Source organism: Paraburkholderia sp. J69-1, assembly GCF_905220255.1.
In the GTDB taxonomy this organism is placed as follows: domain Bacteria; phylum Pseudomonadota; class Gammaproteobacteria; order Burkholderiales; family Burkholderiaceae; genus Paraburkholderia.
The window spans coordinates 344711-401631 of the sequence record NZ_CAJMZG010000006.1 but is presented as its reverse complement, the minus strand read 5'-3'; the positions used below and the strand labels follow the sequence as shown (position 1 = coordinate 401631).

The 56921-nt window shown below is 62.7% G+C and carries 53 protein-coding genes and 1 pseudogene (1 of these 54 cut by a window edge); 29 read left to right on the top strand and 25 right to left on the bottom strand.

Features of this window, described 5'->3' with window-relative positions; all coding sequences use genetic code 11:
• Positions 1-106 precede the first annotated feature (106 nt).
• Together U5A67_RS13950 and U5A67_RS13945 are read left to right on the top strand one after the other, a co-directional pair.
• The gene (locus tag U5A67_RS13950) at positions 107-1090 is read left to right on the top strand and encodes an aldo/keto reductase (protein ID WP_321814694.1); all 984 of its coding nucleotides are present in this window, start codon (positions 107-109) and stop codon (positions 1088-1090) included.
• A 218-nt stretch (positions 1091-1308) separates the two neighbouring features.
• The gene (locus U5A67_RS13945; RefSeq protein ID WP_205985770.1) at positions 1309-2388 is read left to right on the top strand and encodes a tartrate dehydrogenase; all 1080 of its coding nucleotides are present in this window, start codon (positions 1309-1311) and stop codon (positions 2386-2388) included.
• 26 nt (positions 2389-2414) lie between these two features.
• On the opposite strand, the gene U5A67_RS13940 is transcribed toward U5A67_RS13945, so the two are convergent.
• A complete protein-coding gene (locus tag U5A67_RS13940) occupies positions 2415-2669 on the bottom strand; it encodes a hypothetical protein (protein WP_321959711.1) in 255 nt (84 codons plus the stop codon).
• A gap of 111 nt (positions 2670-2780) precedes the next feature.
• Here U5A67_RS13940 and U5A67_RS13935 point away from each other — a divergent pair, with 111 nt between their 5' ends.
• The gene (locus tag U5A67_RS13935) at positions 2781-3134 is read left to right on the top strand and encodes a hypothetical protein (RefSeq protein WP_205985772.1); all 354 of its coding nucleotides are present in this window, start codon (positions 2781-2783) and stop codon (positions 3132-3134) included.
• Between the two features lie 209 nt (positions 3135-3343).
• On the opposite strand, the gene U5A67_RS13930 is transcribed toward U5A67_RS13935, so the two are convergent.
• The gene (locus U5A67_RS13930) at positions 3344-3484 is read right to left on the bottom strand and encodes a hypothetical protein (RefSeq protein WP_321959710.1); all 141 of its coding nucleotides are present in this window, start codon (positions 3482-3484) and stop codon (positions 3344-3346) included.
• Between the two features lie 14 nt (positions 3485-3498).
• On the opposite strand from U5A67_RS13930, the gene U5A67_RS13925 reads away from it, so the two are divergent.
• From U5A67_RS13925 to U5A67_RS13915, 3 genes are all read left to right on the top strand, one after another.
• Positions 3499-4677 (top strand): TPM domain-containing protein, encoded by a 1179-nt coding sequence (locus U5A67_RS13925; protein ID WP_321959709.1) that lies wholly within the window; start codon positions 3499-3501, stop codon positions 4675-4677.
• 67 nt (positions 4678-4744) lie between these two features.
• A complete protein-coding gene (locus U5A67_RS13920; RefSeq protein WP_321814968.1) occupies positions 4745-8053 on the top strand; it encodes a DUF2339 domain-containing protein in 3309 nt (1102 codons plus the stop codon).
• The gene (locus U5A67_RS13915) at positions 8050-9408 is read left to right on the top strand and encodes a DUF3999 domain-containing protein (protein WP_321814697.1); all 1359 of its coding nucleotides are present in this window, start codon (positions 8050-8052) and stop codon (positions 9406-9408) included. Before U5A67_RS13920 ends, U5A67_RS13915 begins: the two co-directional genes overlap by 4 nt.
• 69 nt (positions 9409-9477) lie before the next feature.
• On the opposite strand, the gene U5A67_RS13910 is transcribed toward U5A67_RS13915, so the two are convergent.
• The 4 genes from U5A67_RS13910 to U5A67_RS13895 form a co-directional block, all read right to left on the bottom strand.
• Complete coding sequence (locus tag U5A67_RS13910) at positions 9478-10545, bottom strand: helix-turn-helix domain-containing protein (RefSeq protein ID WP_205985776.1); 1068 nt, start codon at positions 10543-10545, stop codon at positions 9478-9480.
• Between the two features lie 673 nt (positions 10546-11218).
• Positions 11219-12181, bottom strand: coding sequence for a PDR/VanB family oxidoreductase (locus U5A67_RS13905; protein ID WP_321814698.1), 963 nt, complete (start codon positions 12179-12181; stop codon positions 11219-11221).
• Positions 12182-12289: 108 nt separating this feature from the next.
• A complete protein-coding gene (locus U5A67_RS13900; protein WP_321814699.1) occupies positions 12290-13750 on the bottom strand; it encodes an NAD-dependent succinate-semialdehyde dehydrogenase in 1461 nt (486 codons plus the stop codon).
• Positions 13751-13763: 13 nt separating this feature from the next.
• Positions 13764-14912: a ring-hydroxylating oxygenase subunit alpha gene (locus U5A67_RS13895; protein ID WP_321814700.1), complete on the bottom strand. Its 1149-nt coding sequence runs from the start codon at positions 14910-14912 to the stop codon at positions 13764-13766.
• A gap of 414 nt (positions 14913-15326) precedes the next feature.
• On the opposite strand from U5A67_RS13895, the gene U5A67_RS13890 reads away from it, so the two are divergent.
• From U5A67_RS13890 to U5A67_RS13860, 7 genes are all read left to right on the top strand, one after another.
• Entirely contained in the window at positions 15327-16772 is a 1446-nt protein-coding gene (locus tag U5A67_RS13890; protein WP_321814701.1) for a cytosine permease, read from the top strand.
• Between the two features lie 40 nt (positions 16773-16812).
• Positions 16813-17955 (top strand): porin, encoded by a 1143-nt coding sequence (locus U5A67_RS13885; protein ID WP_321814969.1) that lies wholly within the window; start codon positions 16813-16815, stop codon positions 17953-17955.
• A 2-nt stretch (positions 17956-17957) separates the two neighbouring features.
• Entirely contained in the window at positions 17958-18992 is a 1035-nt protein-coding gene (locus U5A67_RS13880; RefSeq protein WP_321814702.1) for a LysR substrate-binding domain-containing protein, read from the top strand.
• Entirely contained in the window at positions 18989-20245 is a 1257-nt protein-coding gene (locus U5A67_RS13875; protein ID WP_321814703.1) for an aromatic ring-hydroxylating dioxygenase subunit alpha, read from the top strand. Before U5A67_RS13880 ends, U5A67_RS13875 begins: the two co-directional genes overlap by 4 nt.
• A 70-nt stretch (positions 20246-20315) precedes the next feature.
• Entirely contained in the window at positions 20316-20984 is a 669-nt protein-coding gene (locus tag U5A67_RS13870) for a YdcF family protein (protein WP_321814704.1), read from the top strand.
• A gap of 129 nt (positions 20985-21113) precedes the next feature.
• Positions 21114-21374, top strand: coding sequence for a hypothetical protein (locus U5A67_RS13865; protein WP_321814705.1), 261 nt, complete (start codon positions 21114-21116; stop codon positions 21372-21374).
• Positions 21375-21507: 133 nt separating this feature from the next.
• The gene (locus U5A67_RS13860; protein ID WP_321814706.1) at positions 21508-21786 is read left to right on the top strand and encodes a high-potential iron-sulfur protein; all 279 of its coding nucleotides are present in this window, start codon (positions 21508-21510) and stop codon (positions 21784-21786) included.
• A 63-nt stretch (positions 21787-21849) separates the two neighbouring features.
• On the opposite strand, the gene U5A67_RS13855 is transcribed toward U5A67_RS13860, so the two are convergent.
• Entirely contained in the window at positions 21850-22269 is a 420-nt protein-coding gene (locus tag U5A67_RS13855; protein WP_321814707.1) for a hypothetical protein, read from the bottom strand.
• Here U5A67_RS13855 and U5A67_RS13850 point away from each other — a divergent pair.
• Positions 22268-22972: a hypothetical protein gene (locus U5A67_RS13850; protein ID WP_321814708.1), complete on the top strand. Its 705-nt coding sequence runs from the start codon at positions 22268-22270 to the stop codon at positions 22970-22972. The genes U5A67_RS13855 and U5A67_RS13850 overlap by 2 nt on opposite strands.
• 239 nt (positions 22973-23211) lie before the next feature.
• Here U5A67_RS13850 and U5A67_RS13845 read toward each other — a convergent pair whose 3' ends face one another.
• Positions 23212-23967, bottom strand: a complete 756-nt coding sequence (locus U5A67_RS13845; protein WP_321814709.1) for an SDR family oxidoreductase — start codon at positions 23965-23967, stop codon at positions 23212-23214.
• A gap of 101 nt (positions 23968-24068) precedes the next feature.
• Between U5A67_RS13845 and U5A67_RS13840 the strand changes: the two genes are divergently transcribed.
• The gene (locus tag U5A67_RS13840) at positions 24069-24983 is read left to right on the top strand and encodes an AraC family transcriptional regulator (RefSeq protein ID WP_321814710.1); all 915 of its coding nucleotides are present in this window, start codon (positions 24069-24071) and stop codon (positions 24981-24983) included.
• Between the two features lie 15 nt (positions 24984-24998).
• On the opposite strand, the gene U5A67_RS13835 is transcribed toward U5A67_RS13840, so the two are convergent.
• Positions 24999-25856 carry an oxidoreductase gene (locus U5A67_RS13835; protein WP_321814711.1) on the bottom strand — a complete coding sequence of 286 codons (858 nt, stop codon included), beginning with the start codon at positions 25854-25856 and terminating at the stop codon, positions 24999-25001.
• Positions 25857-25978: 122 nt separating this feature from the next.
• On the opposite strand from U5A67_RS13835, the gene U5A67_RS13830 reads away from it, so the two are divergent.
• Both U5A67_RS13830 and U5A67_RS13825 read left to right on the top strand, forming a co-directional pair.
• Entirely contained in the window at positions 25979-26950 is a 972-nt protein-coding gene (locus U5A67_RS13830) for a LysR family transcriptional regulator (RefSeq protein ID WP_205985797.1), read from the top strand.
• 170 nt (positions 26951-27120) lie between these two features.
• On the top strand, positions 27121-28773 hold the full coding sequence (locus tag U5A67_RS13825) for a hypothetical protein (protein ID WP_321814712.1): 1653 nt from the start codon (positions 27121-27123) through the stop codon (positions 28771-28773).
• Positions 28774-28796: 23 nt separating this feature from the next.
• Here U5A67_RS13825 and U5A67_RS13820 read toward each other — a convergent pair whose 3' ends face one another.
• A complete protein-coding gene (locus U5A67_RS13820; protein WP_321814713.1) occupies positions 28797-29237 on the bottom strand; it encodes a hypothetical protein in 441 nt (146 codons plus the stop codon).
• 185 nt (positions 29238-29422) lie between these two features.
• Here U5A67_RS13820 and U5A67_RS13815 point away from each other — a divergent pair, with 185 nt between their 5' ends.
• The 3 genes from U5A67_RS13815 (at position 29423) to U5A67_RS13805 (ending at position 34699) form a co-directional block, all read left to right on the top strand.
• The gene (locus U5A67_RS13815; protein WP_205985800.1) at positions 29423-29824 is read left to right on the top strand and encodes an FKBP-type peptidyl-prolyl cis-trans isomerase; all 402 of its coding nucleotides are present in this window, start codon (positions 29423-29425) and stop codon (positions 29822-29824) included.
• An 85-nt stretch (positions 29825-29909) separates the two neighbouring features.
• The gene (locus U5A67_RS13810) at positions 29910-31877 is read left to right on the top strand and encodes an amylo-alpha-1,6-glucosidase (RefSeq protein ID WP_321814714.1); all 1968 of its coding nucleotides are present in this window, start codon (positions 29910-29912) and stop codon (positions 31875-31877) included.
• Between the two features lie 104 nt (positions 31878-31981).
• Positions 31982-34699, top strand: a complete 2718-nt coding sequence (locus tag U5A67_RS13805; protein WP_321814715.1) for an MGH1-like glycoside hydrolase domain-containing protein — start codon at positions 31982-31984, stop codon at positions 34697-34699.
• A gap of 19 nt (positions 34700-34718) precedes the next feature.
• Here U5A67_RS13805 and U5A67_RS13800 read toward each other — a convergent pair whose 3' ends face one another.
• The 3 genes and pseudogenes from U5A67_RS13800 to U5A67_RS13790 all read right to left on the bottom strand — a co-directional run.
• Entirely contained in the window at positions 34719-35186 is a 468-nt protein-coding gene (locus U5A67_RS13800; protein WP_321814716.1) for a YaiI/YqxD family protein, read from the bottom strand.
• Between the two features lie 105 nt (positions 35187-35291).
• The gene (locus U5A67_RS13795; protein ID WP_277397934.1) at positions 35292-35426 is read right to left on the bottom strand and encodes a hypothetical protein; all 135 of its coding nucleotides are present in this window, start codon (positions 35424-35426) and stop codon (positions 35292-35294) included.
• Between the two features lie 163 nt (positions 35427-35589).
• Positions 35590-35787 (bottom strand): annotated as a pseudogene (locus U5A67_RS13790) (SDR family oxidoreductase); the annotation flags it as partial.
• Between U5A67_RS13790 and U5A67_RS13785 the strand changes: the two are divergent.
• From U5A67_RS13785 to U5A67_RS13755, 7 genes are all read left to right on the top strand, one after another.
• The gene (locus U5A67_RS13785; protein ID WP_321814717.1) at positions 35756-36037 is read left to right on the top strand and encodes a helix-turn-helix domain-containing protein; all 282 of its coding nucleotides are present in this window, start codon (positions 35756-35758) and stop codon (positions 36035-36037) included. The pseudogene U5A67_RS13790 and the gene U5A67_RS13785 overlap by 32 nt on opposite strands.
• 94 nt (positions 36038-36131) lie before the next feature.
• Positions 36132-36692, top strand: coding sequence for a hypothetical protein (locus U5A67_RS13780; RefSeq protein WP_321814718.1), 561 nt, complete (start codon positions 36132-36134; stop codon positions 36690-36692).
• A 142-nt stretch (positions 36693-36834) separates the two neighbouring features.
• Positions 36835-37758, top strand: coding sequence for a LysR family transcriptional regulator (locus U5A67_RS13775; RefSeq protein WP_205985805.1), 924 nt, complete (start codon positions 36835-36837; stop codon positions 37756-37758).
• A 21-nt stretch (positions 37759-37779) separates the two neighbouring features.
• Positions 37780-38679, top strand: a complete 900-nt coding sequence (locus U5A67_RS13770) for a LysR family transcriptional regulator (RefSeq protein ID WP_321814719.1) — start codon at positions 37780-37782, stop codon at positions 38677-38679.
• A 139-nt stretch (positions 38680-38818) separates the two neighbouring features.
• Positions 38819-39115 (top strand): antibiotic biosynthesis monooxygenase, encoded by a 297-nt coding sequence (locus tag U5A67_RS13765; RefSeq protein ID WP_321814720.1) that lies wholly within the window; start codon positions 38819-38821, stop codon positions 39113-39115.
• Between the two features lie 40 nt (positions 39116-39155).
• Complete coding sequence (locus tag U5A67_RS13760) at positions 39156-40169, top strand: zinc-binding alcohol dehydrogenase family protein (protein ID WP_205985862.1); 1014 nt, start codon at positions 39156-39158, stop codon at positions 40167-40169.
• 139 nt (positions 40170-40308) lie between these two features.
• On the top strand, positions 40309-41232 hold the full coding sequence (locus U5A67_RS13755) for a LysR family transcriptional regulator (RefSeq protein ID WP_205985808.1): 924 nt from the start codon (positions 40309-40311) through the stop codon (positions 41230-41232).
• 73 nt (positions 41233-41305) lie between these two features.
• On the opposite strand, the gene U5A67_RS13750 is transcribed toward U5A67_RS13755, so the two are convergent.
• A complete protein-coding gene (locus U5A67_RS13750; protein WP_321814721.1) occupies positions 41306-41704 on the bottom strand; it encodes a nuclear transport factor 2 family protein in 399 nt (132 codons plus the stop codon).
• Positions 41705-41839: 135 nt separating this feature from the next.
• The gene (locus U5A67_RS13745) at positions 41840-43342 is read right to left on the bottom strand and encodes an oligopeptide:H+ symporter (RefSeq protein ID WP_321814722.1); all 1503 of its coding nucleotides are present in this window, start codon (positions 43340-43342) and stop codon (positions 41840-41842) included.
• Between the two features lie 344 nt (positions 43343-43686).
• Here U5A67_RS13745 and U5A67_RS13740 point away from each other — a divergent pair, with 344 nt between their 5' ends.
• Positions 43687-44262, top strand: a complete 576-nt coding sequence (locus U5A67_RS13740; protein WP_321814723.1) for a helix-turn-helix domain-containing protein — start codon at positions 43687-43689, stop codon at positions 44260-44262.
• Between the two features lie 166 nt (positions 44263-44428).
• Here U5A67_RS13740 and U5A67_RS13735 read toward each other — a convergent pair whose 3' ends face one another.
• From U5A67_RS13735 to U5A67_RS13725, 3 genes are read right to left on the bottom strand one after another with little or no spacing between them, the layout of a single operon-like run.
• Positions 44429-45595 (bottom strand): LysM peptidoglycan-binding domain-containing protein, encoded by a 1167-nt coding sequence (locus U5A67_RS13735; RefSeq protein ID WP_321814724.1) that lies wholly within the window; start codon positions 45593-45595, stop codon positions 44429-44431.
• 30 nt (positions 45596-45625) lie between these two features.
• Positions 45626-46648, bottom strand: coding sequence for a hypothetical protein (locus U5A67_RS13730; RefSeq protein WP_321814725.1), 1023 nt, complete (start codon positions 46646-46648; stop codon positions 45626-45628).
• Positions 46641-47309, bottom strand: a complete 669-nt coding sequence (locus tag U5A67_RS13725) for a hypothetical protein (RefSeq protein ID WP_205985814.1) — start codon at positions 47307-47309, stop codon at positions 46641-46643. The genes U5A67_RS13730 and U5A67_RS13725 overlap by 8 nt, the downstream gene beginning before the upstream one ends.
• Positions 47310-47900: 591 nt before the next feature.
• On the opposite strand from U5A67_RS13725, the gene U5A67_RS13720 reads away from it, so the two are divergent.
• A complete protein-coding gene (locus tag U5A67_RS13720) occupies positions 47901-48998 on the top strand; it encodes an aromatic ring-hydroxylating oxygenase subunit alpha (protein ID WP_205985815.1) in 1098 nt (365 codons plus the stop codon).
• Between the two features lie 6 nt (positions 48999-49004).
• On the opposite strand, the gene U5A67_RS13715 is transcribed toward U5A67_RS13720, so the two are convergent.
• The 7 genes from U5A67_RS13715 to U5A67_RS13685 form a co-directional block, all read right to left on the bottom strand.
• Entirely contained in the window at positions 49005-49427 is a 423-nt protein-coding gene (locus U5A67_RS13715) for a DUF1801 domain-containing protein (RefSeq protein ID WP_205985816.1), read from the bottom strand.
• 38 nt (positions 49428-49465) lie between these two features.
• Positions 49466-50056 carry a hypothetical protein gene (locus U5A67_RS13710; protein WP_321814970.1) on the bottom strand — a complete coding sequence of 197 codons (591 nt, stop codon included), beginning with the start codon at positions 50054-50056 and terminating at the stop codon, positions 49466-49468.
• Between the two features lie 102 nt (positions 50057-50158).
• Positions 50159-50521: a copper resistance protein CopC gene (locus tag U5A67_RS13705; protein WP_205985818.1), complete on the bottom strand. Its 363-nt coding sequence runs from the start codon at positions 50519-50521 to the stop codon at positions 50159-50161.
• 40 nt (positions 50522-50561) lie between these two features.
• Positions 50562-51443, bottom strand: a complete 882-nt coding sequence (locus U5A67_RS13700) for a hypothetical protein (RefSeq protein WP_321814726.1) — start codon at positions 51441-51443, stop codon at positions 50562-50564.
• Positions 51444-51553: 110 nt separating this feature from the next.
• Positions 51554-51967: a DUF2946 domain-containing protein gene (locus U5A67_RS13695; RefSeq protein ID WP_321814727.1), complete on the bottom strand. Its 414-nt coding sequence runs from the start codon at positions 51965-51967 to the stop codon at positions 51554-51556.
• 60 nt (positions 51968-52027) lie between these two features.
• Positions 52028-55225 (bottom strand): EAL domain-containing protein, encoded by a 3198-nt coding sequence (locus tag U5A67_RS13690; protein ID WP_321814728.1) that lies wholly within the window; start codon positions 55223-55225, stop codon positions 52028-52030.
• Between the two features lie 252 nt (positions 55226-55477).
• Positions 55478-56921, bottom strand: partial view of an alkaline phosphatase D family protein gene (locus U5A67_RS13685; protein WP_321814729.1) — the 3' portion only. 380 nt of this gene lie beyond the right edge of the window; 1444 of the gene's 1824 nt are visible here — the last part of the coding sequence; its start codon lies off the right edge, out of view; its stop codon occupies positions 55478-55480.

Sequence of the window (56921 nt, the reverse complement as noted above, 5' to 3'; positions counted from 1 at the left end):
ATAGATGAATTTTTCTCACTAGCTCATGCAGCTTCAGGCCGATTGTTGAGCCAGATATCGCGTTCTACACTGCATGGCATCGCAATTCATCAACGGGAGAGCACGCATGGACAAGCGCACATTGGGCAAGAGCGGCCTGGAAGTCTCGGCGATCGGGCTCGGCTGCATGGGCCTGAGCTTTGGATACGGCCCCGCCACCAGCACGTCGGAAGGCGTGGCGCTGATTCGCGCGGCGTTCGAGCGCGGCGTGACGTTCTTCGATACCGCCGAAGCCTACGGACCGTTCGTCAACGAAACGCTGCTGGGCGAAGCGCTCGCGCCGATGCGCGATCAGGTGGTGATCGCCACCAAGTTTGGCTTTCAGGACGGCGATGCGAAGAAGCCGCTCGACAGCCGCCCGGAGCGCATTCGCGCCGTAGCGGAAGCCGCGCTCAAGCGTCTGAAGACCGATCGCATCGACTTGTTCTATCAGCATCGCGTCGATCCGAATGTGCCGGTCGAGGACGTGGCGGGCACTGTCGCCGATCTGATCAAGGAAGGCAAGGTCAAGCACTTCGGCATGTCGGAGGCCGGCGAGCAGTCGATTCGCCGCGCGCATGCGGTGCAGCCGGTTGCAGCGCTGCAAAGCGAGTATTCGCTGTGGTGGCGCGAGCCGGAAACATCGGTGCTGCCGGTGCTGGAAGAACTGGGGATCGGCTTCGTGCCGTTCAGTCCGCTGGGCAAGGGCTTTCTCACCGGCGCCATCGACGAAAACACGCAATTCGATCAGAGCGATTTCCGTAACGTGGTGCCGCGTTTCTCGGAAGAAAACCGCAAGGCCAATGCGGCCCTCGTGGACGTGCTGGGCGCGATTGCCGCGGGCAAGGGCGCGACGCGCGCGCAGATCGCCATTGCGTGGCTGCTCGCGCAGAAGCCGTGGATCGTGCCGATTCCGGGCACGACCAAGAGGCATCGGCTTGAAGAGAATGTCGGCGCGGCGGCCCTGACGCTCGATGCCGCCGATCTGGCGGCGATCGAAGCGGCGCTCAGGCAGGTCGATATCGTGGGCGACCGTTATCCGGCGCATTTGCAGAGCCGCGTCGGGCGTTGAGTCGAACGTCGACGGTTGGCAATCTGGTTGCGCATGCAACCAGATCGATGCGGGAACGCGCGTGACATTCCGCATCATTCACGAATCGTGTTTAATGTCTCCACGCCTCGGGGGCTAATGTTTCTGCGCTTTCTGGGGCATGCTTGCGGTTATCGAAGCGCGCCAATCGCGGCGCGCCACATCGAGTCATCGAGCAAACGAGCAACGGAGAACGAGACATGAGCAAGACCTACCGCATCGCAGCGATTCCCGGCGACGGCATTGGCCTGGAAGTGATGCCCGAGGGCGTGCGCGTCGTGGAGGCGGCGGCAGCAAAATTCGGTCTGTCGATCGAATTCACGCATTTCGACTGGGCCAGCTGCGATTATTACCTCGAGCACGGCAAGATGATGCCGGACGACTGGTTCGCCACGCTCAAGGGTTTCGACGCGATTTACTTCGGCGCGGTGGGCTGGCCCGACAAGGTGCCCGATCATATTTCGCTGTGGGGTTCGCTGCTCAAATTCCGCCGCGAATTCGACCAGTATGTGAATCTGCGTCCGGTGCGTTTGCTGCCCGGCGTGCCGTGCCCGCTCGCGAACCGCAAGCCCGGCGATATCGACTTTTTCGTGGTGCGCGAAAACACCGAAGGCGAATATAGCTCGGTGGGCGGCAAGATGTTCGAAGGCACGGATCGCGAATTCGTGCTGCAGGAGTCGGTATTCACGCGTCAGGGCACGGATCGCATTCTCAAGTACGCATTCGAACTCGCGAATCAGCGCGGCCGCAAGAAACTCACGGCGGCGACGAAATCGAATGGCATTTCGATCAGCATGCCGTATTGGGACGAGCGCGTGGCCGCTATGGGCGAGGCTTATCCGGATGTGAAATGGGACAAGCAGCACATCGACATTCTGTGCGCGCGTTTCGTGCTGCAACCGGATCGCTTCGATGTGGTGGTGGCGTCCAATCTGTTCGGCGATATTCTTTCCGACCTCGGTCCTGCCTGCACGGGCACGATTGGTCTGGCGGCATCGGCGAACCTGAATCCCGAGCGCAATTTCCCGTCGCTGTTCGAGCCGGTGCATGGGTCGGCGCCCGATATTTTCGGCAAGGAAATCGCTAACCCCATCGCCATGATCTGGTCGGGCGCGATGATGCTCGACTTCCTCGGCAACGGCGACGCGCAGTTCAAGGCCGCGCACGATGCGATCATGCAGGCGATCGAAAAAGTGCTGGTGGAAGGCCCGCGCACGCCGGATATGGGCGGCGAGGCGAAGACCGGTGATGTGGGCCGGGCAGTGGCGCAAGCGCTTTGATGTAGAACGTGCAGGCCTGCGTGACGTCAGATGCGTTGCGCGGGCGGCCACTGTTGTTGAGGTTGACGCGTGAGCGCCCGTTCGCGTGTTTCCGGAACGCGGCCCATGCGGCCGGGTTCTGGATTGTCGATCAAGATATCCGCCTGATTTTCTATTTCTTCGTCTACGTGGATGGCTGCGCACGTGTCGCAGGCCTTTTCATCCATGCGGATAGGGAGCATAGAGGTTTGGGCGGCCACGTCGATTCTCCAATTCTCTTTGAAACGCATCGGCGATTGCATCTCGATTGAGATGCGCCTGATTGCGGTCGCATTGCCCAGCCGATTTTCAGGATGAACCCGCGCGCACCCGGGTTAGCGTTGACGTTTTGCCGGCGTGACCTGGGAGCGAGGATGCGTGAGAAAGGAGAGTTGGCGCGGCGTCTGATCGCGGCGATGCAGGACGGCGCAAGCGGTACGACGTCGGAGCTGGCGGTGCGGGCGCAGGTCGATGTGCGCAGCGTGCGGGCGATTCTGCGCCTGTGGCTCGACGCGGGCATCGTGCAGGTCTCCGAGGTGCTGGCGCCGCGCCGCACGCTGGTTTACCGCTACGGCGACGCAACGCCCGAAGCAGCGGGCGCGGCGGCGGTGCGTCAACCGCGCGTGCGGTCCATCGCCGAGATGCCGCCCGATCGCTGGCCGCAACTCGACCCCGATGTGGCGGCGGCCGTCGACGCGATGGTGCGGGTGAGTTCGCGCGAAGCATGAAGCAAACCGGCGTTGCTTCGAGCCCGCGCCGCCATGTCTTACGCGTATCCAAAGCGGACGCTTTGCGACCGGCATCCATCAATACCATTCGAATATGCCGAATGGATCAATATCCGCGATGATTATAATCGCGCTTTTTTATCAATTATCTGCGCGTGAAACAATCAAAACGATAAAATCTCGCAGCTTATCGATGTTCAATAAGACGTTCAATAAGTCGCTGCCATATTCAATCCGGTAAAAAATGCGATTTTATCGGCCGAAATAATGTCAAGAGTAAAAGAGACCGGTTGCAGTGCCACCATTAACGACAGGATTGCAGCGCGGCCTGGCCGTGCCTGCTCGCGCATTGACAGGCCTCGCGATGATGCTCGCCTGTGCATGCGCGCGCGCCGACGGTTCGGAGCCAATGCCGGCCGATGTCGCCTCGCAGGCGTTAGCGCCGGTCGTTGCCAGCGCAACGGACGCGTGCTCGCATGTCGTGAACGCCGATGCCGCATCGCTTCCTCAAACGTCCGTTGGCGTTCCCGATCTCGCTGGCCGCGTGACCGACACCACCGGCATCGTCACGGCCGCCTGCAAGGCCGAACTGACGCGCCGCCTGGCCAGTCTCGAAGACACGACGGGTGTGCAACTCGCCGTGCTGCTGGTCGAAACGACCGGCCAGCAGTCGATCGAGCAATACGCCACGGCGGTCTTCGACAAATGGAAGCTCGGCCAGCAGAACATCGACAACGGCGTGCTATTGGTCGCGGCGCTCAAGGACCATCGCGTGCGTATCGAGGTGGGTTACGGGCTGGAAGGCACGATTCCCGATGTTCTGGCTGCGGACATCATTCGCACGCGCATCGTGCCCGCGTTTCGCAGCGGCCATTTCGAGCGCGGTATCCGCGACGCGGTGAACGCGCTGTCGCAGCACTTCGAAGTCATGACGCAGGAAATCCTCGCGCAGCAGGCGCGGGCCGCGCAGATCAAGCCGCCTGCGCCGAAACCCGTATCGCCGATTTTCTGGACCTTGCTTGCGCTCGCGAACGTGGTGTTGGGCGTGGTGGCGGCGTGGCGCAAGCTGTCGTGGAAGATTTTTCTGCCGGGCAGCTACCTGGCTTCGTCGGTTGCGCTGGTCGTCGGGTTGCCGCGCGGCACGGTGGACGCCGGAAGTTGGGGCTGGACCTTGGTGTTTGCGCTGTTGTTGCCGGTGCTGAGCGGCGTGGCGCCGATGCTGCTCGGCATCGGGCTCGTGCGTTCGGCGCGCGTGCGCATCTGGACGGCGGCCATTGCCGCCGTGCTGGGCGTGTGTATCGCCATCGGCCATTCGATGGGTTATTCGGTTGGCCAGGTGCTGGGCGCGATCGGCAGCACGATCGCCGTGGTAGGGCTGATCGTCACGCGGATCGGCGAGCCATTCGGGGTGTGGGGTTCGCGATCGTCGTCGAAATCGTCGTCGTGGTTTGGCTGGTTTTCGAAATCGGGCTCGGGCTCGCCGGGCCGGTTTTCAGGCGGCGGGGGCAAGAGCGGCGGCGGCGGGGCGTCGGATAGCTGGTGATGCCGGCGATGTCGCGGGTTGGGCAAGTCAAAAAATGAACAAGAAAAAAGGGAGGTCTTGATTGATTGTGTGGATTCTGGCGGCGCTCGGCTTGGTGGCGGGCATATTGGTCGCGTGGAGTAATGGTGCCGATTCGATGTCGCTCGGGTTTCTGGGCGCCATGGTCGGCGGTGTGATTGGGCTGATACTGAAAAAGCCGCGCAAGAGCAGCACGCCCGCGGTGCAGGGCACGCACGTGTCCTGGCAGCAGAGCGTGAGTGTGCTGCACGAGCGCGTGGCGCGGCTCGAGGCCGAGGTGGCGATGCTGCGCTCGTCGATGGGCGTGGCCGCGCGCGAGGCGACCACGTTCGTGCACGGTCCGGCGGCGGTCGAGCCGCGACCAGCCACGCCGCAACCAGTCGAACCGGTCGCGCCGCCGCGCGAGGCACCGGCGCCCGAGGTCGAGCAGGCGCGCGCACCGCAGGCCGAAGCGCCGCGCGAAGAACCCGCGCAACCGGTGCCCGAGGCGGCCTACGCCGAATTCGCCGACGATCAGGCCGCGCCCGCCATGGCTGCGGCCAAGCCCGCCGAACCGCTCAAACCCGCGCAGCCTGCCGAACCCGCCAAACCGAACATCATCGATCGCCTTATCAGCGCGGGGATCGGCTGGCTGCTCGGCGGCAACACGGTCGTGCGCGTGGGGATCATCGTGCTGCTGTTCGGCGTGGCCTTCCTGCTCAAGTACGCCGCCGACAACAGCCTGCTGCCGATCGAATTCCGCATTGCCGGCGTGGCGGCCGGCGCAATCGCGATGCTCGTCGCGGGCCAGCGCATCGGCATGCGCCGCGGCGCTTACGGCATGGTGCTGCAAGGCGGCGGTCTCGGCATTCTCTATCTGGTCGTGTTCGCCGCGGCGAAGCTCTACGACCTGCTGCCTGGCGGCGCGGCGCTCGGTTTCATGATCGCGATCTGCGGGCTGGGCGCCTTTCTGGCCGTGCGCCAGGATGCGCGGCCGCTCGCCTTCATGGGCAGCGCGGGCGGCTTTCTCGCGCCCATCCTGCTGTCCAATGGCAGCGGTAACCATGTCGCGCTGTTCTCGTACTACCTCGTGCTGAACATCGGCATTCTGGCGATGGCGTGGTTCAAGGCCTGGCGCCCGCTCAATCTGCTCGGTTTCGTCTTTACCTTCACCATCGGTACGGCTTGGGGCGTGACGGCGTACCGGCCCGAACTGCTCGCGTCCACCGAGCCGTTCCTGATCGCCTTCTTCCTGATCTACGCGGGCATCGCGCTGCTCTACGCGCGTCATCGCGAGATCGCGCTCAAGCACTACATCGACGGCACGCTTGTTTTCGGCACGCCGATCGTCGTCGCGGGGCTGCAGGCCGCGCTGATGCGCAACGTGCCGTTCGGCCTTGCCTACAGCGCCGTGGCGCTCGCGGCGTTCTATCTGGGCGTGGCGGCATGGCTGCGCCCGCGCCGTGCGCGTCTGGGCCTGCTGTTCGAATCGATGCTGGCGATTGCCGTGCTGTTCGCGACGCTCGCCCTGCCGTTCGCCTTCTCCGGCCCGACGACGAGCGCCGCCTGGGCCGTCGAAGGCGCCGCACTCGTCTGGCTGGGCGTGCGCGAGCGACGTCTGCAGCCGTTTTACTTCGGCGTCTTCATGCAGTGTGCGGCCGCCTGCGCGTTCGCGTACAGCATCGCCGAACAGGGCTATTCGACGGGTCTGCCCTTGCTCAACTCGACCTGGATCGCGACCTTGCTGATCGCGCTGGCGGGCGTGTTCACGGGCTGGTGGCTGCACGGCCGCAACGAGGCGCGCGAGTGGCAGCCGTGGCTGCCGCAATGGGGTTTCGCGGGCGCGATCTGGGGCCTGGCGTGGTGGCTCGGCGGCGGTAGCTGGGAAATCGTGCGTTTTGCGGCGGTGCATGCCTATCCGGCTTCCTCCGGTTTCCTGCCCGACGCGCTGCTGCTGCTGTTCGTCCTCACGGCATGGCTCGCGCACATCGCGCGCCGCCGGCTGTCGTGGCCGCTCGCCGAGCTGGTCGCGCTGGCGCTCGCACCGGTTATCGCCGTCACGCTCACGCGCGCATTCTTCGCTCAGTGGGTGCCGCTGCATTCGCTGGGCTTTGTCGCGTGGCCGGTTGCGTTTGTCGGCGCTTATGTCTTGTTGCTGCGCCAGCAGCGCGATGTCGCGGAGCGTTTTCTCGCGCCGCTGCACACGCTGATGTTCTGGAATCTGTGTGCGTTCCTCGCGCAGGAAGGCTACTGGACGATGCGCGACTGGGTGCCCGAAGGCGCCTGGAGTTGGAGCGCGTGGGCGTATGGCATGGGCGCGATGCTGCTGGCCATCGCGGGCGCGGGCTCGCGGCTGCGCTGGCCGGTGCAGCGCTTCGAGCGCGCTTATGTGATCTGGGGCGCGGCGCCGCTCGCCGTCCTGCTGTGGGCGTGGAGCGTGGCGAGCGCGCAGAGCGCCGGCGATGCCTCGCCGCTCGTCTGGATTCCGCTGCTCAATCCGCTCGATGTCGCGCAGATGCTGGCGGTGCTCGCCGTGTTCGTGTGGATCAGACGTCTGCGTGCGCTGGGCGTCACGCTGGAGTTTGCGGCGCTGGGTTACGCGGCGCTCGCGACCGCGTTCCTGTGGTTCAACAGCCTGATTCTGCGCGGTCTGCATCACTATGCGCTCGCGCCCTATGACGTCGGTGCCGTGCTGTCGACGTTCGCGTGGCAGGAGATCTTCATCGCCGGATGGTGCGTGGTGATTGCGGCTGCGCTGCGCTTCGTGCGCCGCGAAACGGCCGCGCGCGTGATCACTTACGCGGCGGCGCCGCTCGTTGCGATCATGTGGTTCTGGACGCTGTTTGCCACGCTCACCGAAAATGGCGGGCGGCTCGCGCGTATGCCGTTCCTCAATCCGCTCGATCTGCTGGCGATTGCCGTTTTCGCCATCGCGGCGTGGTGGCTCGCGCGCATGAAGCGCAGCCTCAGCCCGACCGACGACTGGCGCGTCGGCATGGCGACGCTCGCCGGCGCGACGCTGTTCCTCTGGCTCAACACCGTGTTGCTGCGCACGCTGAGCCACTGGGCGGACATTCCGTACGACATCGACGATCTCGTGCATTCGACGCTCGCGCAGGTGGCGGTGTCGCTGTTCTGGACGGTCTGCGCGCTTTCGGTGATGGTCTGGAGCACGCGGCGCGGCAAGCGCGTGCTGTGGTTTGTCGGCGGTACGCTGCTGGCGGTCACCGTCGTCAAACTGTTTATCTTCGATCTCTCGCACGTGCAGGGCGTGCAGCGCATCGTGTCGTTTATCGGCGTGGGTGTGTTGCTGCTGGTGATCGGCTATTTTTCGCCGCTGCCGCCGAAGCAGGCGCTGGCCGAGGAGGCGAAATCATGAAGCTGGCCCGACTCGCGCTGGGCGGCGCGCTGCTCGTTGCGGCGGGCGCAGCGCCTGCCGCCGCGCCTGCCGCCGATCCTCAGTTCGCGCATCGATACGCGATCGAGCTGACCGGCAATGCGGCCTACTACACCATGACCGTGCCGCAGAGCGTCTACGCCGCGAGCGCGCGCGGCGACCTCGGCGATCTGCGCGTTCTGAACGGCGCGGGCGAGCTGGTTGCCTACACGCTCGACAGCGCGGCGCAGCCGCTCAACGTCAGCCGCGCGCGGCGCAATGTCGAATGGTTCGCGCTGCCGGGGGCGAATGTCGATGCGTCGGGCGGCCCGCTGGGCGTGACGATCGCCGCCGATGGCTCGTTGCACGCGCGCGCCCAGGCGCAGAATGCGGGCGCGGCGCAGCACGGCGAGCTGGTCGATCTGGGCCAGGATCACGCGAACGTCGACGGCCTCTGGATTCATCTGCGCAACGATGGGTATCAGGGCCGCGTGACGGTCGAACAATCCGACGACCTGCGCGCATGGGAGCCGCTCGGCGATACCGAACTGCTGCGCCTGAGCCGCGACGGCAAACTGCTCGTGCAGGAGCGCGTGGATATCGAAGGGCTGCGGCGGCGCTATCTGCGCCTGCATTGGCTCGACGACGCACCGGAGATCGGCGCCATCGAAATCGAAACGTCGTCGCGCGCGGCGGCCAATCCCGATTCCGATGCCGCCCGCGAACAATGGCGCGACATGCGCGTGCGCGCGGGGCAGACGGGCGGCGAATATCTGTTCGACACCGACGGCGCCTATCCCGTCGACGCGCTGCGCTTCGGCCTGCCTCAACGCAACACGCTGGCGAACGCGACGATCTACTCGCGCAGCGGCTCGCAGCAGCCGTGGCTGGCGGTGGAGAGCGCCTCGCTGTTCCGCCTCGAAGACAAGCAGGGCGAGAAGCGCAACGAGCCGATCAAGTTCGCCGCCAACACCGACCGGCACTGGCGCGTGCTGGTCGATACGCGTAGCGGCGGTATCGGCGATGGCTTGCCGGTGATTGCGGTGGGCTGGCGCGCGGCGCAACTGACGTTTCTCGCGCGCGGCAACCCGCCGTTCGAACTGGCGGTCGGCAACCGCACGCTCACGCCCGTGGCAATTTCGCGCGATGAGTTGCTGCCCGGCGGCACGCAGGAAATCGCGCCGGCGCGGCTTGGCGAAGTGAAAGCAGTGAGCGCGCCGGAACCCACGCTTGCCGATGCGGATCAAGACCACGACGCGCGACGGCGCTACGTGTTGTGGGCGGCGTTGATTGCGGCGGTGAGCGTGCTGGCGCTGCTGGCGTTGAAGCTGGCGCGCGGGAGCGCGAGCGGCAAATAACCGATGAATGCGCGCGGGCGTGATGAGCGGTCCGCGCGATTCGTGCTTCTGTGAAGAATCTGCGCGCGTTCAGGCCGCGCTATCTTCGGCGGGCGGTTGCGCGGCGCTTTGCATATCGGCGGGTTGCGCCGCGCGGCACAGCGCCGTGAGCCAGACATCCTCGCCATGCGGCGCGACGCGCGCCTGACCCTGTTCCACCACGAGGCGCCAGGTATCGTCGGGCAGCGACGCGCGATAGAGCACGCGATAATCGGCGCGACGCGCGAGTGCATCGTTGACGGCGCTCTCGCGTGCGGCGCGATCGTCGGGATGAATGTGCTGCGACAACTCGATGTAGTGACGCGGGGCCTTGGCCGGATCGACGCCAAAGAGACGACACCATTCGTCCGAGACGATCAGTTCGTCCTGCGCGCGCAGCCAGCGCCACGCGCCCACACCGGCGATACGCGCGGCGTCGTTGAGCAGTTGCAGACGGCGTTGCAGCGCGGATTCCGCATCCTTGCGCGCGCTGATATCGATGGTCGTGCCCACCACGCGCACGGGGCGGCCCGCATCGTCGAGCAGCGTGGCCACGCGCGATTCGATCCAGCGAATCTGTCCATCGGGCAGGATGATGCGGAAGTCCCACACGCGCGGCGCCTTGCTCGCGACCAGATCTTTCAGGGCATCGGCATTGAGCCAGATCGAATCTTCCGGATGAAGGATTTCCCAGAACTCTTCGTTACTGTGGATTTCGCGGCCGTAGAGCTTTTCGCAGTTGCTCGAGTAGATGAGTTCATCGGCGACCAGATTCCATTCCCACGTGACGATGCCGGCCGCCTCCTGCGCGTGCTTCATGCGGGCTTCGTTGGACATGATCTCGGCGGTGTAGCGGCGGCGCAGATCGGTCATGGGCAGCTCGGTGGTGCCTGCGATACCGAGATCGCGCACGGCTTCATCGCCGTAGCGCAGCCAGACCCAGTTGACGTCGAGGAAGGCTGCGAGGCGGCGCAGATTCGAATAGTCGATTTCGCCGCCGCGGGTCCATTTGTGCACGGCAGGGCGGGAGATGCCGACGGCGTCGGCCACTTGCTGAAGGCTGAGCTTCTTGTGCTCGAGCAGCACCTTGAGACGGAACGCGAACGTATCCTCGGACATCCATTTCCCTCTCTGACAATTCGCGCGAGTGGCGCGGCTGGGCGCCGCTTGTTGGTGGGTGGGGTGGAGGTGGTAGTTTAGCGGATTGGGGTGGGGGGTGGTTTTTTTGGGGTTTGGGTTTGGGTTTGTTGTTGGGGGTTTTTGTTGGCATTTCCTTGTTTTCGTGTCGGTCTATTAGCGTTGCCCCTGTGCGGGGCGGCACCTACTTTTCTTTGCAGCGGCAAAGAAAAGTAGGCAAAAGAAAGCCGCTCACACCGCCAATGTGACGCAGTCCACAACCAGCCTTACACGGGGAATGGTATAGGGGCGTCCGTCACCTCGCGCCTTCAAAGCCAGTGACAAAGCCGTCATACATCCCGTTGCTCGCTGCGCGCGCAACGGTCGGGTTTGCCAGTGAAACCAGCAAACCTTCGGTTTGCGTTATGCCCATCGGGGCGCGCAGCGCCCCCGGGTGGGCGGGCGCCTTGTCACTAGCTTTGGTGGCGCGAGGGACCGGATGCTCCTATACCTTTCCCCCTAAAAGGCTGTTTGTGGACTGCGTCATTCTGGCGTTTGTAGCGGCTTTCTTTTGCCTACTTTTCTTTGCCGCTGCAAAGAAAAGTAGGTGCCGCCCCGCACAGGGGCGACGCTAATAGACCGACACGAAAACAAGGAAATGCCAACAAAAAAAGCATCAAAGATCAATAACAAGCCGCGAACCAAGCGCCCTAGAAACACAAAGCAAAATAGTCCTCTGCGCCGCCTTCTCATCATCATCAAGATACTGATCCCGATGATCCGCCTCACCTTCGAGAATAGCGACCTCACAGGTCCCACAAACACCTTCACGACAAAGCGACTCCACCGTCACCCCAACGCGTTCGATAGCCTTAAGAATGGACTCATCCTCACCCACTACCACCTCAATCCCAGACTTCGCCAGCACAACAGTAAAAGCCTTCCCTCCCGTATCACCCGCAGCAAACTGCTCCGAATGCAACTGCGCCTTAGGCCACCCCAGCAAAGCGGCATTCGCATAAACCGCATCATTGAGCCCTTGCGGCCCGCAAACATAAACATGCGCATCCGCAGGCAGAGTCTTGAAGAGATTCAAAAGATCGAGCCGCTGCCCTTCGCTATCGGCGTAGCAATGCACATTCTCCGCATGCGGCCCCGCCATTAGCTCATCGACAAACGCCCCATGCTGCGGACTCCGAAACGCATAATGAAGCTCAAGCGCACAAGCATCCGGGCCATGCTCAGCAAGCTGCGCAAGAAAAGGCGTAACCCCAATACCGCCAGCAATAAACACATGCCTGCTCGCGCCTTTAGCGAGTTCAAAAAGATTCGCTGGCGTCCCAATAGCAAGCCGCGTCCCCACCGCCACGCGTTCATGCATAAACGCCGACCCGCCCCGCGAAGCTTCCTCGCGCCGCACGGCGATCTGATACTGCCGCGTATCGTGCGGCGAACTGAGCAGCGAATAGGCATTGTGATGCCACTGCTCGCCGTCCTGCATCGAGACCAGCACGTGTGCGCCGCCGCTAAAAGCGGGCAGCGGCGCGCCATCGGGCAGCGCGAGCGTGAAGCGCTTGATCAGCGGAGTAAGTTGCTCGACGGCGACAACGTCGACAGTGATCGATTCGCGGGCGTTCATGGTGCCTTCCTTTACCGCTGGCGGGTAATTCTGATTCGAAATTCGGATAAATAGCGGATGCGATGACTCACCGCATCCGCGTGCAACGCAGCGTGCTTCAGCGCGGTTTCAGCGTGTTACGCCACCCATGCAGAGATACTTGATCGACAGATAATCTTCGATGCCGTACTTCGAGCCTTCGCGGCCAATGCCCGATTGCTTCACGCCGCCAAACGGCGCGACTTCATTCGAGATCAGCCCCGTATTGATGCCGACGATGCCGTATTCGAGCTGTTCCGCCACACGCCAGATGCGGCCGATGTCGCGGCTATAGAAATACGCGGCCAGGCCATAAATCGAGTCGTTGGCAAGCTGCACGACTTCGGCGTCGCTCGAAAAGCGCACGATCGGCGCGACAGGTCCGAAGATTTCTTCGCTGAGCACGGCCATGCCGGGTTGTGCATCGGCCAGCACCGTGGGCGCGTAGAAGTTGCCGCCGCGTGCGTGCCGCGCGCCACCCGTGATCACGCGCGCGCCTTGCGCCACGGCATCGCGCACCAGCGCATCGACTTTGTCGCGCGCGGCTTCGGTGATGAGCGGGCCGATATTCACGCCATCGGCGAATCCGTCGTCCACCTTGAAGGCCGCCACGCGCGCCGCGAAGCGCTCGCAGAAGGCGTCGTACAGCGAATCGTGCACGTAGAAGCGGTTCGCGCAGACGCAGGTTTGCCCCGCGTTGCGATACTTCGAAAGCAGCGCGCCTTCCACTGCGGCGTCGAGATCCGCATCGTCGAATACGATGAAGGGCGCGTTGCCGCCCAGTTCCAGCGACACTTTCTTGACCGTGTCCGAGCACTGGCGCATCAGCAGGCGGCCCACTTCGGTCGAACCCGTGAAGCTGAGCTTTTTCACGAGCGGGCTCGACGTCATCTCCAGGCCGATTTCGCGCGACTTGCCGGTGACGATGTTGAGCACGCCCGCCGGAATGCCGGCTTGCTCGGCCAGCGCCGCGAGCGCGAACGCCGATAGCGGCGTTTCGTTGGCGGGCTTGACCACCATCGTGCAACCCGCGGCCAGCGCGGGCGCGGCCTTGCGCGTGATCATCGCGGCCGGGAAATTCCACGGCGTAATCGCCGCGCACACGCCAATCGGCTCTTTCGTCACGACAAGGCGTTGATCCGGGTTCGGGCTCGGGATCACGTCGCCGTCGATGCGCTTGGCCTGCTCCGCGAACCATTCGATGAACGAGGCCGCGTAGGCGATTTCGCCGCGCGCTTCGGCAAGCGGTTTGCCTTGCTCGCGCGTCATCAGTTCGGCGAGCGTTTCCTGGTTCGCCATCACCAGTTCGAACCAGTTGCGCAGCAGGCGCGCGCGTTCTTTCGCCGTGGTCGCGCGCCAGCCGGGCAGGGCGCGCTGCGCGGCCGCAATCGCCGCGCGCGTTTCGTGCGCGCCCATGTTCGGCACATCGGCGATGTGCTCGCCCGTGGACGGATTGGTCACGGCCAGCGTGGCGCCGTCGGCGGCGTTGCACCACTGGCCGTCGATATAGGCCTGCTGACGCAGCAGGCCGGGATGTTGCAGCGAAGTCATATCGGTCCCCGCCTTAACCCTGATAGTGCTGCGCGAGCAGGTTGTGGAAGTGCGCGATGCCGTGCTCGCTGATACCGCTGCGTTTTTCGTCGACCATGATGCGGCCCTGGCCACGATAGCCACGCGATTTCAGGCCCTTCTGCACGCTTTCCACGAGGCGCAGGTCTTCCGGGCGGAACACGGTGCGATACCACTCGATCAGCTTTTGCTGTTCTTCGGTCGGCTCGTCGTTGAGGAAGTAGATGTCGTAGTGCTGGAGCGTGACTTCGGCGCTCATCGGGAATTCGTAGATCACCGTCATGAAGTCGCTGCCCGGCGGCACGTTGAACATCGTGCACGGCCACGCCCAGTAGCCGTGGAAGCTCGGGTCCGTGATCGACGGATCGAGCTTGAACGAACGCTCCGACGATTGCGCCTGGCCGAATTGCAGCGTCCACTTGCCGTGCAGCGTGTGCGCGTACTGATCGACCTTGACCGAGTCCGAGAAGCCGGGGTGCGCCGGACCGCAGTGATAGCACTCGAGGTAGTTATCGACGATCGATTTCCAGTTGGCGGGCGTTTCCGTGACGAAGCGCGCGGCCAGCTTGAGGTCGTCGATCACGGGGCAGGCGTTGCGCAGGCTGGCTTCGAGGCCGGGCAGTTGCGCTTCGACGTTGTCCGCTTCCGGGTTCAGGTTGATGAACACGAAGCCCGCGTATTCCTCCACGCGCACCGGCACGAGGGTCGAATTTTCCTTGTCGAACGACTGCACGTGGTCGCAGTTGTTGGCGTGCGCGAGTGCGCCGTCCAGCTTGAACGCCCAGGCGTGATACGGACAGGTGATGACGTTCTTCGCCTTGCCGCTGCCTTCGAGCAGTTGATGGCCGCGGTGCGGGCAGACGTTATAGAAGGCGCGCAGCACCTTGTCCTTGCCGCGCACCAGCAGAATGCTTTCGCCGACGATCTCGCGCGTGACGTAGGCGTTCGCCTCCGCCAGTTCGCTGCGGTGTGCCACGCAGATCCAGGTGTCCTCGAAGATGCGCTTCTCTTCCGCCTTGTAGACCGACTCGGCGGTATAGAAGCTCGCGGGAATGGTCCACGCGAGATCCGGGTTGGCGCAGAAGTCAGCCGGCAGTTTGGGCAGGTCGGCTGGCTTGTGGAATTCGATCGGGAGATAGGTCATGGGGTCCGCCGCAGTGTGAGAGGTGCGCTAGAAAATTAACTGACAGTTACAACATAACTATAGGTTAACGGAAGAATAAGAGAAATTCTGCCGATACACGATCAGGGTTATCCCTTGACGTTGTTGTGAAAAGACTTCCGCTTTGATGCATGCCGCGTATCCTTAGTGTTGAATAGCGGGATCGCTTGCGCGGTCGCAAAGCAAATCGATTTCGGAGATGTCGTCAATAGGAGGATGCGATAGTGCGTCTCAACCCTCCAGGATGCGTACTATTGTTAACCAGTGGTTTGTTGTTAACCGTAGGATAACTGTGCCGTGGCCGGAACCGGAAAAGCTTTCCGCAGTCGCGCACGGTGCGCAGGATGGTTACGCGCGAAGCGTGGCTGCCTGCGCCACCCCACAACTGGAGGAGACATGACACAAGACGCAATGGCCGAAGTGCTGGCCGGCGAGCCGACGCGCGCCAAATCGCGAATCGAATCGCGCTCGATCGACTACGTGCCGCTCGCCGAACGCAAAGGACGCGCGTGGCATCTGTGGCCGGTGTGGTTTACGGGCGATGCGAACCTCGCCACCATCGCGGCGGGCGCGATCGGCATCAGCATGGGCGGCAATCTGTTGTGGAGCGCGATCGCCATCGTGCTGGGCAATGTGCTGGGCACGTTCTTCATGGCGTTCCATTCGAGCCAGGGGCCGCAACTGGGTCTGCCGCAGATGATCCAGTCGCGCCCGCAGTTCGGCTATATGGGGGCGCTGCTGGTGTGGGTGGTCGCGCTGGTGACCTACATCGGCTACAACTCGTTCAATCAATTGATGGCGGGGCAGACCGCGCATCATCTGCTGGGTACCGAACCGCATCTGAGCTACATCGTGTTTACCGTGCTCGCGGTGGCGCTGGCGATCTTCGGCTATGACGTGATTCACAAGGCGCAGCGCTGGCTGGCGTTTGCATTGCTCATCGCGCTGACGATCTTCAGCGTGGGCATGTGCGTGAAAATGCCGTTCCCGGCAGCGCAACTGAGCTTCGCGGGCTTCAAGGCGACGCCGTTCCTCGTGCAGCTCTTTTCGGCTGCCGCGTATCAGCTTTCGTGGTCAATCTATGTTTCGGACTACTCGCGGTATCTGCCGCCCAACACCGGCGTGCGCGCCACGTTCTGGTGGACCTTCCTGGGTGCGCTGATCGGCGGTGTGTGGATGATGCTGGTGGGCACGGCTGCTGCGGCGCTCAACGCGCAGATCGAAATCTCCGACGCCGTGCAGCGCGCAGGCGATCTGATTTTCCCGGGCTTCGGCACCGTCACGCTGCTGCTTGCGCTGCTGGGTTTGCTGGCGATCTCCGGGCTGAACTTTTACGGCGCGTCGCTCACGCTGCTGAGCATTACGGACTCGTTCAAGCCGCTCAAATCGAATGCGACCAAGCGTATTGCCAGCCTGATCGTGGTGGCGCTGGTGGCGACCTCGCTGGCGTTCTCCGCATCCGATAACTTCATGGGCAAGTTCGGCGACTTCCTCGGCATTCTTGGCTATCTGTTCACGCCCTGGACCGCGATTAACCTGATCGACTTCTTTGTGGTGCGCCACTCGCATTACTCGGTGCGCGAGATCTTCAATCCGCGCGGTATTTACGGACGCTGGAACTGGCGCGGTCTGACCGCGTATGCAGTGGGTTTCGTCGCGATGATTCCGTTCTTCAAGACCGAACTCTATACCGGCCCGGTCGCCCGCATGCTGGGCGGCACCGATGTGGCGATGCTCGTGGGACTGCCCGTTGCCGCGCTGGTTTATCTGTGGACCTGCCGCTCGCTCGACATCGAACAGGAACGCCGGCTCGTGCGCGAAGCCGATCGCGGCCTGAACTGATCCATCACGATAACAACGACAAGATAGAGACATGAATTCGATGAAGGCACTGCGCGTGAGCGCAATCCAGCTGGCCGTGCTCGCGCTGGCCGCGCTGCCCCTCGCAGCCCGCGCGCAAACCAGCGTGACGTTCTATGGCGTGCTCGACGCGGGCGTGACTTATGTGAGCAACGCCGGCGGCGCGCGTCAGGTGAAATTCGACGACGGCATTTCGTACGCGAACCGCTGGGGCATCAAGGGCAGCGAAGATCTGGGCGGCGGGTTGAAAGCCGTGTTCAAGCTCGAAAGCGGCTTTCATATGGGCAATGGCCAGATTTCGAACGGCGGCTCGCTATTCGGCCGCGCGGCCTATGTGGGCTTGCAGAACGACTGGGGCACGCTGACCTTCGGCAACCAGATCGATATGACCCAGGAGATGGTCTATCTCTACAACGCTTCGGCGTGGGCGAGCGGCTATGCCATCAATCAGGGCGACTTCGATCGCATGAATGGCGACCATCTGCCGAACGCGGTGAAGTTCATGTCGAATACGTTCGGCGGTTTCCAGTTCGGCGGCATGTATTCGTTCAGCAATACGCCGGGCAGTTTCCACAACGGCAGCGCGTGGAGCGTGGGCGCGCAATACCAGCGCGGCGCGTTTTCGATGGGCACCGCTTATACGCAGTTGAATAACCCATCGGGGATTTACGCATTCGATCCTTACGCGATGATCGGCGTGCATTCGTTCTTCGGCCAGCCAACAGTGAGCGTCGATCCGGGCAGCGGCGCCGTGACCGATCTCTACGCGAATTCGCCGTTCCCGGTGGACAAGCAAGGCGCGTTTGGCGTGGGCGCGAGCTACGCGATCGGCAATGTCACGCTGATGGGCGACTTCACCTATACGCAGATCAAGGCGTTCGGCGAGAGCCAGCATATGCAGGTGGGCGAAGGTGGCGCGAACTGGCAGATCACGCCGGCGCTGAGCCTCGTGGGCGGCTATCAGTACACGCACTTCGACGCGCATCACTGGAACCAGCTTTCGGCGGGCATGCACTATCTGCTGTCCAAGCGTACCGATGTCTATATTTCCGGCGACTGGTTGAAGGCTTCGCAGGGTGTCGATGCGGTGATCGGCTATAGTTTCATGCCGTCCCACACCACTACGCAGGCCGATGTACGCATCGGCATGCGGCACTCGTTCTAATCATGCTCAAACTGCCTGGCACTCCCGAACTCGACGACCTGCGTGTGTTCTGCACGGTCGCGCGCAAATCCAGTTTCAGCGGCGCGGCTGAGGCGCTGGGCGCGTCGGCGGCTTATGTCAGCAAGCGCATCGGCGTGCTCGAGGCGAATCTGGGCACGCGCCTGCTGCATCGATCGACGCGCCGGGTGGCGATCACGGCGGCAGGCGAGCGCGTGCTCGCGTGGGCCGAGCGCATTCTCGACGACGTCGATCAACTCGTCGAGGATGTCTCCAGCACGCAGCGCATTCCGCGCGGCACGCTGCGGGTGTCGAGCAGTTTTGGCTTTGGCCGCAAGTTCGTCGCGCCTGCGCTCGCGACGCTATCGGACCGATATCCGCAACTGAATGTGCGGCTCGATCTGTTCGATCGCGTGGTGGATGTGGCGGGCGAAGGCTTCGATCTGGACATACGGATTGGCGACGACATCGCGGGTCATCTGATCGCGAAACGTCTCGCTACGAATTACCGCGTGCTGTGCGCGTCGCCGTCTTATCTGGACGCCCACGGCGCGCCCGGCACGCTCGCCGATCTCGAATCGCACGCGTGCCTGGCCATCAAGGAGCGGGACCACCCGTTCGGCGTGTGGCGTCTGGATGCTGGCGGCGAAACGGCGAGCGTGAGAGTGACCGGGCCGCTTTCGACCAATCACGGCGAGGCCGCCGTGCAATGGGCGCTGGCCGGGCGCGGCATCGTGCTGCGCTCGATCTGGGACGTGCAGCCGCTACTCGACGAAGGCCGCTTGCTGCGCGTGCTGCCCGAGGTCACGCAGCCTGCCAACGTCTGGGCCGTGTTTCCCGAGCGACTTGCGCAATCGGCGAAGGTGAAAGCCTGTGTGGATTTTCTCGCCGAGGCGTTTGCAGCGGCGGGAATTGGCGAGGCGGCCGGTACGCCTTTGCCTGCAGAAACCGCATTGCCCGCGCCCGGGTCGCAGACTAAACCGGGATTATCGAATCCCCGCAATACCCGTAATACCCTTAAAAAGGAGCCAAAAACGTGACCGACCGCGCCCATGTGCGTGCCTTGCTTGCCGAGCGCCGCGAAGGCTACAGCCTCGCCCGCGAGTTTTATACGGCACCCGAAATGCACGAACTCGATATCGAGGCCGTCTTCTCGAACGAATGGATTTTCGCGTGCAATGTCGCGGAAATTCCGCACGAAGGCGATTACATCACGCTGTCGATTGGCGAGACTTCGGTGGTCGTGGTGCGAGGCAAGAGCGGCGCGGTGGGCGCGTTTTTCAATACCTGTCGCCATCGCGGATCCTTGATCTGCACGCAGGCAGCGGGGCACGCAAAGCGGCTCGTGTGCCCGTATCACCAGTGGGTGTATGAACTCGACGGCACGCTTAAAAGCGCGCGCCAGATGCCGGCGGATTTCGATCGCAGCGCACACGGCCTGCGGCCTGTGCATGTGGAAACGATCTGCGGCATGGTTTATATCTGTATCGCCGATACCCCGCCCGATATCGCGCGCTTCAAGGCGGCGGTCACGCCGTACATCGCGCCGCATCGTCCAGAGCGTACCAAGGTGGCGTTTTCGATGACGATTGTCGAAGACGCCAACTGGAAACTCGTGATCGAAAATAATCGCGAATGCTATCACTGCATTGGCAGTCATCCAGAACTGCTGGCTACGCTGATCGAATTTGCCTTGCCCGACGATCCGCGCGCAAACCGCGACTTCCAGTTGCTGATGCAGGAAAAGACGGCGCTGTGGGATAGCCTGGATTTGCCGCATCTACCTGCGGATGGCGGCATGGAATTCCGCTGTATCCGCTTGCCGTTTCATCGCGGCGCGGTGTCGTTCACGGCGGACGGGCGGCCCGCCTGCAACAAGCTGCTCGGCGATTTCACGGAGCGCGATCTGGGGTCAGTGAGAATGTTCAGGGTTCCGAACAATTGGAATCACTATCTGTCCGACCACATCATTCACTTCCGCGTGCTGCCGATTTCGGCGACGCAAACCGTGCTCAAGACCACCTGGCTCGTGCATGAGGACGCGGTGGAAGGCGTGGATTACGACATCGACACGCTGACCGAAGTCTGGCGCGCGACCAATGCGCAGGACGCCACGCTGGTCGAACATAACCAGCGCGGGGTGAATTCGAAGGCGTATACGCCGGGGCCTTACGCGCCTTCGGAGTTCATGCTGACGAACTTCACGAACTGGTATGCGCAGAAGCTCGACGATTATCTGAAACCCGCGCCTGGCCGCGAGAAAACGATACGGCTCGCCGTGGCACAGGGTTGAACGGCGCGCTCGACGCGGGTGAAACGGTCCGGTGCTATATTCACCGGCCCTATTTCGCGCTCGAGCTTTTATGTCAGTCCGCCGTCTGTTTCGAAGCACTTTCGCCCGCGTTGCTTTCTGGATGGCGATCGTCGCCGTAACGGTGTGGGTGGCGGCCGCCGTGTGGGTCTGCGCGCGCGGATTGAGCATGCCGTATGAGCGCGCCGATGTTGCGGTGGTGTTTGGCAACGCGCTGGAAGACGACGGCACGCCCAAGCCGATTCTCGCGGCGCGGCTGGACGTGGCGCTGCGCTGTTATCAGGCGGGCGAATGTCCGTGGCTGTTCGTGAGCGGCAGCATCGACGGTCCGGGTCTCGACGAAGCCGGCGCGATGCGTACGTATCTGCTGGCGCGCGGCGTGCCGGACGCGCGCATCGTGGTCGATCGCGCGGGCGACAACACGCTCGCCACCGCGCGTCACGCCGTCGCCTGGATGCGCTCGCAGGGGTTGTCGCGTGTCGTGCTCGTCTCGCAGTACTACCACCTGCCGCGCGCGCGGTTTGCGTTTCAGGAAGCCGGGGCGCCCGAGGTCTACGGCGCGTATCCGCGAGCGTTTCGCTTTATGGATCTGTATTCGAGCTGGCGCGAGGTGCCTGCGCTGGCGGTTTATCGCGTGCGGCTGGGCATGAACGCCAATGCGAAACCGGTTTCGTTCCGCCCGGTGCTGTTCCTGATGGGGCTGCTGGGGTGGGGCAAATGAGTATCCCAAAGGGGCCGAATCCGGCTGCGTCGGGCAATGAAACAGGGCATGGACGCACTGGCGCGGGCGTCGTTGGGATACTGAAGAGAACCTCCTAAAGTTTGCGCGCCGGAGGCCGAAAATCCAGGCATGGCGCACGAACATCCGAAACTTCCTGAGAATGACCCGATCTGGGCCGAGGCACGCGCACTCGAAGCGAGTATCCGCGCCATCCGCCGGGCTCAGGGCAAGCGAAATCCCGAAGACTTTGCTTCGGACGATCCTGAATGCATCGAGGTGATGGAGGAGTTCGTGCGCGACGTCGGCCGGGTGCTGGCGCTCTACGCGAAAGACCCGCTCCGCGACGATGACGACGAAGGCGATTTCCACGGTGCGGGCTCGACTGGCTAAGGGACTGCAGGCGGGCTCCAGGCGGGCTATCGGCGCAGCGCCCGATGCTGCACGAAATCCGGCAGCCTGAGACACTAGCGATTCCCTGAACGTGTCTCTCCCCACAATGACAATTACGCGTCGAACATTTCTGATGCTGAGCGTATGCTCGGCCACCTCTATCGTGCTGGCCAGCGAGGCTTGGGCGGCGGAGCCGGCGCTGGCCGAATCCGACGAAGCCGCGCGCAAGCTGGGCTATCGGGCGCTTGCCACGACCGTGGATCGCAAGCAATTCCCTTCGTACGTGCCGGGCCAAAAATGCGGGACGTGCTCGCTGTTCCAGGCCGCGGACGACAAATGGGGCGACTGCATGCTGTTCAGCGGCAAACGGGTCGCGGAAGCCGGCTGGTGCAGTTCATACAGCACGATGTAAATGAAACGGGCCACTTTCGTGGCCCGTTGCTTTTTTGTTGCCGAATTGTGGCTTACTCGCGGCTTATTCGCCCTTGGCAGGGCGGCCCGTCTTCACGGTTTCCAGCGCGGAAAGTGCCGCGACCAGCCGCTTCGACGACGCCGAGTCCAGCAACTGCAGACCGGCACGCAGCAACTCACTCTTCTTCACCGTGACGCCCGCGTCCAGACACTTGCGCTTGAGCAAGGCGATGCGCTCGTAATCCGTCTTCGGCATCGTGAAGCTGTCGCGAATGACCTTGTCTTTCTTCACGGTTTTCACGGCCTTGACCGTCTTGACGGCCTTCTCGCTTTTCACGCGCTTCGCCTTGGGTTTAGCTTCGGCTTCCTGCGCGCGTGCGGCCTTCACTTCGGCCTCCGCTTTGCGCTGCGCTTTTTTCGCGTCCGCGGTGGTAGGGAAGAAGAAAGCCTTCTTGGTGGGCTTGCGTGCAATCACAGTGGTCATGCTGGAATCTCGATCGAAAACGGTAGAAACAGTATATACGGTTTCTACCGTTCTTCGAGGCGTGGCGCGGCTGAGCGGCGGTTTGGGGGCGAGATTTGTCGATGCGGAGAGGGCTGGCATGTCGTCGATTGTCGCTCGACGAGGGTGGGTTTCGCGGTGTTGGGGCGAGATTCGCTTCGATAATGCCAGCGCCGCTGAAGACGAATCGTTGCGCAAGACCACGCTTGAGCTTTCCCGCCCAACTGAGAGCGTCTGGGAGCGGCTTCAGAGGGAATCCACGGATATGGTGACGGCGGCAGCGCGGCAGGCCGGGCTCAAGAAGTCGAAGGCCATGCTCGAAAAAGTGGGTGCCGAGCCTTGGGGGCTGGATACGAGCGACAGCGCCAAACTGATCGATTCGGCCATGATGGACCCGAATCAACTGGCGCTCGCGAATGCCTGGAGCGATGCGACGGCGGGCAAACACCTCTTGCCTGACGAAGTGATGGCGTTATTTGATCTTCTGGTGCATGACACGATGCTCACCAGCTGGCACGATCATCTGCTTTCCGGGCCGCTGTACTTTCAGACGCGTGCGACGGATACCTTCGGCTCGACGGATTTCGCGGAGGAAAAGAACCAGCGCGAGCGTGACGATCGCCGCTCGAGTGAGATCGATCGAATCACCCAGGTGACGAATTCGTCGATTCCGGCTGCGCGCTGATTCAAATGGAAAGTGCCTGTCGATGGCGGGCCGAGGCAATTTGATCCATGCAACGTTTCCTGATTCTCAACGGCGACAAAACTATGGCGAATGGCACGAATGTCGCTGTGACAACGACGATCCAGCTCGAAGGGCGCGACGTGGCGCACGAAGGCGACAACGTGCAATGTCCCGCATGCAGGTCAACAGGCAAAATCAAATGCGACGCGCGATCTCCCTGGCGAGGAGACTCCGCGTGATCATGCGCCGCGAGCTTCCGCAGCCCACGCAACAGCATCCGCACCAGCCGGAATATGCAGCGGAGCCGACGCATCGGTGGCCGCACGCCACACGGCTTCGGCCACGTCCTGCGCATAGGTAACCGGCGATTCCGTATCCGCAAAGCGCGCGAGCGTGCTCTGAACGATATCGGCGTAGGCCTCGTGATCGAAACCGTGGATGCGCTCGCGCGCGTTATTGCCAAAACGCGTCGAAGGCGCGCGTCCCGGCATGACGATATGCGCGCGCACGCCGAACGGCGCGAGTTCCAGCGCCATCGACTCAGTAAATGCATTCACGGCCGCTTTGCTCGCGCGATAAGCGGCAATCAGCGGCAGCGGTTTAAGCGTGACGCTCGACGTCACGTTCACGACCACGCCCGACTTGCGCTGACGAAACTGCGGCACGACGGCCTGCGTTACCGCGATGGTGCCGATGGTGTTGGTCTCGAACAGCGCGCGCACCGTATCGAGCGGCACGACTTCGGCGGGCGACGCCGCGCCGAAACCCGCGTTGTTGACGAGCACGTCGATCGGACCGGCGGCCTCGACAGCGGCGCGAATGCTGTCCGGTTGCGTAACGTCGAGCGCCAGCACGCGCAGATGTTCGGAGCGCGGCAGAACGTCGTGATCCGGCGTGCGCATCGTGGCGACGACGCGCCAGTCGCGGGCCAGGAAGAAGCGGGCGATTTCAAGGCCAAATCCCGAAGAACAGCCGGTGATCAATACGGTTTTCATGAGGGCTCCAGTGGAGTAGTGAGCGTGTGCCCCTAAGATAGATCGCTCAACCCGTACTTGCTACAATAAAAGATCCGAAAAACATTGGCAGGAGTCCGGCGATGATCGATCCGCTCGCGGAAGTCGTCATGCTGCTTCAGCCGGGCGCGCGCTTCTCCAAGCTCGTGCACGGCGCGAGTCCGTGGCACGTCAGCCGTTCGGACGCCGGGCAGCCGTTCTATTGCGTGGTGCTCGAAGGCGGCTGCCGCATCGCCATCGACGGGCATGAACCCATCGAGCTTTTATCGGGCGATTTCGTGCTGATTCCCGCGGCCTACGGCGTTTCGATGTCGAGCCTCGTGCTGCCGCCGCCGGGCGTCGCAACGTCCGCGCCTGTTGCGCTGGGCAATGGCGAATACCGGATCGGCGCGCCGGATCATCCGGTCGATGCGCGCATGATGGCCGGCCATTGCAGCTTTGCTTCACCCGATGCGGCGCTGCTGGTGTCGTTGCTGCCGCAGATCGTGCATGTGCGCGGCGAGCAGCGGCTGGCGACGCTCGTGGGACTGGTGCGTGAGGAGTCGCGCGAGCAGCGGCCCGCGCGCGAGGTGGTGCTGTCGAGGCTGCTGGAAGTGCTGCTGATCGAGGCGCTGCGCTCGATGGCGGGCACCCATGCGTCGCCCGGTCTGGTGCGCGGACTGGCAGATCGACGGCTCGCGGTGGCGATTCGCGCCATGCACGAACAGCCCACGCGCGCCTGGACGGTCGCCGATCTCGCGAAGGAAGCGGCGCTGTCGCGTTCGACGTTTTTCGAGCGCTTCAATCACGCGGTAGGCGTGGCGCCGATGGAATATCTGCTCACGTGGCGCATGGCGCTTGCGAAAGACCTGCTGCGCCGCAACGAAGGCAAGATCGCCGAAATTGCGCAGCGTGTGGGCTATAGCTCGGCCAGCACATTCAGTGTGGCTTTTACGCGGCACGTCGGCCGCCCGCCCACGCAATATGCGCGTGAGGAACAGGCGGCCCTGGAGCATTGACGCGCGATTGAAGCGTCAAGCCGCAAAGTCAGTCGATGCCGAAAGCGCCTTCCACGTCTGCGTTTCCTGCTCTACGTAGGCGTTTTTCGCGGCAATCGCGGCTAGCGTGTCGGTGCCCAGCGGCAGACGCAGCGGCGGATTCGATGCATCGACCAGCGTGACCATCGCAGCGGCGAGCTTCTTCGGATCGCCCGGCTGGTTGTGGTTCATCTGCACGGCGCGGCGGCGCACCGCGCCCGAGGTTTCGTCGTAATCGGCGATCACGTTCTGGGCGACGAGCAGCGAGGACGCATCGAGAAAGTCGGTGCGGAAATAGCCCGGCTCGACCACGGTTGCCTGAATGCCTAGCGGTTTCAACTCGGCATGGAGCGCTTCCGTGATGGCTTCGACGGCAAACTTCGTCGACGAATAAGCGCCGAATCCCGCCGCCGCCCGATACCCGCCCACCGACGAAATATTGATCACATGCCCCGAGCGTTGCGCGCGCATCACCGGCAACACGGCGCGCGTGACGTTGAGCAGGCCGAACACGTTGGTGTCGTACATGCGGCGCACGTCCTTGTCGCTCGATTCCTCGATCGCGCCCAGCAGGCCGAATCCGGCGTTATTGATCAGCACGTCGATGCGGCCGAATTTTTCCGTCGCCGCCTGCACGGCGGTTTGAGCCTGCGCTTCGTCGGTGACGTCGAGCGCGACCGGCAGCAGTGCATCCGATTCGCCAAGACGCTCGACGATCGCCGCCACATTGCGGCCGGCGGCCACCACCGCATTGCCGTTTGCGAGCGCCGCTTCGGCGATCAACGCACCGATGCCGCGCGATGCGCCCGTGATGAACCAGACCCGCTTGAAACCGCCTTGTTGAACGTCACTCATGATGCTGCTCCTTGGGAAGAACGTGATGAAGTGAAGCTATGGTAGGCGTATCGATTGACACAAACTAGCGGTCGCCAGTTGGAGTCATAATCAACTTTTATTTGCGAATTGGGACGCCTGCGATGAACGGAATTCGTGCGATCAACACCTTCGTGCGCGCCGCCACACTCGGAAGTCTGCGCGCCGCGGCCGTCGATCAGGGCATCTCGCCGCAGGCCGCGAGCCATGCGGTCATGCAACTGGAGAAGGAACTGGGCGTGCGCCTTTTTCACCGCACCACGCGCAAGCTCAGCCTGACCGAAGAGGGCCAGCGGCTGCTGGACAGCGCGAAGCCCGCACTGGCGATGCTGGCTTGCGCGCTGGACGAAGCGCGACGTTCGACCGAAGAGGTGAGCGGCGTGCTGCGTGTGAATGCGCCGCGTTCGCTCGGCTTGCCGGTGTTGTGGCGCTTCTTCGAGCAGTTTCAGCAGCGCTATCCGAACGTGCAGCTCGATGTGCAATTCGACGACCAGTTCACCGATCTCGTCACCGATCGCGCCGATGTCGGATTTCGAGGCGGCCCGTCGCCCGCTGGCGGATCGATTGCGCGCCGGCTGGTGCCGATCCAGGCGATCGTGTGCGCCTCGCCCGATTACATCGCGCGCCACGGTGCGCCGCGCCATATCGACGATCTGGCGGGGCATCGTTGCACGGGTTATCGGCGCGCGAATACCGGCAAGCTTGCGCAATGGCAGTTTCGTGTCGGCGATGAGATCGTGTATCGCGATTTTGCGGCGGCCGTGTGCGTGAACGATACGGAGATGGAGGCGCAGGCGGTGCTATCGGGGCTCGGTATCGGGCAACTGGGCAGTTTTAGCGCCGCGCCGCATATTCGCAGCGGGCGGCTGGTGCCTTTGCTCACGCAGCATATGAGTGAATACGGGGCGATTTATATCTATTACGGTCATCGCACGGAGCAGTCGCTGCGCGTGAGGACGTTTATCGATTTTATGGTCGAGGCGATGGCGGGGAACCGGAGTTTTTATTTCGATGAGGGGGAGTTGCGGGGGATGGCGGTAACGCCGGGCGGCAAGAAAGCACGTGCGCCGCGCTAAGCCGCGGTTGACGGCGTAACTTCGCCTCGCCTACGATCTACCCCAAGCGGTGCAGGCCGCTACCGGGTCCGCGGAAAGGGTTGAACCCACCTGTTGTCGTCAGGCACGATTTCTCCATCCTTTGTGCTGCCGGTATTGCGGACCTTCGGCCAGACTGCACGAGGATGCTCATGAAAACGCTGCCTCCCAGGGCCCATCCCGATCACCTCAAAAAGCAGGCCAAGGACTTATTGCGCCTGTATCGCGCGGGCGACGCGCAAGCGCTTGCGCGCTTCACGCAATCGCTTCCCGCCGCCGCGCATCTCGCGCCGTCACAACTGATCGCGCTGAACCTGCGCCTGCACGACGCACAATCCTGTATCGCGCGCGAGTACGGCTTCCATTCGTGGGCCGATCTCAACGCATTCGTCGAAGCCAAAGCGATCGCGCAGCAGGCTCAAACCGCGTTCGCGCGTCGCTGGCTCGAGCTGGCCTATGGCGGCGATGTGACCGGCACATACGATGCGGCGCGCCCGCGCGTCGCCGCGCAACTGCTGCTGGAGCATCCCGGCCTGGTCGATGCCGATATCTGGATTGCCTGCGCGGCGGGGCATCTCGAAGCGCTGCAACACGCCGTCGCATCCGACCCAGCATGGCTCAACCGCGCGGGCGGGCCGCTTGCGCTGCCGCCGCTGGTCGCCGTCACGCATTCGCATCTGGGCCAGTTGCCGGAGTACGCGAGCCGTTTGCGCGAATGCGCGCGTTATCTGCTCGATGCGGGCGCGAGTCCCAACCAGCGTATCGGCAACCGCTATCCACCGGCGTCGCTGGCCGCTCCCGACGAAACCGAGCCGCTTTCCGCGTTGTACGGCGCGGCAGGCGTCAATCGCGATCCCGCGCTCACGGCGATGCTGCTGGACGCGGGCGCCAACCCCAACGACGGCGAATCGCTCTATCACTCGCTCGAAAACCCGGCTTGCACGCGTCTGCTACTCGATCACGGCGCGCAGGTGAACGGCACGAACGCGCTGCGCCGCGCGCTCGACATGAAGGACGCGTCGGCGCTCGAATGGCTGCTCGCGCATGGCGCAGATGCGAACGAGCCCGCAGGCGAAGGCCCGACGAAAACATGGGGCGCGCCGTTGCTGCGCGCAATCGCGGTGCGTTGCTCCGTTCGCCACATCGACGCCTTGCTGGCAGCAGGCGCCGATCCGCATGCGCAGACCGCTGCGGGAGTGAGCGCCTATCGGCTGGCCATGCTGACCGGTTTGCCCGATATCGCCGAACGTCTGCGCACAACAGGTGTGCCCGCGACCTTGAGTGCGGAAGACCGCTTCGTGTCGGCCTGCGCGCGCGCCGATGCCGATGAGGCCCGCCAACTCCAGGCGCAGCATCCGCACTTGCCCGCAAACATCGACGCCGATGCACTGCGCCTGCTCCCTGACGCCGCCGCCTGGGGATCGGCCGACGCGGTACGGCTGATGGTCGAACTGGGCTGGCCGATCGAAGTACGCGGGGGAGACTGGGACGCCTCGGCGCTTAATCACGCCATTTTCCGGGGCGATGCGGCGCTGACGGCCTTTCTGCTCGCGCACGGCGCGAACTGGCGCGCGGCGCAGGGCTACGGCAGCGATGCGCTCGGCACCTTGTCATGGGCGAGCGTCAACGAACCCACGGGCATCGCGCGCCCCGACTGGCCGGCTTGCGCGCGGGCACTGCGGGCACACGGCCTGCCCGCGATCGGACGCGATCCGGCGCATCCCGAACACGTGCTGATCGAAGGCCGTGTGATGCGTTTTTCGGAGGAAGTGATCGAAGCGCTGCTGTCGCCCGCTCCGGCATAAAAGCGGGGCGGGCGCACGAAGCTTCAGTGATACGTCATCGTCGATGACTGCAGCTTCGTGAACTTGCCGTCCTTGAAGCGATACCAGCCTTGCGAGCCTTGCAGGACGACTTCATCGGCTTGCCAGAACACGCGCTTGATCGTCATGGCCGTATTCGCATGCTGCACGCCGACCGGGCGGCGGCGCAGGTCATACAGCACCGGGCCGGCCGCGCTCTGCACCAGCACGCGCGAGATCGAACCGTTCGCGCCGCTCGCTTCGTCGAAATGCGTGAGCGTCTTGCCGTCGAAACGGTCGAAGATCTCGCGGTCGAGCATGGCGACAAAATCGCGGTCGTCGCGCACGAACTGCAGTTCGCCCGTGGGCGTGAGGAACGGGCCTTGCGCGCTGACCTGCGCCTGGGCCGTGCTGGCGCCCGTTGCGAATGCGATGGCCGAAAGAGCCGCGAATATCAGTCGTTTCATGATGCTTTCCAGATTGGGGCGGGCGCGCCGGCGCGCGGTGCACCGTGAATGAACGTTGGCGCCGAGCATTGTCGCCGGTCCTGGCCGCGCGCGCAAAGTCACGCCGGTCAACGTCGGGTCGCTATCAACGCCGAGCCCGCCCGGGCACCCGATATAATTGACGCTCAATTCAACGAGGACATCGCATGAAATCCCTGATTGCCTTGATCGCTGCCGCCACCGTCGCGTCGAGCGCCTTCGCCGCCAATCCCGTCGAGAAGCTGCCTTCGGGCGTCGTCGTCGAGACGCTCAAGCAGGGCACCGGCCCGCAGCCCAGCGCCGAAGACGTCGTGCGCGTCAACTATCGCGGCACGCTCGCGAACGGCACCGAATTCGACGCATCGGCCAAGCACGGCGGCCCGGCAACGTTCCCGCTCAACCGTGTGATCCCGTGCTGGACGCAAGGCGTGCAGAAGATGAAGGTCGGCGGCAAAGCGAAGCTCACCTGCCCGGCCGCAACGGCTTATGGCGACCGCGCAGTCGGCCCGATCCCGCCGAATAGCGATCTCACGTTCGAAATCGAACTGCTGGGCATCGGCGGCAACTAAGCTTGCCCGGATGCGCCGCGCGATCGTCGCGGCGGCGCATCCATTACACTCGGCGTCATCCGCTCAACCCGCTTGAGGCCACCCGATGACGCGTCTCGCCAGCCCCATCGATATCGATCGTCTCGCCGACGAATGGCTCGAAGCGGACGGCGAAGGCGGTTTCGCATCGGGCACGGTGGGCACGGCGCGCACGCGCCGTTATCACGCGCTGCTGCTGGCGGCGACGCAGCCGCCCACGGGCCGCGTCGTGCTCGTCAACGGGCTCGAAGCGTGGCTCGAGCAGGGCGAACGCAAAATCGCGCTGACGATGCAGCGTTACGCGCCCGATCTCCTTTCCCCCGATATTTCCCGCAGCATTGCGAGCTTCGATACCGCGCCGTGGCCGACATGGCGCTATGCGCTGGATAACGATGCCGCTTTGATCGCCGAGGTGTTCGTCGCCAAAGCGAGCCGGGAAACCGTTTTGCGCTGGCGGCTCGAAGGTCTGGCCAACGCTCGCGCCTTCACCCTGAAAGTTCGCCTGCTGATGTCGGGCCGCGATTACCACGCGCTGCATCACGAGAATGCTGCATTCGCCTTCGCTGCGCAAACAGACGGCGATCTCGTGCACTGGCAACCTTATGCCGATGTCCCCGCGATTGTCGCGCGTTCGAACGGCCGGTACACGCACGCGCCGGATTGGTATCGCAACTTCAGCTATGCCTGCGAGCAGGCGCGCGGGCTCGACTACACGGAAGATCTCGCGACGCCCGGCGTGTTCTCCTTCGATCTTTCCAATGGCGATGCCGTGCTTCTGCTACGAGCCAATACGCGGCCAGTCGCAACAGGCGATACCCGCGAAAACGCACTACAACGCGCCATGCGGCTGGCTGCTCTGGAGGCTTTGCGCAGGGCATCCTATGGTTTCCGTCTGCACGCTGCCGCATCGGCCTACACGGTGACGCGCGGCGACGGCCGCACGATACTCGCGGGCTATCCCTGGTTCACGGATTGGGGCCGCGACACCTTCATCGCCATGCGCGGCCTGTTGCTGGCGAACGGCCGAAATAATAATCAGGACTACCTGGATGCGGGCGCGATCCTGCTCGAATGGGCGGCAACCGTCTCGCAAGGCATGCTGCCGAATCGCTTCCCCGATGCGGGCGGCACTCCCGAGTACAACTCGGTGGACGCATCGCTGTGGTTCGTGATTGCCGTTCATGACTTCTTCGCGGTGGCGAATGTGCCGCCGCAAACGCGACTCGTGCTGCAACACGCCATCGACGCGATTCTCGACGGCTACGCGCGCGGCACGCGTTACCAGATTGCCGCCGATCCGCGCGATGGCTTGCTGCGCGCGGGCGTTTCGGGCGTGCAGCTCACGTGGATGGATGCAAAAGCGGGCGATTGGGTCGTCACGCCGCGCATCGGCAAACCGGTTGAAATCCAGGCGCTGTGGATCAATGCGCTGCGTATTGCCGGCGCATGGAACACGCGCTGGCGCGAACTCGAAACGCGTGCGAGTGCTGCATTTGCGCAGCGTTTCGTCGATCCATCGAGCGGCGCGCTTTTCGATGTGATCGACGCCGATCATGTCGATGGCAAGGTCGACGGTTCGATCCGGCCTAACCAGATTTTCGCGGTGGGCGGCTTGCCGTACGCGCTGCTCGATGGCGACGCGGCGCGCGCGGTGCTCGCGCAGGTCGAAACGCATCTGCTCACGCCGATGGGTTTGCGCACGCTCGCGCCCTCCGATCCCGCCTATCGCGGGCAGTATCGCGGCGGGGTACTGGAGCGCGACGGTGCGTATCATCAGGGCACCGTCTGGCCGTGGCTGCTGGGCGCGTTCGTGGATGCGTGGCTGCGCGTACATGGCGATGACGCGGCGCAGCGTGCCCAGGCGCACGCGCGTTTCGTCGCGCCGCTGCTGGAGCATCTCGACCATGCGGGGCTCGATCACATCAGCGAAGTCGCGGACGGCGACGCGCCTCATACGCCGGGCGGCACGCCGTTTCAGGCCTGGTCGCTGGGCGAATTGCTGCGCATGCTCAAACGGCTCGGCCAGCCCGCTTGATACGCGCGTTGCGTGCCGAACAGCAAACCGCGCTAGCATGAGGCTCCCGGCGCGCCTGCGTGCCGCCGCCGTCCCGCCCGCCCGGACGGCCAGCCAACAAGAGGATGCCCATGCTGCAGCGCGCCGCCGGTCTGAACCTCACCACCGAAGGTCAACGCCTGTATTCGAGCGATTACGCACGCTGGCAGCGCTGGGGACCGTATCTGAGCGAGCGGCAATGGGGCACGGTGCGTGAAGACTATAGCGAGCACGGTACTGCATGGGATGACTTCCCGCACGATCACGCGCGCATGCGCGCGTATCGCTGGGGCGAGGACGGTCTCGCCGGCTTCGGTGACGATCGCCTTGGCTGGTGCATCGCGCTCGCGCTATGGAATGGCCGCGATCCTATTCTGAAAGAGCGGCTGTTCGGCCTCACGAATGCACAAGGCAATCACGGCGAGGACGTCAAGGAACTGTACTTTTATCTCGACGGCACGCCCACGCATTCTTATATGCGCATGCTCTACAAGTATCCGCAGGGTGCGTTTCCGTATCAGGATCTGATCGACGAAAACGCGCGGCGCAGCACCGCCGTGCCCGAATACGAGATTCTCGATACCGGTATATTCGACGACGATAATTACTTCGATGTGCAGATCGAATATGCGAAGCACACGCCGGAAGATGTCGTCATGCGTATCACGGTGGAGAATCGCGCTGGCCAGCACGCGGCCATCGATCTGCTGCCGCAGATCTGGGCGCGCAATACGTGGTCGTGGAAGGCGCAGGACGGCAAGCCTTCGCTCACGCTGGTTTCATCGGCGCAAGGCGAGCATGTGGTTGCGCGCGGCCCTAAACATGAACCGCTGATCGTGACAGCCGCGTCGAAAGAGGCCATGAATGTCGAATGGCTGTTCTGCGAAAACGACACCAATGTAAAGCGGCTTTTCGGCATGGATGGCACGGGGCCATTCAAGGATGGCTTCAACGATTACATCGTGCACGGCGAGGAAACTGCAATTCGCCACGACGCCGGAACGAAGGCCGCGGCACGCGTGCATCTCGAACTGGCCGCGCATGGGCGCGCTGTCGTCACGCTTCGCTGGCGGCCGTTTTCTACGCCGAAAGAAGATGTGCCGCTCGATATCGACGCGCTTTTCGCACACCGGATCGCCGAAGCGGACGCGTTTTACGCAGCGCTGCAGCACGACATCGAAAGCGCCGATGCGCGCCTCGTGCAGCGCCAGGCGCTCGCGGGCATGCTGTGGTCGAAGCAGTATTACGAATACGATGTGAACCGCTGGATCGAAGGCGATCCGCTGCAACCGACGCCGCCCGCGAGCCGTCAACGCGGGCGCAATTCGGACTGGCGGCATCTGTGTAACGGCGACATTCTTTCGATGCCGGACAAATGGGAATACCCGTGGTACGCGTCCTGGGATCTGGCGTTTCAGGCGGTGGCTTTCGCGCTGGTCGATCCCATGTTCGCGAAGAAGCAGATGTTGCTGCTGGTGAAGGACCGCTATCAGCATCCGAATGGTCAGCTTCCCGCCTACGAATGGGCGTTCGGCGATGCCAATCCCCCTGTGCATGCGTGGGCCGCGTGGCGCGTTTATGAAATCGACCGTTCAATGACGGGTCACGGAGACCGCGAATTTCTCGAACTCATTTTCCATAAACTGCTGCTGAACTTTACCTGGTGGGTGAACCGCAAGGACGCGGACGGCCACAATATTTTTCAGGGCGGTTTTCTCGGGCTCGATAACGTCGGCATTTTCGATCGCTCTTCGCCGCTGCCAACGGGCGGGCGGCTCGATCAGGCCGATGGAACCGCGTGGATGGCCGCGTATGCGCTGGACCTCATGCGCATTGCGCTCGAACTGGCGTTTGCGAATCACGTGTTTGTCGATATCGGCGTGAAATTCTTCGAGCACTTTCTGTATATCGCGGGTGCAGTCAGTTGCGACGATGGTTGCGATACGGGCCTGTGGGATAGCGTCGATGAATTCTTCTACGACAAATTGCGGCTGCCCGATGGCACGATCGAGCCGCTACGGATGCGTTCGATTGTCGGTCTGATTCCGTTGTTCGCCGTGCGCGTGCTGGAAGAACAGGTGCATGGCGGCCTGCCGGGATTGCGCGACCGGTTGATCTGGTTTCTCGATCATCGCCCCGATCTTGCGCGGCTCGTGTCACGCTGGAATCAGCCGGGCGAAGGCAATGCCTTGCTGCTCTCGCTCTTGCGCGGACATCGTATGAAAGCGCTTTTGAAGCGCGTGCTCGACGAAAGCGAGTTTTTATCGGCGCATGGCGTGCGTGCGCTGTCCCGTACGCATCTGGAAGAACCTTTTGTCTACCGATATAACGGCTGTAATTTCGGCGTGCAATATTTGCCGGCGGAATCCGATTCGCGCGTATTCGGCGGCAATTCAAACTGGCGGGGCCCGATCTGGATGCCGGTCAATTATCTGCTGATCGAATCGTTGTACGAATTCCACCGCTATTACGGCGACGAATTTCTCGTGGAATATCCAACAGGATCGGGCTCGAAACTGTCGCTCGCGCAGATCGCCGATGAACTGGCACGGCGTGTCACCACGCTATTTTTGCTGGACGACCGCAACGAGCGCCCGGTCATGGGCGCGTATCCGCAATTGCAGGCTGATCCGCGTTGCCGCGATCTGGTGCTGTTCCACGAATACTTTCATGGCGATAACGGGCGCGGCATTGGCGCCTCGCATCAGACGGGCTGGACGGGGCTCGTCGCGTTGATGCTGCAACCGCGTGCCATGAGCCCTTCGGGCAATGTGCCGCTCGCGGGTGAATTGAAAGAAGCCTGATTGAAAGGCTTATTCCGGTTTATTTCGACTTTCCGGGCGATGGGGCGTGACGCGCGAGAAACCGGTCGAGCTGGCTCGCGAAGGTGTTGCTGTCACGCGTGGAAAACGGCGCGGGGCCGCCCGTTTCGATACCCGTGCTGCGCAATTGTTCCATCACGTCGCGCATCGTCAGGCGTTCCTTGATCGTGTCGGGCGTGAACCAGTTGCCGCGCGGATCGAGTGCATGTCCGCCCTTGTCGAGCACCGCGGCCGCAAGCGGAATATCCGCGGTGATGACAAGGTCGCCTGCTTCGGCCAGTTCGACGATACGCGCGTCGGCGACGTCGAAACCGGCCGGTACCTGAATCGCCTTGATGAACGGCGAAGGCGGCGTGCGCAGGTATTGATTGGCAACTAGCGTCACGCAGACCTCGACGCGGCGCGCGGCCCGAAACAACATGTCTTTGATGACGGACGGGCAAGCGTCAGCGTCGACGAAAATCTGCACGAGAAAGTATCCGGAAAATTCAAACGAGGATCATATAGCAAAACGCTGCTGTGTCCGCCTCAAATTCCCGGACAGCGCAAGTGTGCGACAGTCGTCGATCGCAATTCAATGATGGCAGCGCGTTTCCCAATGATGATGCACCTTTACCTTATGGCAATTGTGGTGATCGTAGGCAAAAGCCGGTTGAATGGCGGCAAGCGAGACGAGCGTCGTGGCGGCAATCAGAAGCAGCTTTTTCATTGCAGATTCTCCCTATGGTCAGGCGGCCGGAAAGAAAGGGTGATAAGGCCGCGCAATGCCTGAGCAAATTGTTTGCCTGACCGACTGCTTACAGGGCTTACATTACCCTGCGCGGCGCGCTTTCATCAGTTGAAACGCGCCGCGTGCCACCAGGGCGATCAGATCAGATGTGAATACCGCCCGCGACTTCGAGGCGCTGGGAGTTGACCCAGCCGAATTCGTCGGACAGTAGACCGGCAATCACGGGGCCGACATCTTCGGGCAGTCCCACGCGACCCAGCGCGGTGTGATCCACTACCGCCTTATTGACTTGCGGGTTGTCGCGCACGATGCTGCCGCTGAAATCGGTGGCGATTGCGCCTTTAACGCCGCTGCAATATCAGAAGCAGTTGCGTTTGCTCGAAGCGCGGCGCCTGATGATTTCGTGTGCCGCGAACGTTGAGACCGCATCGTTCGAAGTGGGTTACGAAAGCGCATCGCAATTCAGCCGCGAATATGCACGCATGTTCGGCAATTCGCCCAAACGCGATGCCACGGCCATGCATCAGGCGCTGCAACAGAATCGCAACGCCTCGCACATAAAGATGGAAGAACAAGATGTAAACGTTTGAAATAAATAGAACCAAACGTTGCTCTCAAGAAAGCATAGGCAACAGCCGTTGTACGGGTGCTGTCGATGTAAATTCAAACAAAAAGAGAGTCAACTTGAAAACTATAAATCTGTATTGGGCCGCACTGACAACAACGATCGCGCTAACCGGGTGTGTTACCGATCCTCAAGGCAATCTGGTTCTTGCTCCGAATGTTGGCGCGACGATTTCCGCAGTATTGACGCCGCCGCCGCCGGAACCCGTCGAAGTCTACGAACCCATGCCGTATGACGCGAATGTCGCGGTCGTGGCCGATCGCGACGTGGTGTTTGTCGGCGGCACCACCTATATCTGGGTCACGGGACCGGACGGAATCCGTCATCGCCAGTTCTATGCACATGGCGATCATCGCGCCGATGTGTTCCATCGACGTGACGAACTGCACAACGTCATGGCGCGTCATGACGGCCGCCTGCCCGATCATGCTGTGCGCCCCGCCGGAAATATGGCCGATCACATGGGCGGGCCGTCGCGAGGTGGAGCAGGCGAGTCGCATTCCGTTGCGCGCGCAACCGGTCCGCAACCGGCCGCAATGGCGTCGCACGGTCCTGGCCCGTCGCAGCCGCATCCTGCTGCGCAACAGCACGCTTCGGAAAAGGAAAAGAAGAAAAGCTGATCGATGAATCGCGCGTCCCTGTGTTGCTACAGGGACGCGTTCGAGCGCGACGAGCCAAACGTTTGCCTCATGAAACACGCCATCGCCGATCGCGGTAACATGCCGATGCCGTGCGGCAAACTGAAACTCATCATCACGGACTATGGACAATCTCGGTGACATCCGGCTTTTCGTCGAAGCGGCCAGTCAGGGCAGTCTTTCGGCGGCGGGCAGAAAGCTTGGGCTGTCGCCTGCTGCGGCCAGCGCGCGGCTTGTGAAGCTCGAAGGCACGTTGAGCACGCAACTCTTCGAGCGATCCACACGCCGGTTGCGCCTGACCGACGAAGGCCGCGTGTATCTCGCGCACTGCCAGCATGCGCTGCAAACCCTCGAAGACGCGCGGGCTGCGTTGCAGGCGGGACGCGCAACGGTGAGCGGCACGCTGCGTGTTTCGGCGACATCGGATTTCGGGCGCTCGGTACTGCGTCACTGGCTCGACGAATTCAACGCGCAGCATCCGCAGGTCACGCTTACGCTGGTGTTGTCCGATTCGCTTTCGCATCTGCTGCAGGACGATATCGACATGGCGATCCGCTTTGGTGTGCCGTCGGACAGCGGCATGGTTGCCAAACGTCTGGCCGACAATCGCCGCGCGCTGTGCGCATCGCCCGACTATCTGGCGGCTCACGCCATGCCGCGCCATCCCGACGAACTCGATCAACTCGATTTCATTCTGCTCGGCTCGGCAGCGGGCCTCGCGAATAACTGGCGTTTCATTCGTGACGGCGAAACCGCGTCGTTTACCGCGCAGCCCGAACGCGCACGCCAGACCAATGATGGCGCGCTCGCGCGCGAATGGGCGATCGAAGGGCGCGGTGTGGTGATGAAATCGATCTGGGATATCGGCGCGGATTTGCAGGCGGGGCGTCTGAAACTGCTGCTGCCGCAGTGGCGCTGTCCCGATGTACCGGTGAACGCGCTGTTCCAGCGCACGCCGTATATGGCGCCGCGCGTGCGCACGCTGCTCGATTTTCTCGAAGATAAATTCGCTCAGGCATCCGAAGTATTGAAACCCTATCTGGTCTGACGGCTACAGTAGCGCACCTTCATGATCCGACTCGAAGACCTGGTGATTTTCGTATCCACCGCGGCCAACGGCAGTCTGTCTGCCGCTGCGCGCCAGCTCGATCTCACGCCCGCCGTAGCCAGCGCCGGGCTCAAGCGGCTGGAAGCCGAACTCGGCGTGCGGCTGCTGGCGCGCTCGACCCGCAGCCTGCGCCTGACCGCCGATGGCGAGCGCTACCTCGAATTCGCGCGCAACGCCATCGAGCAACTGGAAGCCGGGCAGAACGCCGTCGCGCACGGGCGCAAGATGATCGGCGGCACGGTGTCGCTTTCGATGCCTTCGGATCTCGGGCGCAACGTGCTGGTCGAATGGCTCGACGCGTTTCAGGCGCTGCATCCGGCGGTGTCGTTGCAGGTGCATATCGGCGACCAGATCGCGGATATGTTTCGCGCGCCCATTGGTCTGGCAATCCGCTATGGCGTGCCCGAGGATTCGAGTCTCGTGGCGCTGCCGCTCGTGCCCGGCAACCGCCGCGTGCTATGCGCGACGCCCGACTATTTCGCACGCCACGGCAAGCCGGAAACGCCTGCGGATCTGTCGCGCCACAACTGCCTGCGTTTCGCCTTGAGCGAGACGCTGCACGACCGCTGGACCTTCTTCAGCGAAGGCGAGCCGATTGTCGTGAGCGTGCACGGCAATCGTAGTTGCGACGATGGCGAACTCGTGCGCAAATGGGCGCTGGCGGGTTTGGGCCTCGCCTATAAATCGCACCTGGACGTGCTCGCCGATCTCAAGGCCGGCCGCCTTGAAGCCGCGATGCCGGCCTTCGAAACCGAACACGCACCGCTTCATCTCGTCTGTGCGCACCGCGCGATGCTTTCGCCCACGGTCAGCGCGCTACGCGACTTTCTCCAGCAGCGTTTCGCGGCCTATCTGGCTTGAGCGCGGGACCGCCGGTTTCCTCAGCCGGCATTTTCAATTCTGCTTTGAAACTGATTGCGCGCGTGCCCTCTGGGTTACCCGCGCGATTTCGCCCATCATTCCTCCCATGACGAATCGCGAACGCAACGGGAGGTGCAACGTGGTGATTGCCATCGCGCGTTTTCATTTGCGGCCCGAGCGGGCAGCGGCGTTCGATGCCGTGTGGCAGCGCGCCAGCCTGCTGCTTGCGAACAAGGATGGTTATCGCGGGCACCGTCTCGGTCCGCAATGCGAAGACAGCGCATGCTACGTGCTGGAAATCGAGTGGGACAGTCTGGATGCGCAAAGCGCCTTCATGGCGCACGCCGATTTCCAGCCCTTTCTGCGCATGCTCTGGCCGCATTTCGCCGCCGACCCCGAACTGATTCATTTCGAACCGATGCCGCAGGTTCGCTGATTTGTCTTTGCCTCTAACCGTCCGCAACTGGAGAAACATGATGAAAGCGATTGGCTACCACCGCAGCTTGCCGATTACCGATCCTGAATCGCTGATCGATTTCGAACTGCCCGATCCGACGCCGGGCGCGCACGATCTGCTGGTCGAGGTGCGTGCGGTCTCGGTCAATCCAGTGGACACGAAAGTGCGTATGCGCATGGCGCCCGAAGACGCTCAGCCGAAGGTGCTGGGCTGGGACGCGAGCGGCGTGGTACGCGCCGTTGGTGCGAACGTGACGCTTTTCAAGCCGGGCGATCGGGTCTGGTACGCGGGTTCGCTGGTGCGTCCCGGCACCAACAGCGAACTGCATGTGGTGGATGAACGCATCGTTGGCCATATGCCTGAGAAGCTCGATTTCGCGCAGGCGGCGGCGCTGCCGCTGACCACCATCACGGCCTGGGAACTGCTGTTCGACCGGCTGGGCGTCGAAGCATCGCGCGAGCCGAACGGCCAGGCCTTGCTGGTGATTGGCGCCGCGGGCGGCGTGGGTTCGATCCTCGTGCAACTGGCGCGGCAATTGACCGGCCTCACGGTGATCGGCACGGCTTCGCGTCCTGAAACGGCGCAGTGGATCACGGATCTGGGCGCGCATCATGTGATCGACCATACGAAGCCGCTTTCGCAGGAACTCAAGCGTATCGGCATCGAGGGCGTGGAAGCCATTGCGAGCCTGAACCAGACCGATCGCCATTTCGACGAGATCGTTGCGTCGATCAAACCGCAAGGCCGTCTCGCGCTGATCGACGATCCCGAGGTATTCGACTTCCGCAAGCTCAAGTCGAAGAGCGTATCGCTGCACTGGGAGTTTATGTTCACGCGCTCGATGTTCGGCACGGCGGACCAGATTCGCCAGCACGAACTGCTCGATCGCGCCGCCCAACTGATCGACGAAGGCGTGTTGCGCACGACGCTCAACGAACGCTTCGGCACGATCAACGCGGCGAATCTGCGTCGCGCGCATGAACTGATCGAAACCAACCGCGCGCGCGGCAAGATCGTGCTCGAAGGTTTCTGAGCGGCTTTAAATTGCCTCAGGGCGTGTCGAAGCCGTCTGCACGCCGGGATATACTTCGCTTCGTGAACAGGCACGGCCAGCCGCGCGTGCCGGCATTCCTATCCCTCATACGAAGCAACGTTTATTCCGGCGGTGATTCATGGACCTCGTCCAAAGCATGCGGGTCTTCATACGTGTCGTGGACGCGGGCAATTTCACGGCCGCGGCCAATACGCTCAACACGACCACGGCCTATACCTCGCGCGCGGTATCCGAACTCGAAGCGCATCTGCAGACGCGCTTGTTCAACCGCACCACCCGCAAGATCACGCTGACCGAAGCGGGCGAGCGTTTTCTCGCGCGCAGCCGCCATATTCTCGACGATCTCGAACAGGCCGAATCCGAAGCGCGCAATGCAACGGTGGTGCCTTCCGGGCGCCTGCGCATTCATTCGATGAGTGGTTTCGGCACGCGCTATGTGGTGCCGCTCATCTCGCGCTATATGGAGCAGCAGCCGCTGGTCGAAGTCGATCTCACGCTGCATCAGCGCATGCCCGATCTGCTCGAAGAGAGCCTCGATGTCTCTATCGTGCTTGCACAGTCGCTCAAGGAATCGAACTATATTTCGCGCTCGCTCGGCAGTTTCTATAGCGTGATGTGCGCGTCGCCGGGTTATCTCGCGCGTCATGGCGCGCCACAATCGCTTGCCGATCTCGACCAGCATGCGTGCCTGAAACTCGTGATGCCGTCGGGGGAATCGGAATCATGGGTGTTCGAAAACGACGCGGGGCAGGCGACGTTCTCGCCGCAGAAATTGCCGTTCGCGGTGAACCTGCCTGAAGCGCTGGCCGAGGCGCTCGCTTGCGGTATGGGTGTGGGCGTATTGCCGGCTTCGACCTTCGTGCGCGAATTCATGGCCGGGCGTCTCGCGCGCGTGTTACCCGAGTATCGGCTGGATGTGCGCAACATCTACGCGATCTATCCTTCGCGCAAATACCTGGACGCGAAGGTGCGCACGTGGATCGAGTTTGCGGGCGAGCATCTGCCGCCGTTGCTGGCAAGCGATAACGCGGTCATCGCTTGAATGCGGCTTGAATGCTGTGCGCGCATCAATCGCCGATTGATGTCGATTAATTGCGCGCACAACCACTTTGCTGTTATGCCCCGTCCTCGTGCAGACGCGGCGTACCCATCTTGAACCAGGCCTTTGCGATCTTGCCGTCGAGAATTTCATAGATGGCGAGCACATCGATTTCGCCCACACCTTCGGGGAAATCGCGCGTCACGCGTTCCTGATCGACAACCATATTGCCCACCACACCGCGATGCACCAGATGCCCGTGCAGATGCGGTTCTTCGAAGCGGGCGAGATGGCGCGCGCGAATCTCCGGCGCGCCGCTGGCCAGCAGTCGCGAGGGGAATTCGTAGTATTGGGCGTCGTCGGCCCAGCAGGCCATGAAGGCGTCGATATCGCGCGCGTTATAGGCGTCGAGTTGCCGTTTGACGGGCAGGGCGATATCGGCGGAAAGGGTGTCGCTGGCGATCGTCTCGGTCATCGCGGATTTCCTCATATGAAAACGCGTTGCCGATTCTAGCCTGCGCAAAGGCGGGATGTGAGCGGAATCGATGCGCTCGCAACGATTCCGCTCAAGAGACGCGCGACGTGTATGCCACGCGCCTCCTTTGCAACATTACTTTGTTGCGAGTTCGCCTTCAGCGACGTTCTGTTCGGCTTGCTGCTGGTGCGCGCGCGAGAGGCGGCCCATCAGCGGCAGCAGCAGGATCGCGAGCAGCGCGCCTGCCGCGGCGAGCCAGCCCAGACCGTCGAACAGCCGCGTGTACAGCGGCAGCGATTCGAGCGGCGAGAGATTGCCTTCCGGCATCTTCGCGAACGTGGCGACCACGCTGCCCAGGTATTGCGACACGCCCGTGGCCACGAAATACGCGCCCATCATGAAGCCGCTCATGCGAGCCGGCACGTAGCGCGCGATCATCGCGAGGCCCAGGCCGCTCACCAGCAGCTCGCCCAGCGAGTAGAGGCCATAACCCGCCACCATGAACCACGACGACACGCGGCCATCGACAGCGTAACGGGCGCTCAGCGCATAGACGAAGAAGCCCGCCGATACCACCACGAAACCGAGCGCATACTTGGCTGCGACCGGCACATCGCCGCCACGGCTCGCGAGACGCGAATAGAGCGTCGCGAGAATCGGGCTCATGAGCATGATCCAGATCGGATTGAGCGCCTGGAACTGCGCCGCGCTCCAGCTAAACAGCGTCGTGCCGAACAGGCGGAACGCCGGATCGACGTTATGCACCGCGAACAGCGTGAGCGACGTCGACATCTGCTGATAAAACACGAAGAACAGGATCACCTGCAGCACGAGAATCAGCGCGGCCACGAGGCCCGCACGCTCCTGGCGTTCGCAGGTCATCAGCATCCAGCCGAAGATCGCGAGAATCGCCACGCCCGCCGTGTACACGCAGGTGACGGCCAGCTTCTTGTCCTGCAGCACGAACATGGTCGCCGCGCCCAGCACGAGACCGCCGGCAAGTACCCACGCGAGACGGCGCCACTGGATCGGTTCCGCATCGGGAATCGAGCCGATCTGCGCCAGCGTGCGCTGCATCAGGAAGAAGTTGGCGATACCGAGCAGCATGCCGCCGCAGCAGACCGCGAAAGCCGCATGCCAGCCCCAGTGATCCTTGATCCACGGCGTGAGCAGCATCGACACCGTCGAGCCGATATTGACCGCCATGTAATAGATCGTGAACGCCGCGTCGATACGCGATTCGTCCCCTTCATAGATGCGGCGCACGAGATTGGCCGCATTCGACTTGAACAGACCGTTGCCGACCACGATCACGCCGAGCGACGCATACATATGGCCGAGGCGATCGTTGGGCATCGCGAGCATGAAATAGCCCGCGAACAGAATGGCCGCGCCCAGCACCATCGAGCGGCGCGAACCCAGCACGCGATCGCCGATCCAGCCCCCAATCGAAGGCGACGCGTACACGAGGGCGGCAAACGCGCCCCACGTGAGCGTGGCGTGCTCTTCGCTGAAACCCAGTCGTTCGACCATGAAAAGGACGAGCAGCGCCGCCATGCCGTAGTAGCCAAAGCGCTCCCACATCTCGATCAGAAAGACCGTCGAGAACGATCGCGTCCGTGAAACTGTTGAATTCATTGTGACCTCAATTTGCTGCGAATTTACTGCGATAGTGGCAATTGCACGCGGATGGCGTGCGAAGCGGGCCCAGGCATGCGCCGGGAGGTGGGCCGCTGGCAAGGACGGCGCTTATGGCGCCAGGTGATGTCATATCTCCTCCTCCTGGGTGGGACTGCGGATCGCGCAGGCACCCGGTTTACAATTTCGTGTTTTTCTTCAAATCCATCACAGTGACGGCGCGGATTTCGCTGACGCACTGTTTTGGTGCCGGTTCATATAAGTGAAATTCCGGAAGGACGCAAGGGTATCAAACGAGATTTACTTATATCAAACTTTTTTTGGCGATAATTTACGTTCCTGATATGGTTTCTACAAGTGGGAAGCAGGACCCGATGGCGTTGGCGCTCGGCGAAAAGATCCGTGCGCTGCGTCAGCGGCTCAGTCAGACGCTGGATCAGACGGCTAGGGCAGCCGGTATTTCCAAGCCGTTTCTATCGCAGGTCGAACGCGGTCTGGCTTCGCCGTCGCTGACTTCGCTATCGGGTATTGCGCGGGCGTTGGGGGTGACGATGCAGTACTTCATCGAAACGCCATCGGAGGAACGTTCGGTCAAACGCGGCGATCAGCTCGAGTTTTTCGGCTTCGCGGATTCAGCGAATCTGTTCGCGCGCCTCACGAATACCGCAGGCGGTCGTCAGCTCGAATCGATCCTCGTGCGTCTGCCCGTCGGCAAGAAACGTTCGGAAGTGACCACGCACGCAGGCGAAGAGTTTCTCTATGTGCTGGACGGCGAGGTGTCGCTGGAACTGGAAGGCAAGGCCCTTGTGCTGCAGGCGGGAGACTCGGCACATTATCAGTCCACGGTGCCGCATGGCTGGAGCAACAACGGTAGCAAGGAAGCGGTGCTCGTCTGGGTTGGGACGCCGCGTCTGTTCTAGGCAGGGAAGTGCCAGGCAAGTCGAAATAACTGGTGCTTCCTTGAAAATATTGATAAGGATGGCGAAGTGAATGCGCGGGCGTGGCAGCCGGCGCGAGCCATAGAAAACGGGGCAATGCGCATCGTCTGCGCATTGCCCCGTTTGCCTTGATAAAGGTGCTTTTGCTTTAACGCACCGGAATCACCAGTTGTTCGCCGACCAGAATCAGATTCGGATTCGGCAGGTTATTGCGGCGCTGGATATCGCGGTAACGCGAGCCCGTGCCCAGTTGCGCGGCGGCGATGGTGTTGAGCGTATCGCCGCGCTTGACGGCGTAGGTATGCTCACCGTGGCTGGCGGCGATCACATCGGCCTGATTGCTGCGGAAATACTTGCGCAGCAGATCCAGATACGCGGGCGATTGCTTGACGCGCCCAATCGCACTGTTCAGATACACCAGCAGATTCTGGTCGTTCGCACGCACGCCAATCTTGTAGCTGATCGACGAGCCATCGAGCTTGGTCTGCGCGAACTTGAGATCGCTGCCTTTGATCGATTCGACGGCGAACGGGTAGTCGTAGATAAACGCATCGACCTGATGGCCGTCGACGGCCTTGGTGATGAACTGATCGTCGGCGTCATTGACCTCCACGAACTGCGTGTTTGGATATTGGCGCGTCACGAAGGCCTTCACATCGGGATCGCCCTGCAGAATGCCCACGGTTTTGCCCGCAAGATCCGCCGTCGAGTGAATCGCCGAATTCTTCTGCACGATCAGCGCATAGCCGAAATCGTCGAGATAAGGATTCGTGTAGAGCACGCCGGCGGGCGTATTGTCGGGGAAGGTCAGACCGTCCATGGCGATATCGACAGCGGGCACGCCGTTATCCGATGCCAGCAGTTGACGCGGCACGTCCTTGTAGGCGCTGACTTCGTGATGCGTATCGATGGTGACCGGGCCGTTCGCATTGAATTCGGGCTGACCGAACAGCAGCTTCGCGAACTCGTAGTTGAAGCCGTGCGGCGTGCCGTTGGTCTCGCCGTAGATCGGCTCGCTGGGGTTCTCCACGGAAATGCGTACGACGTGGTTTTGCAGGATCTGCTGCCGCGTGTCCGCGTTGGGCGTGAAGCTGGCCGGGATCGGTTGCGGGGCGGGCTGCTGCGCTGTTTGCGGCGTTGCGGGCAAGGAAGGCGTGGAAGTCGTGTTATTGCCGACGTCGAGCGCCGCGGCCGGCTGCTGCGCATCGCCATGTTTGCCGATGAGGCCGTGCTGCCAGGCATAGTACGCGCCGTAGACGATCGCGACACTTGCGACGAGGCCGAGGAAGCGCTTCGCACCGGTGGTCAACTGCATGAGTAAACTCCTTGGTTTTTTGTAGCGGGCTTAGTTTTTGTAACGCGTATAGTCGATCGGGCCGGGCGCCGGCGGCTGCGATTGACCTGCCGATGCCGACGATCCATGTGCGGGATCGGTCAGACGCGCGGCCGGCGTGAAGTCGATCTGCCGGCTGTTGAGGTCGGCGAGCAGTTGCAGGCCGCGTTCGGTATCGACATCGTCGCGAATCTGCACGGCGTCGATCACTTTCACGCTGTCCTGCACATAGGCGCGCATTTCGCCCATCTTCGCGGCGCTGTCGTCGTTGATGTAATCGACCAGCATGTCGCGCAATTCATTGACCGTCGTGGTACGGCTGAATGCGCGCCGGAACCCGCGCCACGCTTCCGTCATCGAATTCACGGCCTCGTATTCCTTGACCTTGAGGCGAATCTTGAATTCGGCTTCGTCGTGCATGCGCCGGAATGCGGTTTCGGCGTCCACGAGATTGTTGTAGGTCGCATTCAGTTCGTCGTAGACCTTGCCGGTGCGCTGGATCGCGGCATCGAGTTGACCGATGCGCCGCGCGTGCGAATTGATCTCTTCCTGCGGACGATGTTTGCGCGCCATCGCCATGGCTTCGCGCTTGAGCTGCTCCTGTTCTTCCTTGAAATCGTCGATGGTCTTGCGCACGGCTTCCACGCGCCCGCCGCCTTTCACCCGGGCGTCCGAAGCTTCGTCGATCATCTTGTTGATCTCTTTGGAGAGAATGCGCTCCGTGGCGGCCGGATCGTATTTGATGATCGAATAGGTCAGCCCTTTCATCAGAAGCTGATAGGCGAGCCACAAACGGCTGCGCAGCGTGGAATCGAACACGAGCACGTAGACCAGACCCACGGCAATCGCGCCGAAGAAAACCGCAGCGGCCGTGTTTTCCATCAGCCGCGCGATATACGGCATGACCTTGCCCGCGCCCCACACCAGGCCGCCGAGCGCCGCGACCCCCACCACCATGCCCACGCCGCCTTCTTTCGTGTCCCAGAACGAGCGCACGCGCTTCTTGATCTCGGACTTCACCAGGTCGTTAGCCATGTGCCGATTCTCCAAGATAGCCCTGAAGCTTCTTCACGATGCCGTCATATTTCTGCACGAGCGTCGAGCGCACCGACTCGAAATCGATCTTCGCCTTCGCGAGCCCCGCCGTCTTGCTGGTGATGGACTTGCTGACTTCGTCCTTCTGCGCGTTCTTCTCCGCAAGCTCGCGCGCCAGCGCGCCGATTTCGTCGTTCAGACGCGTTTCCTGTTCGCGCAGCGAGGCAATCTCCGCTTCCGAACGCGTAACGTAAGCCGCCGCGAAATTCTGCTGCTCTTTGGCGAGCACATCGGCATGCGAATTGACTGCGCCGAGCAGCGAGTCGAGATTGGTCTTTACGCCGAGCAGGGCCGCGCGATAGCGCTGCTGTTCGTCCGGCACGGCGGCCGCGATCGACTGGCTCATTTCGGCGAAGGCGCGATAGGGCGCGTAGGCCGGATTGTCCTGAATGAGGGTATCGATGCGCTTTTCAAGGTCGGTGACATCGATTCCGCTTGACGCACCGGCTTGCCCTTGCTGCGCGGATTGAGCATCCTGAGCCGCGCCTGATGCAGCGGCTGACGAATCGCTTTCGGTCTCTGCCGTGGCGGATGCGGATGAAGCGGATTCATCCACGATCACCAGATTCACCACTTTCCTGAGACCTTCTGGAATTTTCATTCAGTCCTCTCTGGGTGTTTGCTGACGACACAACGACTATTGCGCGCTCATTGTGCGCTGCCCACAACGAAAATCAAGAGGCGCTTGAGGGGTTGAGCGTACGCTCTATGCACGCAGCATCATCTTGAAAATATGCTTGATAGATGGATAAAAACGTCATGTGACAGCCACGAAGAACGCAGCATTTTTTGAATCGATAAAAATAATCGGGAATCCGAAGTATGTGGATGCGAAGGCATCGACATTGAACGTTCATCGATTGAGTCTTGCGGAGGTTCGTCCGCGCGCCGCTTGTCGACCGAAAAAGTCTGCCGATTCGTCCCGGCGCCGGTTACGGGTATCTACCAAGCTGCGAACCCGGCGAAGCCGCCGGGCAACGCGCTACGATAGCTCTCGCGACACGAACAAAACGCCCCGCGGCGGCTGGCATCATGCGCGGGCACTTATATTGCTACTCAGAAAGATTTGCGGTGCCCAGAACCGTCAGCGAAGGCCATGGCATTCCCGTACCATGGCAAGGATGCGCGGTGGCCCAAAAGGCCTGCGCGCTCATCGGCGGCTGGTGCCCGGTTCTGCAAGGAGACATCACGCATGCGTGCAATGCCTTATCTAGACGGCTCCACAAGCGAAGCCCCGGTGCGCGATCTTCGCCGCGTACCCATTCACCCCGATCATTGGTATCCGCTCGCCTGGTCGCGCGAACTCAAGGCGGGCAAGACGCTGGGCGTGCATTTCGCGGGCGATCCGATCGTGCTGTATCGCACCGCGTCCGGCAAGGTGTTCGCGCTGGAAGACCGCTGCGCGCACCGCCAGGTGCCGCTGCACAAGGGCGTGGTCGATGGCGAGTCGCTGCGCTGCGGCTACCACGGCTGGACCTACGACTGCTCGGGTCAGTGCGTGGATGTGCCGTATCTCGGCCGCGAGCGCCTGCCCAACGGCGTGCGCGCCTACCCGTGCGAGGAAGCGCACGGCATGATCTTCGTGTTTCCGGGCGACGCCACGCTGGCCGCCGAACGGCCGGTTCCGGCGTTGGCCTCGGCGGAAGACAAGGCCTACAAGACGCGCCGCTTCGGCCGCGAAGTCAAGTGTCACTACTCGTTCATGCACGAGAACCTGATGGACATGAACCATCAGTTCCTGCATCGCCGCCAGATGGGCCAGATGCGCGCGCGCTCGCTGGGCCGCCGACGCGGCGAAGGCTGGATCGAGGTGGACTACACCTTTTCGCGCATGGAGGGCAAGCAGCCTGCGGGCGAGGCGCTGGTGTTCGGCGGCAGCAAGAAGCGTTCGGACCCGGCCGATCAGAGCGTGATGACCATCCGCACCGAATACCCGTTCCAGACGCTGCAGATCCATTCGAGCGACGGCACGCGCGTGATGGACCTCTGGATCAACTATGTGCCGCTGGACGCGGAACAGCGCACCAACCGCACCTTCGGCATGCTGTCGATCCGCCGGCCTTCGGTGCCGTTCATGCTCGATATCGCGTGGCCGGTGCTGGTGTGGTTCACCGAGCGCATCTTCGCGGAAGACCGCACCATCGTCGAGCTCGAACAGGCCGCGCACGACAAGCAGGGCGCCGACTGGAACCACGAAGTCTTTCCCGTCATCAACGAGTTGCGCGAGCTGCTGCGCACCTGCGGCGCGCGCGAAGTCATTCCGATCCGCGAAGTGCCTAACCTGGTCTGATGCGGTTCAGGCGTCCGCTTTCCGTGCGGTTTTAGCGGCGGGCGCCTTCTTTGCCTGCTTTTCCGCTTTCCTGAGCTGGTTGAATTCGATGGCCGCGCGGATCAGCGCCTTGAGCGCCCGCGCGTTTACCTTGTCGCCCTCGAAGAAGTCGATCGCGCGCCGCGCGTTGCCCTCCAGTCCCGCGTTGAAAAGACCGTCCGGGTCGGGCAGACTCGCGCCGTACTGGAAGGTCAGCTTGACCTTGCCCTTATGCGCATTCGCCACGGCAATGATGCCGTCGCATTCCCAGACCGGGCTGCCCATCCACTTCCATTCCTCGACGATAGCCTTGTCAGCCGCGAGGATGGTCTTGCGAACGTTGGCAAACGTTTCTGCGCGCCAGTCAGGAATGCCGGCGATCAGGGCGTCGATCTGTTCGGAAGGCGTCATGGTGTCTCCTCGCGTGTAAAAACTACAAGGCCTGCGGCTTAGCGAATCGCGCGCGCTGCGGCCCACATATCCTGCGTGCCGATGCTCGCGTGCCACGCCTCGAATTGCGTGCGCCATTGCTCGAACGGCTCGGTGAGCGGATGGCGCGGATCGCCGCTCAGCGAATACGCCATTCCTTCGATCAGCCATTTCGGCCGCGTGGCGACCGCGAGATTGCCGAGCACTTCGGCCTGGCGGTAATGAATCAGTTCGTGCGCGAGATAGAAAGACTTCCAGCCGCGCGGCGCGACGATCACGCCGAAGTCGCCCACGGTCTGCGCGGCCTGTGCGCCCAGGCCGAAGGCGTGCGCGCAGGCTGGCGTCGAGCAGAACACGACGCGGGGCGCATCGCGAAACGGCCCGACTGCGTCGCGCGCTTTCGCATAGCCGTCGTGATAGAGCGCGCGGGCGGCGTCGAACTTCGCGGCATCGTCGGTGCAGAGCGTGTCCTTGATGCAGATGACGCCGGGCACCAGCGTCGGCACGACGACCCGCAGCGGTTTGACCAGCGCGAAGGCCGTGACCGGCGCGGCAACGAGCACGGCGGTCACAGCAACGAGGGCGATGCACAACAGACGCTTGAAAGTCATGGCGAGCAGCGGCGAGTCCACGGTGCGGGCAAGCTTAGCATTGCCGCGCTGAAAGACTGCGTGCGCTGCTCCCGTGCGCCGCTCAGTGCGCCTTCGTGCGCCTTAATGCACGGTGAAGCTGTAGTGCCCGGTCGTGCGATGGCCGTCCGCCGCCACGGCAATCCACGTCACCGTGTACAGGCCCGCGCTCAGCGCGTTGAGCGGTACGGACATGCGCTTCTTGTTCGAGGCATCGACAGCGGCCTTATCGTGGATCACCGACTTGCCCTTCGAATCGGCGACTTCGATCGAGCTGAAGGCGGGTTCGAGCGCATCGTCGAAGTCGATCGTCACGGTGTTCAGCGCGGTCGTGACGGTGGCGCCGGCGCCCGGTTCCTGATGCGTCGGATAGGCATGCGCCCAGGCAAGTTGCGCGGCGCCCAGTGCGAGTGCGGCGGCGGCGAGGCGGAATGCAGCGAATTTCATTTTGAGTGCTCCAGAAAGCGGTGAAAGCGGATGAGCGGGGTTATTGGAACAATGGCTTGCCGATGGAATCCGGCGCCACGTCGTCGAAGAAAATATGCGTCTGCACGAGGATGCCCACGTGCGAGCCGCTGGCGCGATTGAGCGGAATCTGCGCCTCGATGCCGAGCTGGCCGTAACGGTTGATCCAGATAAAGCCCGGATTGATCGTGCCGGTCGTCTGCCCCTGGCTGCGCGAAAGCGGCACTTCCACCAGCGGGATCAGGTTCGAGAGCGGTTGCGGCAGGCCCAGATCGTGTACGTGCTGCTGCAGATACGGCAGGCTGTACTGGAACGTGAAGCCGTAGTTGAAGGCATTGGGCTGGCCCGCGCCGGTGGTGAACGACGGCCCGAGTTCGCCGGTGATGGCAACCGGGCGCAGCCACGCGAGCGAATCGGGCAGATCGCCCATGCCCTTGCCCGCGTAGAGCGTGGGCGAAATGGTCGAGAAGTTATCGCCGATCGCGCGGCTGCCGGTGCCGCCCAGATCGGCATCCACGCCCACCGAGGTCATGAACTCGTGCGCGTCGTTCACATACAGCAGGTACTTCAGGCCGACGCCGAAGTTGTCGAAGCCGCGCGCGGTGGGGTTGTTCTGCATCACGTAGCCGCCGCTCACGGAGAGCGCGAGGCGCGGCGTCAGCAGCTTGTCGTATTCGAAATCGAATGAGTTGATGCTCTGGTCGCCCGAGTCGCCGGGCACGCGCACATGGCCGAACTGCAGATCGGCTTCGTCGCCGACGCCGGGATCGTCCACGGCCATCGTCGCCGGAAAGACGCGGTCGCCCGCAATAGCGTGGGCGTGGGCTACGCGCGGCGCGAAGGCGAGCGAGCAGAACAGCGCGCAGGCAAGCGTTGCGGCCGTGCGCGGGAAATGGTCAGACATGATGGTCCTGGTAGCGTAAAGCTGTACGGCTGTACGCGTGCCAGGCGGCGCGCGTACAAACGCACGGCGACGCGCCAAAGCGCATCGCCGCGAAGGCGGGCACGATCAGGTCAGACCAGGGGCGGGGCGCGTGCGAGCGCGAAGCTCAGCGGTTCGACGCGCGCGAGGCGCTCGAAGCATGCCGCGACGCGCGCATGAACGAGGCGCGTGGCGAGCGCAAGCGTGACGGGCACGCCGGGCACCACGGGCAGATGGGCGAGCAGGTTGCAGTAGCCGCAGTCCTGCAGGTCGCCGTTGGGGGTGTAGTCGTGGCGACTCGTGGCGCTGGTGGTGTGTTTGGCGCCTTGCATGTGCCGCATCGACGGCATGTCGCAATGCGCGGACATCGACATCGTCATGGTCATCGGCGGGCCGGACGATGCAGCGGATGTCGCGAGCAGATGCGAGATCACCGGGGCGAGCGTCGTCATGAGGATCGCAAGCGTCCCCAATAGACTGACCAGCCTGAGATGAATCCGGCTCACGGCGATAAGGCAAAAACAGCGCTAAAGGAGCGGGGATTATGCCATGCCGGGCATCCGGCCTCAGACCGCCTCGCCCACCCACGCCGTCGCCCGCGTCTGCAACCACGGCGCGAGCGCCTCGTGCCGCAAGGGCCGCGCATAGAAAAACCCTTGCAGTTCATCGCAGCCAATGCGCCTTAGCGCATCGGCTTCATGCGCCTGTTCGACGCCTTCGGCCACCACGCGCAAGCCCAGTTCGTGCCCAAGCTCGACAATCGCGCGAATCACCGCGAGATCGGCGCTTGCCTCCAGCCTGCCGTTCACGAACGCGCGATCGATCTTCAGACGATCGAGCGGAAACCGGTGCAGATAACTCAAGCTCGAATAGCCCGTGCCGAAATCATCGAGCGAAAGCTTCACGCCCAGCGCGCGAATCTCGTTGACCACGCCCAGATAGCGATCGACGCTTTCCATCAGCACGGTTTCGGTGATTTCGAGTTCGAGGCTGCCCGCTTCCACGCCATGCGCCGCGAGACTGTCACGCAGACGGTTCACGAGTTGCGCATCGTCGCGCAGCTGCACGACGGAAAGATTGATCGAGATGCGAATCTCGGGCAGGCCCTCCGCGCGCCACCGCGCAATCTGCCGGCAAGCTTCGTCGATCACCCACGCGCCGATCGGCACGATCAGGCGCGTTTCCTCCGCTATCGGAATGAAGTCCGCCGGCGACACGAGCCCGAGATGCGGATGCTGCCAGCGCAACAGCGCTTCCACGCTCGTCAATTCGCCCGTGCCCGCATGCACGCAGGGCTGATAGGCGAGCCATAGCTCGTCGTGCTCGATCGCCGTGCGCAGATGCGTTTCCAGTTCCAGCCGATGGCGCGTGCTCTCCGCCATTTCGCGCGAAAAGAATTTGACCAGATTGCGGCCGCCCGATTTCGCGCGATACATGGCGGCATCGGCGTTCTGCATCAGCGTTTCGATATCCTCGCCATCGTCGGGATACATGGCGATGCCGATACTGCACGCCACCTGCAAGGTCATGCCGCCGATCGTGTGCGGCTCGCGCATCAACGGCAGCAGACGTTCTTCGATCAGATGCGCCACGTCGCTCGCTTCGCCCGCGCCGCCCAGCAGCACGGTGAATTCGTCGCCACCGAGCCGGCTGACCGTGTCGCCCGCCCGCACCGATTGCAGCAGCCGCTGCGAGACCGAGCGCAGCAGGCCGTCGCCAGCATGATGGCCGAACGTATCGTTGATGTCCTTGAAGCGATCGAGATCGATAAAGAGCACGGCCACGCGACCACACGTGAGCCGCGCCTGATCGATCGCGCTGCCCAGTCGCCGCGTGAAGAGTTCGCGATTGGGCAATTCCGTGAGCACATCGTGCTCGGCGAGAAACTGGATGCGCGCTTCGCTCTTCTTGCGATCGGTAATGTCGATCAGCGTGCAGATGTAGTGCGAAACGCTGCCGCGTTTATCGCGCACGGCGCTGATCATGAGCCACGCAGGATAGTCGCCGCCCGCGCGCCGCCGAACCACGGCTTCGCCATTCCAGACGCTGGCGATATCGACCAGCGCAGTCAGTTGCGCCATCAACGGTTCGCCGTTATTGCTGGCGACAATGAATTGCGGCAGCTTGCCGCCGATATTGCCGGCGCGATAGCCCGTCGCGCGATAGAACGATGCGTTCGCGGTCAACAGGCGGCGTTCGTTGTCGAGAATCAGTATGGCTTCGGAGGATGCTTCGAACACTTTGGCCCATAGTTCGAGGCGCTGCTCCATCAGCTTGATCTGGTTGATCGGCGTGAATGCGGTGAGCACCGCATCGCGGCCCTGGAAGGTGAGGCGGCGCGCGGAGAGCATCGCCCAGGTGGGCTCGTCGCTGGCCATCCAGCGCACTTCGAATTCGTCGATGGCGCCGCGATCGGATAACTGCTGGAAAAAGCGCGCCCGCACGGCGGAATCGAGCCCGAAGGCCCACGGGTCCGACGTACAGCCGTTGAGCCAGTAAAGCGCCGGATGATTGGCGTGCAGCACTTCATGGCCGGGCACGGCAGTGACCATCATCGGCACAGGCGTGGCTTCCACCAGCGCGTGCTGCGCTTCGGATGCGCGCGCCGTGGCGGCGAGTTCCTTCTGCACGTCGCGCTCGTGATCGAGTTGCGCGAGCATGTCGTTGAAGCCGGTGACAAGCTGGCCGATCTCGTCCTGGCTATGCCACGATGCGCGCTGGCGATGGTCGCCGGTGCGCCGCACGGTGTCCATCACGCGCGCGAGATGGCGCAGCGGCCGCGAAATTTGCTGCGCCACCAGATACACCATCGAAAGAATGCCGCACAGCAGGAACAGAGCCGTGCCCAGATGCAGCCACATGCGCGAGAACAGGCCGCTTACGCGCGCGTGCAGCAAGGTGTCGAGTTCCGCGCCGGTCGCGCGCCACGCATCGCCCACGCGCGCAACGAGCGCCTGCTGGGCCGCATCCGCCGCGGCGCGCGAGGCGTCGTCGGCGCCGCCGTGCGCGACCGCCGTGCGTGCCGCGTCGCGGTAGGTTTCGATCGCGCCCAGCAATTGCGCAATCGGCGCGGCGAGCGCGAGCTTGACCTCTTCGTTGGCCGCGCCCGCTTCGGCGAAGTCGGAACGCAGCCCTTGTGCGACGGCGTCGAGCTGACCTTCGAGCACGAGATAGCGCGTGCTCAATTCGCGCTGCTTTTGCGCATCGCTCGCGCCTTCATGCAGGCGATGGCCGATACCGTCAACCGCGTCGAGCAATGCCGGATAACGCAGGATCGACAACGACATCGAGTAATAGCTGTCGAGGTCGGGGTCCAGAATGAGATTCGACTGATTGCCCACGCGCGTGATCAGATCGCGGCAGGCGGCGAGCGCATCGCGCACGGCATCGGATTCGGCGGCGCGGGGCGCATGGTCGAGCGCGTCCAGCGCGTTACGCAGGCGTGCGTTCAGATCGCTGCTCTGCATATTGGCGCCGTATTGCTGCTCGGCGTTCGTGAGTGCGGTGCGCGTCTGCGCGATGTGCTGCGTGTCGAATTGCCCGCCGGCGCCGCGCGCAGCGACGTCGACGAGCGTGTCACGCACCGTCGCCAGATAGGCATTGCCGACGATCTCCTTCTGCGAGAAGTCGATCGATATATATTTTTCGTGGATCAGGATGCTGCTGATATAAACGACCGCACTCAGGTCGAGCAGATAAATCAGCAGCAGCTTTCGGCCCACGCGCAAGCGCCCGAGCAGTCGGATAAACGGATTGTGCTTCATCACATGCGCCAGGAAGACACCGAGGTTTACGCCGCATTTTGAACTGGAATTCGACGCGATCAATATCAGCGCACGCATTTCATGCGCGCTTGATCATTGCGTAACGGCAACGCAGGGTGTGGGCTTTAGCGTGATGACATCAATTCACTGTAGTGGGTGACAGATTCTTCGGCGTGGTGCGTGATTGCTCTATTGTGGCGCGATCGATTGGATGCGGGCGAAACGATCTCCGTTTCGCCCGCGTCATCGACATTACGAAGAAAGTACCGTCGTCTGGATCGTATGCGTGCCCGATGCAACGGAAAGGCGCGTGCGCTTGAGCACCGGATCGGTGGGCGCGCTGCCATCGCTATTGAGCGGCTTGACCTTGGTGTAGACAACCGAGAACGCATCCTTCGTCACGGTCGCCGATGCGTAGCCTTGTGCATCGTGATCGGCATAGGCGAGATCGGGATTGAAGGCCTGCAAGACGGCGTCGAACGTGGTCGAATTGGTCACGCCCAGCAGCGGCAGCAGCGCCGCATACGAGGTGCCTTCGGTCTGCTGCACGATGTAATCGTAGAACGACGAACTGCTGATGCCCGCCGAAACGAAATCGACCAGCACCGGCGTGCCAGTAGACGGGTCCGGCACATCGCGCACGACGCCGCACTGGAAGGCGTGCAGATCGCCCGTGATCGCCACCACATTCGACACATTCGCCGATTTCAGATAGCCGAGCACATCGGCCTTGTGCGTGGGATAACCGTCCCACGAATCGCAGTTCATGATGTAGGTATAAGCGGCCGAAGAGGGCACGCCCGATACCGTCGTCAGGTCGATCCACAGGCGGTTGAGCATCACTTCGTTGCCCCACACTTTCCACGTGGCGGTCGAGCCGCTCATCTTCTGCTTGAACCACCGCGTTTGCGTCGTGCCGAGGATCGACGGCGCGCGGCCGAGCGTGGCGGTGTCCAGCGCTTCGGCGGCCGTCAGTGCATTTTGCGTCACGAAATAGCGCACGCCGACCGAACTCGTGCTGCTCGCATCGGGCAGATTGAGCGCGCTCGCCGCCGCGCCGCCAATCTGTTCGCTCATCACGTGCTGGTCGCGGAACAGGCGCTCGTCGGTCATGACGAGATCCATCAGGCCGCCATAACTGAAGCTGCGGTAAATGCTGATGTTGGTGTACGCGGGATTCGATTCGTCAAACTGCACGTCGCTCCAGTCGATCGGCATGTACTCGGCCCACGCCTGGCTCGCGTTGCGGCGGCGCGCGGTCTGTTGGGCGTTGGCGTCCGTATAGGTCTGGTGATCTTGCCAGCAGTCGTCGGAGAATTCGTGGTCGTCCCAGATCGGAATGATCGCAAAGAGTTGATGCAGCGTTTGCAGGCGCGAATCCGAACGATAGGTGCGATAGAGCGTGCGGTAGTCGTTCAGGCTGTTCGCATAGGTGCCGCTGCCGGAAGGCAAGGTCACGCCGTCGGGCAGAGTGATCTGCGTATGCGCGGGTTCGGCCGAGCCGGACTGGAACGATGCGCCCACGGTTTCGTAGATGTAATCGCCCAGATGCACGACGAAGTCGAGATCGGTTTCGGCGCTAATCAGCGACATGGCCTGCCAGTGATTGACGCTCCAGTCCTGGCAGGTGAACCACGCAAAGCGCACCTGTGAAACGCTTGCGCCCGCCGCAGGCGCGGTTTTCGCCCTGCCGCTC

Bases quoted from the DNA above. Each gene is read 5' to 3' on its own strand.
- U5A67_RS13850 (WP_321814708.1), top strand. From the start codon at position 22,268: ATGCTGGAATCTCGATCGAAAACGGTAGAAACAGTATATACGGTTTCT.
- U5A67_RS13880 (WP_321814702.1), top strand. From the start codon at position 17,958: ATGCTCAAACTGCCTGGCACTCCCGAACTCGACGACCTGCGTGTGTTC.
- U5A67_RS13855 (WP_321814707.1), bottom strand. From the start codon at position 22,269: ATGACCACTGTGATTGCACGCAAGCCCACCAAGAAGGCTTTCTTCTTC.
- U5A67_RS13840 (WP_321814710.1), top strand. From the start codon at position 24,069: ATGATCGATCCGCTCGCGGAAGTCGTCATGCTGCTTCAGCCGGGCGCG.
- U5A67_RS13740 (WP_321814723.1), top strand. From the start codon at position 43,687: ATGGTTTCTACAAGTGGGAAGCAGGACCCGATGGCGTTGGCGCTCGGC.
- U5A67_RS13750 (WP_321814721.1), bottom strand. From the start codon at position 41,704: ATGACCGAGACGATCGCCAGCGACACCCTTTCCGCCGATATCGCCCTG.
- U5A67_RS13825 (WP_321814712.1), top strand. From the start codon at position 27,121: ATGAAAACGCTGCCTCCCAGGGCCCATCCCGATCACCTCAAAAAGCAG.
- U5A67_RS13865 (WP_321814705.1), top strand. From the start codon at position 21,114: ATGGCGCACGAACATCCGAAACTTCCTGAGAATGACCCGATCTGGGCC.
- U5A67_RS13785 (WP_321814717.1), top strand. From the start codon at position 35,756: ATGCTGCCGCTGAAATCGGTGGCGATTGCGCCTTTAACGCCGCTGCAA.
- U5A67_RS13950 (WP_321814694.1), top strand. From the start codon at position 107: ATGGACAAGCGCACATTGGGCAAGAGCGGCCTGGAAGTCTCGGCGATC.
- U5A67_RS13795 (WP_277397934.1), bottom strand. From the start codon at position 35,426: ATGAAAAAGCTGCTTCTGATTGCCGCCACGACGCTCGTCTCGCTTGCC.
- U5A67_RS13735 (WP_321814724.1), bottom strand. From the start codon at position 45,595: ATGCAGTTGACCACCGGTGCGAAGCGCTTCCTCGGCCTCGTCGCAAGT.
- U5A67_RS13870 (WP_321814704.1), top strand. From the start codon at position 20,316: ATGTCAGTCCGCCGTCTGTTTCGAAGCACTTTCGCCCGCGTTGCTTTC.
- U5A67_RS13810 (WP_321814714.1), top strand. From the start codon at position 29,910: ATGACGCGTCTCGCCAGCCCCATCGATATCGATCGTCTCGCCGACGAA.
- U5A67_RS13700 (WP_321814726.1), bottom strand. From the start codon at position 51,443: ATGTCTGACCATTTCCCGCGCACGGCCGCAACGCTTGCCTGCGCGCTG.
- U5A67_RS13770 (WP_321814719.1), top strand. From the start codon at position 37,780: ATGATCCGACTCGAAGACCTGGTGATTTTCGTATCCACCGCGGCCAAC.
- U5A67_RS13815 (WP_205985800.1), top strand. From the start codon at position 29,423: ATGAAATCCCTGATTGCCTTGATCGCTGCCGCCACCGTCGCGTCGAGC.
- U5A67_RS13910 (WP_205985776.1), bottom strand. From the start codon at position 10,545: ATGTCCGAGGATACGTTCGCGTTCCGTCTCAAGGTGCTGCTCGAGCAC.
- U5A67_RS13845 (WP_321814709.1), bottom strand. From the start codon at position 23,967: ATGAAAACCGTATTGATCACCGGCTGTTCTTCGGGATTTGGCCTTGAA.
- U5A67_RS13775 (WP_205985805.1), top strand. From the start codon at position 36,835: ATGGACAATCTCGGTGACATCCGGCTTTTCGTCGAAGCGGCCAGTCAG.
- U5A67_RS13890 (WP_321814701.1), top strand. From the start codon at position 15,327: ATGACACAAGACGCAATGGCCGAAGTGCTGGCCGGCGAGCCGACGCGC.
- U5A67_RS13755 (WP_205985808.1), top strand. From the start codon at position 40,309: ATGGACCTCGTCCAAAGCATGCGGGTCTTCATACGTGTCGTGGACGCG.
- U5A67_RS13805 (WP_321814715.1), top strand. From the start codon at position 31,982: ATGCCCATGCTGCAGCGCGCCGCCGGTCTGAACCTCACCACCGAAGGT.
- U5A67_RS13895 (WP_321814700.1), bottom strand. From the start codon at position 14,912: ATGACCTATCTCCCGATCGAATTCCACAAGCCAGCCGACCTGCCCAAA.
- U5A67_RS13905 (WP_321814698.1), bottom strand. From the start codon at position 12,181: ATGAACGCCCGCGAATCGATCACTGTCGACGTTGTCGCCGTCGAGCAA.
- U5A67_RS13715 (WP_205985816.1), bottom strand. From the start codon at position 49,427: ATGACGCCTTCCGAACAGATCGACGCCCTGATCGCCGGCATTCCTGAC.
- U5A67_RS13925 (WP_321959709.1), top strand. From the start codon at position 3,499: ATGATGCTCGCCTGTGCATGCGCGCGCGCCGACGGTTCGGAGCCAATG.
- U5A67_RS13885 (WP_321814969.1), top strand. From the start codon at position 16,813: ATGAAGGCACTGCGCGTGAGCGCAATCCAGCTGGCCGTGCTCGCGCTG.
- U5A67_RS13915 (WP_321814697.1), top strand. From the start codon at position 8,050: ATGAAGCTGGCCCGACTCGCGCTGGGCGGCGCGCTGCTCGTTGCGGCG.
- U5A67_RS13940 (WP_321959711.1), bottom strand. From the start codon at position 2,669: ATGCAATCGCCGATGCGTTTCAAAGAGAATTGGAGAATCGACGTGGCC.
- U5A67_RS13760 (WP_205985862.1), top strand. From the start codon at position 39,156: ATGAAAGCGATTGGCTACCACCGCAGCTTGCCGATTACCGATCCTGAA.
- U5A67_RS13830 (WP_205985797.1), top strand. From the start codon at position 25,979: ATGAACGGAATTCGTGCGATCAACACCTTCGTGCGCGCCGCCACACTC.
- U5A67_RS13720 (WP_205985815.1), top strand. From the start codon at position 47,901: ATGCGTGCAATGCCTTATCTAGACGGCTCCACAAGCGAAGCCCCGGTG.
- U5A67_RS13730 (WP_321814725.1), bottom strand. From the start codon at position 46,648: ATGGCTAACGACCTGGTGAAGTCCGAGATCAAGAAGCGCGTGCGCTCG.
- U5A67_RS13930 (WP_321959710.1), bottom strand. From the start codon at position 3,484: ATGCGCGAGCAGGCACGGCCAGGCCGCGCTGCAATCCTGTCGTTAATG.
- U5A67_RS13820 (WP_321814713.1), bottom strand. From the start codon at position 29,237: ATGAAACGACTGATATTCGCGGCTCTTTCGGCCATCGCATTCGCAACG.
- U5A67_RS13900 (WP_321814699.1), bottom strand. From the start codon at position 13,750: ATGACTTCGCTGCAACATCCCGGCCTGCTGCGTCAGCAGGCCTATATC.
- U5A67_RS13860 (WP_321814706.1), top strand. From the start codon at position 21,508: ATGCTGAGCGTATGCTCGGCCACCTCTATCGTGCTGGCCAGCGAGGCT.
- U5A67_RS13690 (WP_321814728.1), bottom strand. From the start codon at position 55,225: ATGAAGCACAATCCGTTTATCCGACTGCTCGGGCGCTTGCGCGTGGGC.
- U5A67_RS13705 (WP_205985818.1), bottom strand. From the start codon at position 50,521: ATGAAATTCGCTGCATTCCGCCTCGCCGCCGCCGCACTCGCACTGGGC.
- U5A67_RS13835 (WP_321814711.1), bottom strand. From the start codon at position 25,856: ATGAGTGACGTTCAACAAGGCGGTTTCAAGCGGGTCTGGTTCATCACG.
- U5A67_RS13935 (WP_205985772.1), top strand. From the start codon at position 2,781: ATGCGTGAGAAAGGAGAGTTGGCGCGGCGTCTGATCGCGGCGATGCAG.
- U5A67_RS13710 (WP_321814970.1), bottom strand. From the start codon at position 50,056: ATGACTTTCAAGCGTCTGTTGTGCATCGCCCTCGTTGCTGTGACCGCC.
- U5A67_RS13725 (WP_205985814.1), bottom strand. From the start codon at position 47,309: ATGAAAATTCCAGAAGGTCTCAGGAAAGTGGTGAATCTGGTGATCGTG.
- U5A67_RS13745 (WP_321814722.1), bottom strand. From the start codon at position 43,342: ATGAATTCAACAGTTTCACGGACGCGATCGTTCTCGACGGTCTTTCTG.
- U5A67_RS13945 (WP_205985770.1), top strand. From the start codon at position 1,309: ATGAGCAAGACCTACCGCATCGCAGCGATTCCCGGCGACGGCATTGGC.